At 55.5% G+C, this 57671-nt stretch carries 46 protein-coding genes and 1 tRNA gene (2 of these 47 cut by a window edge); 24 read left to right on the top strand and 23 right to left on the bottom strand.

Annotated elements, in window-relative coordinates; genetic code table 11:
• On the bottom strand, nt 1-2978 hold the 5' portion of the coding sequence (locus BQ8290_RS02660; protein WP_108787389.1) for an ATP-binding protein. It extends 160 nt beyond the left edge of the window; only the first 2978 of its 3138 coding nucleotides appear in the window; the start codon lies at nt 2976-2978; the stop codon falls past the left edge of the window.
• Nucleotides 2979-3093: 115 nt separating this feature from the next.
• Here BQ8290_RS02660 and BQ8290_RS02655 point away from each other — a divergent pair, with 115 nt between their 5' ends.
• The 3 genes from BQ8290_RS02655 (at nt 3094) to BQ8290_RS02645 (ending at nt 5803) form a co-directional block, all read left to right on the top strand.
• Nucleotides 3094-3816, top strand: a complete 723-nt coding sequence (locus BQ8290_RS02655; protein ID WP_108787387.1) for a hypothetical protein — start codon at nt 3094-3096, stop codon at nt 3814-3816.
• A gap of 101 nt (nt 3817-3917) precedes the next feature.
• Entirely contained in the window at nt 3918-4982 is a 1065-nt protein-coding gene (locus BQ8290_RS02650) for a sugar phosphate nucleotidyltransferase (protein ID WP_108787385.1), read from the top strand.
• 2 nt (nt 4983-4984) lie between these two features.
• Nucleotides 4985-5803 (top strand): class I mannose-6-phosphate isomerase, encoded by an 819-nt coding sequence (locus BQ8290_RS02645; protein ID WP_443112304.1) that lies wholly within the window; start codon nt 4985-4987, stop codon nt 5801-5803.
• Between the two features lie 30 nt (nt 5804-5833).
• Here the strand turns inward: BQ8290_RS02645 and BQ8290_RS02640 are convergent, their stop codons facing one another.
• Genes BQ8290_RS02640 through BQ8290_RS02630 form a run of 3 tightly spaced genes read right to left on the bottom strand, consistent with a single transcriptional unit; the run spans nt 5834 to nt 8204 of the window.
• Nucleotides 5834-6136 (bottom strand): polyhydroxyalkanoic acid system family protein, encoded by a 303-nt coding sequence (locus tag BQ8290_RS02640; protein WP_108787383.1) that lies wholly within the window; start codon nt 6134-6136, stop codon nt 5834-5836.
• A 4-nt stretch (nt 6137-6140) separates the two neighbouring features.
• The gene (locus BQ8290_RS02635; RefSeq protein WP_108787381.1) at nt 6141-6959 is read right to left on the bottom strand and encodes a hypothetical protein; all 819 of its coding nucleotides are present in this window, start codon (nt 6957-6959) and stop codon (nt 6141-6143) included.
• Between the two features lie 6 nt (nt 6960-6965).
• On the bottom strand, nt 6966-8204 hold the full coding sequence (locus tag BQ8290_RS02630) for a toxic anion resistance protein (RefSeq protein ID WP_337660936.1): 1239 nt from the start codon (nt 8202-8204) through the stop codon (nt 6966-6968).
• Between the two features lie 218 nt (nt 8205-8422).
• On the opposite strand from BQ8290_RS02630, the gene BQ8290_RS02625 reads away from it, so the two are divergent.
• Nucleotides 8423-10000 carry a DUF389 domain-containing protein gene (locus tag BQ8290_RS02625; protein WP_108787379.1) on the top strand — a complete coding sequence of 526 codons (1578 nt, stop codon included), beginning with the start codon at nt 8423-8425 and terminating at the stop codon, nt 9998-10000.
• 1 nt (nt 10001) lies between these two features.
• Here BQ8290_RS02625 and BQ8290_RS02620 read toward each other — a convergent pair whose 3' ends face one another.
• Nucleotides 10002-11735, bottom strand: a complete 1734-nt coding sequence (locus BQ8290_RS02620) for a fatty acyl-AMP ligase (RefSeq protein WP_337660935.1) — start codon at nt 11733-11735, stop codon at nt 10002-10004.
• A gap of 145 nt (nt 11736-11880) precedes the next feature.
• Here BQ8290_RS02620 and BQ8290_RS02615 point away from each other — a divergent pair, with 145 nt between their 5' ends.
• The 4 genes from BQ8290_RS02615 to BQ8290_RS02600 all read left to right on the top strand — a co-directional run bounded on the left by BQ8290_RS02615 (nt 11881) and on the right by BQ8290_RS02600 (nt 14123).
• Complete coding sequence (locus BQ8290_RS02615; protein WP_337660934.1) at nt 11881-12609, top strand: regulatory protein RecX; 729 nt, start codon at nt 11881-11883, stop codon at nt 12607-12609.
• Entirely contained in the window at nt 12603-13100 is a 498-nt protein-coding gene (locus BQ8290_RS02610; protein WP_337660933.1) for a DUF192 domain-containing protein, read from the top strand. Before BQ8290_RS02615 ends, BQ8290_RS02610 begins: the two co-directional genes overlap by 7 nt.
• A gap of 61 nt (nt 13101-13161) precedes the next feature.
• Nucleotides 13162-13596, top strand: coding sequence for an NADH:ubiquinone oxidoreductase subunit NDUFA12 (locus BQ8290_RS02605; protein WP_108787375.1), 435 nt, complete (start codon nt 13162-13164; stop codon nt 13594-13596).
• Nucleotides 13597-13622: 26 nt separating this feature from the next.
• Nucleotides 13623-14123 (top strand): DUF2155 domain-containing protein, encoded by a 501-nt coding sequence (locus tag BQ8290_RS02600; RefSeq protein WP_108787373.1) that lies wholly within the window; start codon nt 13623-13625, stop codon nt 14121-14123.
• On the opposite strand, the gene aat is transcribed toward BQ8290_RS02600, so the two are convergent.
• Nucleotides 14072-14803, bottom strand: coding sequence for a leucyl/phenylalanyl-tRNA--protein transferase (aat, locus tag BQ8290_RS02595; protein ID WP_108787371.1), 732 nt, complete (start codon nt 14801-14803; stop codon nt 14072-14074). The genes BQ8290_RS02600 and aat overlap by 52 nt on opposite strands.
• 153 nt (nt 14804-14956) lie before the next feature.
• On the opposite strand from aat, the gene BQ8290_RS02590 reads away from it, so the two are divergent.
• Nucleotides 14957-15032, top strand: a tRNA-Trp gene (locus BQ8290_RS02590).
• A gap of 132 nt (nt 15033-15164) precedes the next feature.
• Here the strand turns inward: BQ8290_RS02590 and BQ8290_RS02585 are convergent.
• A complete protein-coding gene (locus tag BQ8290_RS02585) occupies nt 15165-16718 on the bottom strand; it encodes an amino acid carrier protein (protein ID WP_108787369.1) in 1554 nt (517 codons plus the stop codon).
• A 258-nt stretch (nt 16719-16976) separates the two neighbouring features.
• Between BQ8290_RS02585 and secE the strand changes: the two genes are divergently transcribed.
• A complete protein-coding gene (gene secE, locus BQ8290_RS02580) occupies nt 16977-17186 on the top strand; it encodes a preprotein translocase subunit SecE (protein ID WP_108787367.1) in 210 nt (69 codons plus the stop codon).
• Nucleotides 17187-17252: 66 nt separating this feature from the next.
• Nucleotides 17253-17789 carry a transcription termination/antitermination protein NusG gene (nusG, locus tag BQ8290_RS02575; protein ID WP_108787365.1) on the top strand — a complete coding sequence of 179 codons (537 nt, stop codon included), beginning with the start codon at nt 17253-17255 and terminating at the stop codon, nt 17787-17789.
• Nucleotides 17790-18130: 341 nt separating this feature from the next.
• On the opposite strand, the gene BQ8290_RS02565 is transcribed toward nusG, so the two are convergent.
• The 3 genes from BQ8290_RS02565 to BQ8290_RS02555 all read right to left on the bottom strand — a co-directional run bounded on the left by BQ8290_RS02565 (nt 18131) and on the right by BQ8290_RS02555 (nt 20214).
• Nucleotides 18131-18970: a hypothetical protein gene (locus BQ8290_RS02565; protein WP_108787361.1), complete on the bottom strand. Its 840-nt coding sequence runs from the start codon at nt 18968-18970 to the stop codon at nt 18131-18133.
• Nucleotides 18967-19458: an abscisic acid-deficient protein Aba4 family protein gene (locus BQ8290_RS02560; RefSeq protein WP_108787359.1), complete on the bottom strand. Its 492-nt coding sequence runs from the start codon at nt 19456-19458 to the stop codon at nt 18967-18969. Before BQ8290_RS02560 ends, BQ8290_RS02565 begins: the two co-directional genes overlap by 4 nt.
• Before the next feature lie 84 nt (nt 19459-19542).
• Nucleotides 19543-20214: a PspA/IM30 family protein gene (locus BQ8290_RS02555; protein ID WP_108787357.1), complete on the bottom strand. Its 672-nt coding sequence runs from the start codon at nt 20212-20214 to the stop codon at nt 19543-19545.
• Between the two features lie 309 nt (nt 20215-20523).
• Here BQ8290_RS02555 and rplK point away from each other — a divergent pair, with 309 nt between their 5' ends.
• Both rplK and rplA read left to right on the top strand, forming a co-directional pair.
• Nucleotides 20524-20952: a 50S ribosomal protein L11 gene (gene rplK, locus BQ8290_RS02545; protein WP_108787353.1), complete on the top strand. Its 429-nt coding sequence runs from the start codon at nt 20524-20526 to the stop codon at nt 20950-20952.
• A 4-nt stretch (nt 20953-20956) separates the two neighbouring features.
• Nucleotides 20957-21649, top strand: a complete 693-nt coding sequence (gene rplA, locus BQ8290_RS02540; RefSeq protein WP_108787351.1) for a 50S ribosomal protein L1 — start codon at nt 20957-20959, stop codon at nt 21647-21649.
• A gap of 130 nt (nt 21650-21779) precedes the next feature.
• Here the strand turns inward: rplA and BQ8290_RS02535 are convergent, their stop codons facing one another.
• The gene (locus BQ8290_RS02535) at nt 21780-22541 is read right to left on the bottom strand and encodes a molybdopterin-binding protein (RefSeq protein ID WP_108787349.1); all 762 of its coding nucleotides are present in this window, start codon (nt 22539-22541) and stop codon (nt 21780-21782) included.
• A 78-nt stretch (nt 22542-22619) separates the two neighbouring features.
• Entirely contained in the window at nt 22620-24143 is a 1524-nt protein-coding gene (locus BQ8290_RS02530; protein WP_108787347.1) for an NAD(P)-binding domain-containing protein, read from the bottom strand.
• Between the two features lie 113 nt (nt 24144-24256).
• Here BQ8290_RS02530 and BQ8290_RS02525 point away from each other — a divergent pair, with 113 nt between their 5' ends.
• Together BQ8290_RS02525 and BQ8290_RS02520 are read left to right on the top strand one after the other, a co-directional pair.
• On the top strand, nt 24257-26293 hold the full coding sequence (locus tag BQ8290_RS02525) for a TonB-dependent receptor domain-containing protein (protein WP_108787345.1): 2037 nt from the start codon (nt 24257-24259) through the stop codon (nt 26291-26293).
• Nucleotides 26294-26529: 236 nt separating this feature from the next.
• A complete protein-coding gene (locus tag BQ8290_RS02520; protein ID WP_108787343.1) occupies nt 26530-29016 on the top strand; it encodes a TonB-dependent receptor domain-containing protein in 2487 nt (828 codons plus the stop codon).
• Between the two features lie 95 nt (nt 29017-29111).
• On the opposite strand, the gene BQ8290_RS02515 is transcribed toward BQ8290_RS02520, so the two are convergent.
• Both BQ8290_RS02515 and BQ8290_RS02510 read right to left on the bottom strand, forming a co-directional pair.
• Nucleotides 29112-30275 carry an acyl-CoA dehydrogenase family protein gene (locus tag BQ8290_RS02515; RefSeq protein ID WP_108787341.1) on the bottom strand — a complete coding sequence of 388 codons (1164 nt, stop codon included), beginning with the start codon at nt 30273-30275 and terminating at the stop codon, nt 29112-29114.
• Between the two features lie 76 nt (nt 30276-30351).
• Nucleotides 30352-31113, bottom strand: a complete 762-nt coding sequence (locus BQ8290_RS02510) for a crotonase/enoyl-CoA hydratase family protein (protein WP_108787339.1) — start codon at nt 31111-31113, stop codon at nt 30352-30354.
• Between the two features lie 115 nt (nt 31114-31228).
• Here BQ8290_RS02510 and BQ8290_RS02505 point away from each other — a divergent pair, with 115 nt between their 5' ends.
• Together BQ8290_RS02505 and BQ8290_RS02500 are read left to right on the top strand one after the other, a co-directional pair.
• Entirely contained in the window at nt 31229-32497 is a 1269-nt protein-coding gene (locus BQ8290_RS02505) for an acetyl-CoA C-acetyltransferase (protein WP_108787337.1), read from the top strand.
• Nucleotides 32498-32507: 10 nt separating this feature from the next.
• Nucleotides 32508-34034, top strand: coding sequence for an acetyl-CoA acetyltransferase (locus tag BQ8290_RS02500; protein ID WP_108787335.1), 1527 nt, complete (start codon nt 32508-32510; stop codon nt 34032-34034).
• Nucleotides 34035-34046: 12 nt separating this feature from the next.
• Here the strand turns inward: BQ8290_RS02500 and BQ8290_RS02495 are convergent, their stop codons facing one another.
• Nucleotides 34047-34691 (bottom strand): carboxymuconolactone decarboxylase family protein, encoded by a 645-nt coding sequence (locus BQ8290_RS02495; RefSeq protein ID WP_108787333.1) that lies wholly within the window; start codon nt 34689-34691, stop codon nt 34047-34049.
• A gap of 6 nt (nt 34692-34697) precedes the next feature.
• Complete coding sequence (locus tag BQ8290_RS02490) at nt 34698-35231, bottom strand: VOC family protein (protein ID WP_108787331.1); 534 nt, start codon at nt 35229-35231, stop codon at nt 34698-34700.
• Between the two features lie 150 nt (nt 35232-35381).
• On the opposite strand from BQ8290_RS02490, the gene hppD reads away from it, so the two are divergent.
• Nucleotides 35382-36509, top strand: a complete 1128-nt coding sequence (gene hppD / locus BQ8290_RS02485) for a 4-hydroxyphenylpyruvate dioxygenase (RefSeq protein WP_108787329.1) — start codon at nt 35382-35384, stop codon at nt 36507-36509.
• On the top strand, nt 36506-37087 hold the full coding sequence (locus BQ8290_RS02480) for a VOC family protein (protein ID WP_108787327.1): 582 nt from the start codon (nt 36506-36508) through the stop codon (nt 37085-37087). Before hppD ends, BQ8290_RS02480 begins: the two co-directional genes overlap by 4 nt.
• 77 nt (nt 37088-37164) lie before the next feature.
• On the opposite strand, the gene BQ8290_RS02475 is transcribed toward BQ8290_RS02480, so the two are convergent.
• On the bottom strand, nt 37165-40458 hold the full coding sequence (locus BQ8290_RS02475; RefSeq protein ID WP_337660932.1) for a TonB-dependent receptor domain-containing protein: 3294 nt from the start codon (nt 40456-40458) through the stop codon (nt 37165-37167).
• A 310-nt stretch (nt 40459-40768) separates the two neighbouring features.
• Between BQ8290_RS02475 and BQ8290_RS02470 the strand changes: the two genes are divergently transcribed.
• A complete protein-coding gene (locus tag BQ8290_RS02470) occupies nt 40769-43417 on the top strand; it encodes a M14 family zinc carboxypeptidase (RefSeq protein WP_108787324.1) in 2649 nt (882 codons plus the stop codon).
• Nucleotides 43418-43424: 7 nt separating this feature from the next.
• On the opposite strand, the gene BQ8290_RS02465 is transcribed toward BQ8290_RS02470, so the two are convergent.
• Nucleotides 43425-45296, bottom strand: coding sequence for an ATP-binding cassette domain-containing protein (locus BQ8290_RS02465; protein WP_108787322.1), 1872 nt, complete (start codon nt 45294-45296; stop codon nt 43425-43427).
• A gap of 123 nt (nt 45297-45419) precedes the next feature.
• On the opposite strand from BQ8290_RS02465, the gene BQ8290_RS02460 reads away from it, so the two are divergent.
• Both BQ8290_RS02460 and BQ8290_RS02455 read left to right on the top strand, forming a co-directional pair.
• Entirely contained in the window at nt 45420-45680 is a 261-nt protein-coding gene (locus BQ8290_RS02460; RefSeq protein ID WP_108791788.1) for a hypothetical protein, read from the top strand.
• Nucleotides 45677-46852, top strand: coding sequence for a cupin domain-containing protein (locus BQ8290_RS02455; protein ID WP_337660931.1), 1176 nt, complete (start codon nt 45677-45679; stop codon nt 46850-46852). Before BQ8290_RS02460 ends, BQ8290_RS02455 begins: the two co-directional genes overlap by 4 nt.
• On the opposite strand, the gene BQ8290_RS02450 is transcribed toward BQ8290_RS02455, so the two are convergent.
• From BQ8290_RS02450 to BQ8290_RS02430, 5 genes are all read right to left on the bottom strand, one after another.
• On the bottom strand, nt 46849-47400 hold the full coding sequence (locus BQ8290_RS02450; protein WP_108787320.1) for a pseudouridine synthase: 552 nt from the start codon (nt 47398-47400) through the stop codon (nt 46849-46851). The genes BQ8290_RS02455 and BQ8290_RS02450 overlap by 4 nt on opposite strands.
• A complete protein-coding gene (locus BQ8290_RS02445) occupies nt 47397-49544 on the bottom strand; it encodes a prolyl oligopeptidase family serine peptidase (RefSeq protein ID WP_108791784.1) in 2148 nt (715 codons plus the stop codon). Before BQ8290_RS02445 ends, BQ8290_RS02450 begins: the two co-directional genes overlap by 4 nt.
• Nucleotides 49545-49620: 76 nt before the next feature.
• Nucleotides 49621-52875, bottom strand: a complete 3255-nt coding sequence (locus tag BQ8290_RS02440) for an efflux RND transporter permease subunit (protein WP_108787318.1) — start codon at nt 52873-52875, stop codon at nt 49621-49623.
• Nucleotides 52872-54176 carry an HlyD family efflux transporter periplasmic adaptor subunit gene (locus tag BQ8290_RS02435; RefSeq protein ID WP_108787316.1) on the bottom strand — a complete coding sequence of 435 codons (1305 nt, stop codon included), beginning with the start codon at nt 54174-54176 and terminating at the stop codon, nt 52872-52874. Before BQ8290_RS02435 ends, BQ8290_RS02440 begins: the two co-directional genes overlap by 4 nt.
• The gene (locus BQ8290_RS02430) at nt 54169-55671 is read right to left on the bottom strand and encodes a TolC family protein (protein WP_337660930.1); all 1503 of its coding nucleotides are present in this window, start codon (nt 55669-55671) and stop codon (nt 54169-54171) included. The genes BQ8290_RS02435 and BQ8290_RS02430 overlap by 8 nt, the downstream gene beginning before the upstream one ends.
• Nucleotides 55672-55814: 143 nt before the next feature.
• On the opposite strand from BQ8290_RS02430, the gene BQ8290_RS02425 reads away from it, so the two are divergent.
• Nucleotides 55815-56729 (top strand): LysR substrate-binding domain-containing protein, encoded by a 915-nt coding sequence (locus BQ8290_RS02425; protein WP_108787313.1) that lies wholly within the window; start codon nt 55815-55817, stop codon nt 56727-56729.
• Between the two features lie 258 nt (nt 56730-56987).
• Nucleotides 56988-57671, top strand: partial view of an autotransporter domain-containing protein gene (locus tag BQ8290_RS02420; RefSeq protein WP_108787311.1) — the start only. The gene runs 3309 nt beyond the window's last position; the window shows 684 of its 3993 coding nt (coding positions 1-684); its start codon is at nt 56988-56990; its stop codon lies beyond the right edge, outside the window.

Genomic DNA, 57671 nt, shown 5'->3' with positions numbered 1-57671 from the left:
GTCCCGGCAAGCTTGTGAACCACCCGCGCAAGTTCATCCAAGTCGTTTGGTGGATTATCGCCTTCGGCAAGAAAACCATTCTCTAACGCGGCTCGAACCGCCTCAACCGCCTCAGAGCGCCGATGGTTCCAACGTTTGATGAGAGATGGCGAAAGGTTTTGGGGCAGCCCTCCCATGCTAGGGATGGTCGAGGCGCGATAAGTCTTCACGAACCTGGCAACCGATCCCGCTGCGGGTGCCGAACTCACTCGTTCATCGTCTGAATCATTGCCGGAATGGGAGAATGTGGAATCCGGTTCGTCACGATCCAACTCTACGCCCTTGGACGAGTCAGTAGGCCGGTCGGAGTCAAGCAGATCGTTCGCATCTCCCGCCTCATCCTCGACAATGCGAGTGGGCAACCATCGTTGAAGCGATCGAGCCAGATCCGCGAAAACCAATGGCTTTGCCAGATGCGCCTGCATGCCGGCTTCGCGCGCTTCGGCAATGTCATCAGGAAATGCGTTCGCGGTAAGGGCAATGATCGGCATCACGTTCGGGCCAATGCCTTCCGCGCGTATGGCGCGCGTCGCGGTATACCCGTCACAACCGGGCATCTGGATGTCCATGAACACCAGATCAAAGGGCCGGCCTCTCATTACGCTGTCTATCACCATTGCGATGGCTTCGTTACCGTCCTGCGCGATCGCGACTGTTTGGCCGCATCGTTCCAACATTTCTGTACCGACCATTCGGTTCACGTCGTGATCTTCGACCAAAAGGATTCGCGCAGATTGTGGCAGGTCAGCGGGCTTGATCACTTCTGGCTTAACCGCCGGGGCGGATTCTGGCTCGACAAGAGTGACCGGCAGGGTCACGCAGAATGTTGAACCGACGCCTGGTTCACTTTGAACGCTAATCTCGCCGCCCAGCAATTCGGCAAGTTTCCGGCTGATGGTTAATCCAAGACCGGTCCCCCCGAACCGCCGAGAAGTGTCGCTTTCGCCCTGTGTGAACGGCGCGAAAATAGTCTCAATGCGTGCTGGGCTGATGCCGATACCTGTGTCGGAAACCTCGACGGATAGAGTGTTGCCGGTGATGTCGTACGATATGTCGACATGTCCTGTTTCGGTGAATTTCACTGCGTTGGCGATCAGGTTTAGGATGATCTGACGCAGCCGCAAAGCATCGGTTTCGACCCATGGATGGGCCAAGGCACAGTCGCATGATTTGCCCGCTTTTGCGCAATCACCGGCGCAAAAGATGGGCGAATGAAAGTTCAGTATCAGCCCCTTTTGCTCTGCCATTGGGCGATGCAAAATCGCACATTCATCGATTGTTGCGCCGATATCCAGCGGGGCATTATCGATTGCGATCTGACCCGCTTCGATCTTTGATAGATCAAGAATATCATTCAGCAACAACATCATAGAGCGACCGGATTGGACGATCATTTCCGTGTGACGTTGATGTTCTTCGTCCAAATCGCTTTGAAGCATTAGTTCCGCAAAACCCAAAACACCGTTCATGGGCGTACGGATTTCATGGCTCATATTGGCGAGAAATTCTGATTTGGCCCGTGCGGCATGTTCGGCCTGACGACGCGACCGGGTCAACAACAACTCAAGCTCGATCCGCTCAGTGACATCCCGCGCAGAAACAATAACACCGCTTCGTTCGCCAGATTCTGGACAGAAAGCGACGGCGCAGTCTGCCTCGATAAAAACAGGGGTGCCGTCACCCGCGTCGGGTAAACGGCGATAGGTTACGCGATCTTTGTCACAATCTCCATTCAACAGCCGTTCCAGCACTGACGCTATCCGGTCAGAGGCGTCCGTTTGACTGCGCTCTGTTATCAGGTGACCGACGAAATCGCTTGGCTCGCGACCCAAAACATCGCGCACCGACGGTGAAGCATAGGTGCAGACACCTTGTCGATCGATGCTCAAGACCGCGTCCGTGACGTTCTCTGCGAGCAATGCGAGTTCCGCGCGGCCGTGGAGCAATTGTTCCGTCATCCGCGCCCGTCCGGCCAATATGGCGGCAATCGGTAGACCGGCGAGGAAGTTTGCCGCGATGAACGCTTGGATAAGGTACATCTTGCTGATGTCGGAGCTTGAATTTTCAAGGACGGGGCCAAAGCCCATATAGGTCATCCAACTCGCCATCACTGCGATGCCAGGCACGTACAACGCCGTTCCAAGACCGCCAAGGCGAAAGGTCATTAGCAAAGTGATCGGTGGAATTAGAAACAGGAGCGGATAAGCATCTTGTTTGAAAACGACATAGACGGCCATCAATCCGCCTGTGATTAGCGCACACCCCTCCGCAAGCTCTGCATGGCTCAAGACAACGCGTTCTCGCAATGCGTCCGCAATCAGCATCACCGTGGGCACCGTGAGGATCAAACCCATACTGTCCGCCAAGAACCACGACGAGGCACCGGCGAAGATCGCGCGTGTATCCGTCCCCATAGCGAGCGAAGCGATTGCACTGGAAGCAAGCGGCGCAACAAGGCCGCCGTAAATCAAGAACCTTCCAAGATGCGAAAGGTCCGCCATATCCAGTTGGCGGTGGCACGACCGCCTTAGCAACCATGTCACAACGCCGATCTCGACGATGTTGGCCAAGGTGAAGATCACAGCCGGGCCGGGAGCCGTCCCGGAAATGCTGTTTGCGCATAGGCTCGCGATAACAAGGCCAACAAACAAAGGAATTTCGTTCCGCAATCTTGCGATCAACAAGATGGTAACCGCGCTGGCATTGGGCAGCCAGACGCTCGCCAAGGCGGCATCAAAGCGTGACAATGAGAGGCAGAACACGCCCAAAGCAAAGAAGAGGGCCGATCCGACAATCGCGAAAATCACACTGCGTTGATCCAGACCTCGCATCGCGAAACCGTTCGAAAGCGCGCCGTTTTGAGTTGCCTCGCCGTCCTCGGCTGGACTGGGCGCGGAATCATCCGGTGATCCCGGACGTATCATCACGTTTTCGGTCATCGGCTCCGTCGCTTTTGTTCGCTGACTGGTCTACATTCATTCAGCTTAATCGAGATATGAACCGGGCAAGGTCGATTTGTCCGGAAGGCTCCAATCGCACCGTGGCACAGGATAGATGATCAAGAACCAACGCGGCTATCAGGGAAAACCGAAAGGCACTCGCTGGCCTTTGCTAACGGCCATTGCGCTGTTTCACATCGTTGCGCTGTATGGATTATCGCGCTTGTTGGCTCCGCAATTGACCGCTTCGGTGGAGCGAGAGGTTATTGATGCCTTTACCGTGGTCATCACCGCTCCAGATGAACCCGATACGCCGCCCGAACCGGATGAAGGGGCCGCTGGTGCGCAGGGCGAAGAGGCCGTGCCTCAACCGGTCACCGCGCCGACATCCCCAATTGAACGCAACCCCGAACCACGCCCGCAAGCGTCTTCGACAGGCGCTGCGCAAACGTCCGGCGCGCGTGAGGCGGGTGATAGCACCGGATCGGAAGGCGAAGGCCAAGGCACCGGCAGCGGCAATCAGGGCGGCGGCCAAGGCAACGGCGTCGCCATCCGGCCAAGTGTTGCGTCTGGTGCCCTCGACCCGCGCCGAGATTTTCCTATACCCGAAGGCGGGCGCGAGGCGCGATTTGGAACATCGGTCACGGTCTTTTTTATGGTCACCACAGATGGCCGCGCGCGCGATTGCAGCGTGACCCGCAGCACCGCCGATGCGCAAAGCACCGGATTGGTTTGCGGATTGGTGATGGAGAAGATCCGGTTTAACCCGGCCCGCAATCGAGCCGGTGATCCGGTAGAGGCGCGGTACGGTTACCGCGTTGATTTCCGCCAGAGATAGGGCAGAGATTGTCTCAAAGACGCGGTAAAGATGCGTTTTCTCGTGTTGTTTCTGCGTTGGCGTTCACTGGCTTTAAACCTCGGCAATGATAGTGTGCTCCTATGGTTAAAGATCACCCTATCCATCCAGTCATTCTTTGTGGGGGCAGCGGCACCCGGCTGTGGCCGGTGAGTCGCAAGACTCTGCCGAAGCCATTTTTGCCCTTGATTGGTGATACGACGTTGTTTGAACAGGCCATTGGCCGCATCTCTGGCGATGCGTCCGATGGCGGGTTCGCCGCGCCGATTGTAGTTGCTGGCCCGCAATATGGATCGGTGATTGAACGACAATTGGATGGAAAAGAGCATCGCTTAATCGTTGAGCCAGCCGCAAAAAACACCGCGCCGGCCATCGCTCTGGCGGCAGCATGTCTTGATCCGGATGATATAATGTTGGTGTGTCCAAGCGATCATCATATCGCCGATGAAACAGCGTTTCGAAACGCCGCACTATCGGCCGCGCATTTGGCGGCACAAGATTACTTGGTGTCGTTTGGCATAACGCCTGAAAGCCCAGAGACCGGCTATGGCTATTTGCGTCGGGGTGAGGAATTGCCCGGCGGCCATAAGATTGCCCGGTTCGTTGAAAAGCCGGATTTCGCGCGCGCGCAAACATATTTGGAAAGCGGAGAGTACAGTTGGAACGGCGGTATTTTTGCGTTTCGCGCCGGCCAATTGATTGATGAATTGACCGCGCATCGCCCCGAAATGGCCGAGGCCGTTCTCGCCTCTGTTCGACAGGGGCGCTCAGAGGGGTCGCGTTTTTACCCTTCAGCGGAGGTTTTCGCGGGGATACAGGGCGATTCGATCGATTACGCGGTTATGGAAAACACCGCACGCGCCGCGATGGTACCGGCCGATATGGGATGGTCCGACATCGGCAATTGGGCAGCGTTGCAGGATGCGCTGACCGCCGCCCCGGTTGGGTCCGATTGCGACACCAATGTCCGCAAAGGGTCGGTTGATCTCATCGATTGCAGTCATGTGTTGGCGTCGACCGATGGGCCTCGAATCTCGGCCGTGGGCGTTGCAGATATTTGCATCGTTGTTTCGGGTGGTGAGGTTTTGGTCACGACCAGAGACGGCGCGCAGTTGGTTGGCAAATTGCCCGGAGCCGCCGAACAGTGACGATGCGCGTGCGCAAAATTCAGACCCGGATGGTGGAGAAAGTTTGGGGGCGGACAAAGCTGCCCGCGCCATTTTCCGCGACTGATGGTGCGCGCATTGGAGAAATTTGGTTCGAACCGCCGCCTGAATTGCCGCAATTGTTGGTCAAATATCTCTTCACCAGCGAGAAATTGTCGGTTCAGGTCCATCCATCCAACGCCGACGCATTGCCGGGTGAGGATGGCAAAGAGGAATGCTGGCTGGTCCTTGATGCGGAACCGGGCGCGCAATTGGCGATTGGCTTTGATGAAGAGATCAGCGCAGATCGAATGGCCAAGGCCGCGCAAGACGGTTCGATTGAGTCGCTTCTCACATGGCACGATGCGCGTCCCGGCGACGTCTATTTCTTGCCGGCTGGCACGGTGCACGCGATCGGCCCCGGTCTTTCCTTGGTCGAAGTTCAACAGAACAGCGACACAACCTTTCGTCTTTACGATTATGGACGGCCGCGCGATCTGCATCTTGATCGCGCTCTCGCCGTCGCGCAACGACGGCCATACGATCCTCACCACAAGAGCACAGCAACATGCGGAGCGAGCCGTTGCGATGGCCCGCTGGTGTCGAGCACACATTTCCAATTGGACCGTGTCGAAGGATCGCCAGACGCCGGGATAACCGATCGGTATCCGAATGGGCTTTTGGTTCTACCTCTCGAAGGGGAAGTGCGGGCCGTGGAAGAGGATCAGGTCTCCGCAAAAGCCGGCGAGTGTCTTTTTGCTGCCGATATTGGCGCGCTCGATTTTTCTGATGCGAAAGTGACGTTGCTCACTCGCCCTGCGTAGCCAGAATGAGCGGGCAGATCTGCCTAACGCTCAATCTTTCTCGAGCATTTTTGAAGCGTTTTTGCGGACTGCATTTTCCAATGTGCCGCGCAGAAAACCGAGCATTCTTGGAAGGTCGAGCTCAATCACGACTGTGTCGTCGGTGACGTCGATACCGCCTTCAATTTTTTGACCCGCCGCAGTGATGAACAGATCCATCCGATCTTCATTCGGCCAACTTGTTTCGATCTCCGCCATTCCGGCCGGAAAATAGTCCGCGATCTCATGCGCGTGGGCATGCATCCGGCGTCGGACCTCTTCGGCGCCCAGAGTGTGGGGGAGCGATACACGCATCGGTTCAGCGGGGCTGCTTTACGGTGTCGTTGATATTGGAAAGATCAGGCAAGGGCACGCCGGAACCTTGGTCGTCGTTGGTCATTTCAGCGAGCAGATCATCCCCGCCATACCGATAATCCAAATACCGCGATTTCACGGCCAAATCATCCAAAGCACCCTCTGCGAGGCGCCGCGTGACGCGATCCACTTCGCTGGAAAGTTTGGTCAAACTTGTGATCAAGCGCGCGTCTGCGGTTCCGCCAGCATGTTCTTCTTGGCGAAGATGCTGCGGTATCTTGCGGTAATTGTCGATCGTCTCTGGGATGTATTCTCCGACGAGTTCGCGCACCTCGTTCATCGCCGGATGTTCATCATCGATGGCGTCCAATTGGACGCCCAATGCATCAAGCTGTTCGCCCAGCCGTTCAACAATTCTGGCGGCGGCTTCGGGCAAATGCGGGCGTTGCGCCTCAAGCCACAATTCCGTGCGGGCGACCATTTGTTGCGGATTGCCTAGTTTCAATTCAGCGCGCTTGGGCGTTTTGACCTTTGGGAAGTTGGCAAAAACGAAAGCGGCCGCAACCACGGCAAGCGCCACCATCATGACACCAACGGTTCCAATTCCGTCGAGCAATATGCCCGCAGCGGCCATTGTGACAAAGATCGTCGCAATGGCCCCGGCGAAATACTTCGCGCGATTGATCAAATTCTTGCGCTTGGCTGCGGCCGACCCTTGGCCGATGCTGTCGCCCGGACGGTGGGTGCCGCCTTCTTGTTGTGTTAACAAGGATTGGCGGGCTGCGCCCAATATCTGATCAGATTGCTGTGTGCTGTCGGTCATCGTCGATTAGGTGTCCAGCGCAAGCAAGGATGGATCCGCAGCGACTTTCGCTTGTGCCTGTGCCTGACCTTCTGCGCGAGCGATGTAGCCTTTTGATTTTTCCACTTCGTCGGTCAAAACGTTGACCGTTTGCTTCATGGAATCGAGCGCACGGATCTTGAAATCGTCCACTTCGTCCATTGTGTCGTAGATGTTTTGGAACGCGCGTTGCAACGTTTCCAACGGAATGGTCGAAGACGCGGCTTGTTCATGGATTTGCGATGTCTGTTCGCGCAGCAATGTACTGGTCGAATCGATGATGTCAGTCGTCGTCTGGTTGAGCGAAGTGATTTGTTGCAGGACCAATTTTTGGTTGGTCATCGCCTGAGCGACGGTCACGGCGGTGCGCAATGCGCCGACCGTCGTGGTGCTAGCGCGATCGACGCCCTTGACCAATTCAACATTGTTTTTCTTGACCAGATCAAGCGCGAGATACCCCTGAACGCTCACAGCCATTTGAGTCAGCAAATCTTGGGTGCGCTGACGGACATAGAACAAAGCGCTCTCACGCAACGCCTTCGCCTTTTCAGGATCGCTTGCATCGAGCTCAAGCGCTTTTGCCTCAAGCCGTCCGTCCAATGTTTTGGCGATATGGATCATTTGCTCCAATTCGCCCATTGCTTCCCAAAGCTTTTGACGCTCGGTGTCGATCGCCGCGTTGTCGAGATACAGCTCTTTTTTGCCCCCTTCGAGGCGCTCAAGGATCGCTTGAATATGACCCTGAGCCGAGGTGTAGCTGTCAAAGTAGTTCTTTAGCTTGCTGCCGAACGGAATGATCCCGAACAGTTTGCGCGGTGCCAGCAGAGAATTTTTCCGGCCCGGATCGAGGTCCTCGACCGTGCGGCGCAGTTGGGCCAGATCGTTGCCCACGCTGCTGTCTGCGTCCATCGCGCGGACCGGACGATCCAAGAAACGATTGGAATGCGCGGCGGCGGCACGGATCTGTTCTTGACCCATGCGTGTGATTTGATCGACTTTTTCACCAAAAGCCGGCGAATTGGCATCGACCGAAATGAGATCGGCAACAAACGCGTCCACCTTCGTATCGAGTTTCGACCGTTGTTCGTCGGCAACTGGGACAAGACCTGCCGCTTTTTCGGCGGCAACCGCAGGCACCGGATCGGGTGGGGTCAATTCAAAATCGCCCACGGTCTTTGTGGCCGTTTTGGTGGTTGGTGTGGTCGATTGCTCGGTTTCGGTGGTCATGCCGCGTATTTGCTCCCTGATCCGCCGGTTATGGGAACGGGTTGCCGGCGGCTTCTTTGATTACTGTATTAGTGATCTAAAACACGTCTTTCAAGAGGCCAAAGGTAGCGGGTTTGATCCGCACAATCTATCTTTCATCTCACCCGCTTGGCCAATCCGCTTCCACTGGGTCGAAAATACCCTTAAAGATGGGGTGAGCAAAAAGGGCTGAGATACAGTTGGATAAAGAGACCACACCGCCGGATCAAAAACCGTTGGCCCCATCAAGCTCAGGTTACACGCCGTTGCCTCCGAAAGACGGCGCGGCGGTTGTCGGCGAAGGCATGTCTGTGTCGCGCGTCTTGTTCAGCGTGCGCCGTTGGTGGCGCGAAGACGTGGTCGGAACGGTTGTTCAATCCGCCGTGATTGAGAAACGCCGGGCCGAATGTGCTTTATCTGAACGCTATTTGTTTATGACGGCCATGAGCGCGGGCATTGCTGTCTTGGGCTTGCTTCTATCGTCACCTGCGGTTGTGATCGGGGCGATGTTGCTGTCGCCTTTGATGGATCCGATCATGGGGCTTGGCTTTGCTTTGGCGATTGGGGATTACCAATGGCTCAAACAATCGGCGCGCAGCTTAGCGTGGGGCACGGTGATCGCCATCGCTTTGACGGCGGGTCTCGTTTATTTGTCGCCTATCCAAACGATCACGCCAGAGATCGCTGCGCGCACTCAGCCCAATTTGTTTGATTTGTTTGTGGCGCTTTTTTCGGCGCTTGCCGGTGCCTATGCGATGATCCGAGGGCGAGAGGGCACAATTGTTGGCGTGGCCATCGCGACCGCCTTGATGCCTCCTTTGGCCACGGTCGGTTTTGGTTTGGCGACATGGAATTGGACGGTATTTTCCGGTGCGCTGCACCTTTATGTCACCAACTTGATCACCATCGCATTGACCGCTCTGGTCATGGCGCGGATGTACGGTTTCAAGACCGCGCTAAGCTCACGCAATAGCCTGTTTCAGAATATCGCCGTTGTGGTGGTCTTTGTCGCGTTGGCGATCCCACTGGCACTGTCGCTTCAACAGATTGCTTGGCAGGCGAACGCGCAACGGATCGTGCGGGCAGAAATCGAAGAGACGTTCGACACGAACACGATCATCGATGAGCTTGAGATTGAATTCGGCGGTGAGCCGGTGACTATCAATGCAAAAGTCCTTACGTCTTCGCTGCGTTCTGATGCCGAAACCGATATTGAACGGGCCTTGGCCGGGCGCTTGTCTCAATCGGTTGAATTGTCTTTGACCCAATTGAAAGTCGATACCAGCGCAAGCGCGGCAGAACGCGCCCAATTGTCCGAAGCGCGCGCAAACGAAGAGGAAGCGGCGCTGGAGCGTGCAGAGGCTCTGGCCACACGCTTGGCTTTGGTCGCGGGCGTGACCAACGACGATGTTACGATTGATCGGACGCGCCGCCGGGCAACTGTGCGAGCCAAACAATTGGTTGGGGCGACTTTGGCCTCTTACCGCGCGCTAGAGATGCGCATCGCCGCAACGGAGCCGGGTTGGACGATTGAATTGCTCCCTCCGATCGGTGATCTGCCTCAGGAGATTGCGTTTGACGAAGAGGGCCCAACCCCAGCGGGTGCACAAGCGTTGGCCGTGGTTGAATGGGCCGCGCAGAGGGTGGATTTGCCGATCATGTTGGTTGGCAACCCGGTTGAAACGACCCAAGCCGCCGAGATTTTGGCGCGCCGTGGGGTGAGTGTAACAGTCGAAGACGGCTTCGGGCCGCTGCGCGCCGAATGGGGCGGACGTTAAATCACGCCGCCAGGTCGAGCGGAACGATCTCACCAGACAGGTACAATTTCTTGGCCTTGGCCCGACTTAGTTTGCCCGAACTCGTCCGCGGCAAGGTGCGCGGCGGCACCAATTCGATCACGCAGCTCATGCCAGTGACAGAGCGCACTTTATCCGCAATCTGCTCGCGCAATTTGATGCGTTCTTCGGGGTCTGCAACACGGCAGTGAACCAACACAGCCGGCGCTTCTTCGCCGCCCTCTGTTTCCACCGCAAAGGCGGCGATATCGCCGTGGTTGAACCCGGGGAGCTGTTCGACAGCCCATTCGATATCTTGTGGCCAATGGTTTTTGCCATTGATGATGATCATGTCTTTGGCGCGGCCAACGATGAACAAATAGCCATCGGCGAGATAGCCCATATCCCCGGTGTCGAGCCAGCCATCGACCAAGCAATCCTCGGTCGAATCGGGATCGCGGAAATAGGAATGCATGACGCTGGGGCCGCGGCACCACACCTTGCCGATTTGGTGGTCGCCACGCCGTTCGCCGTTTTCGCCTGATATGTAAACGTCCATATCTGGCAATGGCTTTCCGCAATTGACGATAGCGCGATACCGGGCCGGGCGGCTTATGTCGCGCGGTGTGCCCGAAAGGCGCTCTTCTTCGACCAATTCAACGCGAATGCCTTCGCCCGGTGGCATCACCGTGACCGCCAGCACCGCTTCGGCCAATCCATAGGACGGCGTGAATGCCGAGGCTTTGAAACCTGCTTCGGCAAATGCATTCACGAAATTCTGCATCACATCCGGGCGGATCATATCCGCGCCATTCCCCGCAATCCGCCATCGCGACAGGTCAAAGCGTTCGGCCACATTGGTTTGACTGGAAATGCGCCGTGCGCAGATGTCGTATCCAAAAGTTGGCGAATACGAGCACGTATTGCCAGGATTGCGGCTGATCATGTCCAACCATGCAAGCGGTCGGCGTGCAAAGGCATCAGGTTTCAAAAAGTCGACAGAGAATTGGTTCGCCACCAAAGACAGGAAACAACCGACGAGGCCCATGTCATGGTAAAGCGGGAGCCAGCTTACGCAGCGATCATTCTCGCCCAATTCCATGGACACTGCATGGCCGTACAAATTGTGCAGCAATGCCTTGTGTGTCACCGCTACACCGGTGGGGAAGCGGGTTGAGCCCGACGAATATTGCAAATAGCAAATATCATCAGGAGACGCAGCGGGTAGGTCCACGGGTGGGGCGGGCTGTTCTTCAAAATCTTGCCAGCTGATTCCGGCACAACCTTGTTTCTTGGCGGCTGCTCCGGCCATTTCGCCAATTTCGGCGGGGTAAATCAGGACGGTGGGATCAGAGCTCTGCAATTGCACCGCAAGTTGATCGATATAGCTGTCTTTGCCGCCAAAGGTGGTTGGCAATGGCAATGGCACGGGCCACGCCCCAGCATAGACACAGGCACAGAAGAGTGCGGTGAAATCAGGACCGGTTTCTGCGATCAGGGCGACACGGTCTTTGGGTTTGATGCCAGCCTCAATCAAGCGATAAGCCATCACGATCGCATCATCACGCATTTCGGAATACGGATACACTCTTTCGAGTTGTCCCCGCATATCGTGAAAATTCATGCCCTTTTTGCTGCGAGCGGCATAATCTATCGCATCATTGAAGGTGTCGAATTGCGCGCGGATCCGCGGAAGTTCGCAATCATTCGGCGTCGGCGTCAAGGCGGCGTCGGTCATTTTACTAGCGATACCCGTCATTTGCGGCGCGCACACACGCGCTCTATCATGTCCCCACAGTCACAACCGCTACGCGTCTTGAGACTATACATACTTTCCCATTTGATAAGGACTGTGGCACGAATAAGGCAATATGGTTTCACGAATGAGCAAAACGTCATCACCCGGTAGCGAAATAGGAGGTGGGGAGACCCCATCGACCGGTGGTGATGAATCGCGGGTGAAGCGCAAGCGCAAGGGGGCGGATCGTGATCGAAAGCCAAAGAAATCCCGCCCATTGGACCAAACAATGCTGCGCGATTTGGCGCTTTCGTACGCTGCACGCTTTGCGACCACTGGTGCCAAACTTGAACAGTATTTGGCCCGAAAAATTCAAACGCGGGGCGTTGCAGAGGACGCGGATGGCAGAACGCGGGATCTTGATGTGACCGATTTGGTCACTCAGATGATCGAACTGGGTTATGTAAACGACGATGCCTATGCCCGATCTCGCAGCCGAGACTTGACCGCCCGTGGATACGGCGCGCGACGCGTTGAGCAGGCATTGTGGGCGGCGGGAGTTGACGAAGAGGTGCGCGAAAACAACGCGCCGGGCGAGGCGGAGAGCAAGCGGGCGGCAGTGCTTCTTGCCAAAAAACGGCGATTTGGACCCTTTGCCCGACCGGATGCAGTCGAACACATCGACGAAGATGAAAATGGCGACCCGCTGGCGCGAAGAAAGCAACGCGAAAAACAGGTTGCCGCGATGCTGCGCGCAGGGCACCAGTATGACCATGTGCGGTTCATCATCGATGCAGCCACAATGGAAGAAGTAGACGAATGGTTGGCCGAAGCGGAAGACGCCGAGGAACCACGGGAGAGCGGATCATGGTAAGAATTGGTGCAATCATCGCGGGATTGGCTTTGGCCTCATGTTCGCCCGTCGGCGCCGCCCAAGACGCACCACCCGCGCCGAGCGCGGTCGATACGCCGGCGGTCGATCCCGATTCAGGCCTCACCTTGATCGATGTCACCGTGGTTAGTGGTTCAAGCCGCCATTCCTTTATCACCGAATTGGCCGATACGAATGAGGCTCAAGCGCGCGGAATGATGTTTCGCACCGAAATGGGCGATGACGAAGGGATGTTGTTTCCATCCTATGCTGCTCAAGCGCGCAGTTTTTGGATGAAGAACACGCCGCTCCCGCTGGATATCATTTTTATCGGCCCAGACAGCCGGATCACGAATATTGAAGCCGGCGTCCCATATTCGACCGACAGCGTTTCATCGATCGGCCCGGCGCTCGCGGTTTTTGAGATTCGCGGCGGATTGTCCGAAGAACTGGGCATCGCGGCTGGTGATATGGTTGAATTTCAGCTGCCCTAAAGGTCGTTTGAGTGATCATTGCATATTGGCGTGAACAACCAATTGGGCTAACGGCTGCTCCATGGGAATCTTGGGAAAAATCTTCACGTGGTGGGATGGCGCGACCATCGGCACGCATTGGTGGTCTAAACGCGTGGGCGGCGAACATGTCGGCACCGATGCGCAAGGCAACAAATATTTCCGCGCAAAAGCGAAAGATACGGGCCAATCCAACGGTTCTTATACGCAACGCGAACGCCGCTGGGTCATCTATGATGGCCACAACGATGCAAGCCGAGTGCCTAGCGAATGGCACGGTTGGTTGCATGGGGCGTTTGATGATGTTCCCGAGAGCTTTCTGCCCCCAGCCAAAGTTTGGGAAGCGGATTACACGCCGAACGCCACCGGCACAGCGCAGGCCTATCGCCCTCAGGGCGCGCTAGAACGCGGCGGAAAGCGTGCCGCAGCAGATGGCGATTATGAAGCATGGAACCCCGAAGCGAGCGCGGAGGGCTAAGCCTGCCCGGCTGATCGTCGCTTGATATGCGGATCCAACCAGTATTTCTTTCGGCAATAGCCGCCCTAACAATCGCCGGATGCAGCGACGCTGAACCCGTTTCGGAGCCGCAGGATACGGCGGAAGCGGGCGTTGATGTATCCGAACAAGACGAAGCTGCCGAACCGGAATTGTCTCCCGTAGAGGTGGGCGATTCGACGCCAATGGCGGAACGGGTGGCGACCATTGGCCTGCTGAACAAGCGCAACAATGTAAGCCAGGATTTCGAAATGCGTCCTGGTGAAGTCGTCGAAGAGGGGGCGGTGATTTTAAGACTACAGGCCTGCGAGCGGACTGCACCCTATGAATTTCCGCAAGAAACCGGCGCTTTCGTTCAGGTCGACGTGTTGGAGCGGGGCCAAAGCGAGCATGCCCGCGTATTTTCCGGTTGGCTTTTCAAAGAAAATCCCAGCCTGAATATCGTAGAGCACCCAGTTTACGATGTCTGGATCAAAGACTGCGCAATGAGTTTCCCGGGCGACGAATGAACTAGCGGGTTGGATGATTTGGGGTTCTCACTGTTCGACAGGACCTCTTCATACGCTGCCGCAATCGTCATGTCCGCCGGTCCGCGCGCGGCCTCTACCAATTTCAAATACTCGTTCTGGGGCAATTCCACCGCGCCTAAAGAGGCGAGGTGATCCGTCATGAATTGGCAATCGAGCAATTGCACGCCGGCCCGGTTGAGCAAGGCCACCAACCAACACAGCGCCACTTTGCTGGCATTGTCGGCGCGGCTGAACATGCTTTCTCCGCAAAATACACGGTCGAACGAAACACCATAGAGACCTCCGACCATGGTCTCTTTGCCGTCCGACATTTCCCAACATTCAATGGAATGGGCGTGACCCGCGCGATGCAGCGCAGCGTAGCTGGCGACAATGCGTTCGCTGATCCAGCTTTCGGGATGGTCGGGGCGGGGAGCTGCGCAGGACCGAACGACCACTTCGAATGCGGTGTTTATCGTGACGCGGTAGCGATCCGCGCGAAGCACTTTGCGCAGGGATTTCGAAATGTGCAGGCCATGCAAAGGAATGATCGCGCGATCACGCGGTTCGACCCAAAAAATCTCGAGGTCTTCGCGCGCATCGGCCATAGGGAAAATACCGCTTCGATAGGCGAGCAGTAAAGTTTCAACCGGGATCGGGGCGCGCAAGGGCGAATGCATGATGTGTGTTCTCTATCATGGTGATGATCGCGCGCTAGTAAGGATGCGACCAGAGGTTGCTCCGTGCAGATGCATAGGAAACAATAGCGTTTTAAAGTCTGCAAAGACCGGTTGCCTATCGTGCAAAGCTTCGATAGAGGGCGCAGCCTGTGTAGGGGCGTAGCTCAGCTGGTAGAGCGTCGGTCTCCAAAACCGAAGGTCCAGAGTTCGAGTCTCTGTGCCCCTGCCACTTTCTCAAAATATTGAATGCCATGCGCCGCGATTCTGCGGTCTGCTCATTGCGCGCATAGAAAAAAGGCCCGATCGATAGACCGGGCCTTTTTCGTTCGGATCAGGGCGCGTCGCCGCCCCTTTTCTCGGTTTAGTATTCTTCTGGTTCTTCCGGTGTGTCTGCGGTGTGCGTGGGGCCAGCATCCTTCTCACCACGGGCGAGCTTGAAGACCACGCCAGACAGTAGCAAGAGCGCCAAAAGGTTGGGCAGGGTCATCGCCGCATTGGAAATGTCGCCCAATCGCCAAACCAACTGCGATGGCTGAGTCGCGCCGACAAAGATCGCAACGCACCAAATAACGCGCCAGATAATGTGCAGGACTTTTTCGCCACCGCGGGTCGATCCCGGAATGCGGTCATAAAGGAATGTGATCGCACGCTCACCATAATAGCTCCACGTCAAAAGCGTGGTGAACACGAACAAGATCAAAGCGACGCTGACGACCAATGTCCCCAATGGCACTCCCGCGATCAACGTCGGGAACGCTGCGGCGTAGGCGGCGATGGTTGTTGCAACACCAGCGGTTTCCACCGTGCTCAGATCAGATTGCCACACATGGGATACGGATTGACCGGCCCCCGTGAAGTCGCCTTGAACGGTCAAAATCACCAACGCTGTCATCGTGCAGATAACGATCGTATCGATGAACGTGCCAAGCATTGCCATCCGGCCCTGTTGCTCTGGATCATCCGTTTGCGCGACCGCGTGAGCGATTGGGGTTGAACCTTGACCCGCCTCGTTTGAGAACAGGCCGCGGGCAACACCTGCACGGATCGCGATGATGATCAATGCGCCGACAAAGCCACCTTCTGCCGCTTGGTTGTTGAACGCCCCGCTAAAGATCAAACCAAATGTTTCTGGCAGGTCACTCGCGTTGAGAGCGAGAGCGATGATAGCAAGGACAATGTAAGCCGCCGCCATGAACGGGACGACGCTTTCGGCGACTCTACCGATGGATTTGATACCGCCAATAATCACAACGAACACGGCCAAAGCCACGATCAATCCGCCGATCCACCGTTCGATTCCAAAAAGTTCGTTCAGACCGGTGGCCACTTCGTTGGCTTGAATCGAATTGCCGGTGACCAAAGCAGAGAACAATGTCCCGAGACAGAAGATGATGGCGAGCCAAGTGTATTTCGGACCAAGCCCCATCATGATGTAGGTCATCGGCCCGCCACGATACGCGCCATCGGACGTTTTCTCACGATACCGGATTGCAAGAGACCCTTCGGCAAAGGCGAGAGCCATGCCAATTAAAGCGGTAACCCACATCCAGAAAACCGCACCGGGTCCGCCCCATGCAATGGCAAAGGCCACACCAGCAAGGTTACCCGTGCCGACTTGGCCCGACAACGCCGTTGAAAGCGCAGCAAAGGGTGAAATTTCGCCTCCGCCTTTGCCCTTACGGCTCGAAAACAGGCCTTTCACAGCAGAACCGAATTTCACAATTGGGTAAAACCGAAGGCCCACCATGATATAGAGCCCGACGCCCAAAAGGACGACAACCATTGGCGGCACGGCGACCTCGCCGATGCTGAGCCATGAAACAGGCTCGCCGTTCCATTCGCCACCCCAGATAAAGTCTGAGACGTTGACGATGTGATCCAGCAGCGACTTGGACTGCTCTACGTTTGCTGACATTGCGCGATTTTCCCCGAATAGCTTTTTTCCAAGGCTGCACTGGCCTCGAATTAAGAGACGCACGCTATAGAGGCGAGAAGGGATTGACTAGTCCCGAAGCCACTCTTCCTCTTGCTTTACGACCTCGCTCGCCATAATAGCGAACTCGTTCCTGAAATCGGTAAGAATCAAAAGCCCATTCGTGACCTTGTCCCGAACGGCGACGAACCCTACCTGAAAGCCGGATCAAACATTCATTACGCGAAGGCGAGAGGCTCCATGGCCGAAGAGAAAAAGCGCAAGACATCTGTTGCTGAATTTGTGAACCAAGTTCGCACGGAAACCAGCAAGGTCGTTTGGCCAACCCGCGAAGAGACCATTCGCACAGCTATCTTTGTGTTCATTTTTATGGTGATCTTGTCGCTGTTCTTTTTTGGCATCGACAGTCTTTTCAACTTCGTTGTCAACTTTCTGCTGACGCTTGCCTGATGATTTCACACCCATTTGCGGGTGGCTAGAAATCAGTTTCACGACCTCATTTGCTAAGGACTTATCATGTCTCGCTGGTACATCATTCACGCTTACTCTGGCTTTGAAAACAAAGTGAAAGAGGCGATCATCTCTGAGGCGGAGCGGCTTGGCCTTACCGAGGGCGTCGAGGAAATCGAAGTTCCGACCGAGACGATCACCGAAGTGAAGCGGGGCAAGAAAGTTCAAGTCGAACGCAAATTTATGCCGGGCTATGTTTTGGCGAAATTGCGGATGAATGACGATATTTATCACCTCGTCAAAAACACTCCGAAAGTGACAGGCTTTCTCGGCAACAACAACAAGCCTCAGGCGATCAGCGAAAAAGAAGCTGCGCGTTATTTCGGCGGTGTCGAAGAAGCGAAATCCGCACCGAAACAACAAGTCACTGTCGATTACGAGATTGGCGATTCGGTCAAAGTGCTCGATGGACCCTTTGCCAGCTTCAATGGCGTCGTCGAAGAGCTCGACTTTGATAAAGCGAAAGTCAAAGTCAGCGTGTCGATCTTCGGTCGGGCTACCCCGGTTGAGTTGGACTTTGAACAGGTTGAATTGGTCAAGTAAGCGGCATTTTCTGAGCGCAAAAGGAACCGTCGGTTTGCCGGCGGTAGGGTTGCATATTGTCCGCTTGATTTACCAGCTGACGGATATCGGACGTAGCCACGCTCTTGCTAAGGCGCCTGAGCAGTGAAGACGCGGCTGGGCATTTGCACCAAGAAAAAGCGCTACGCATCGCTTGAGATGGCCGAAAGCGCTGCTGCTGCTGCTCCGTTTAAGCTGCGCGCCTATCGTTGCGAGCTATGTCGCCAATACCACCTGACAAGCAGGACAAAGGGGATGAAGACGCCTAGGCATGAGTTGCGCGGTTAGCGCAAGGCTTGGTCTCGCCTCGCGCGATCCTAGCCTCACACCGGCCAGAATGGCTGACCGTTTAGAGCTTGAACGAACAACGCCGTCGCGATCGCCAATTGCACCACAGTCACGCCGGCCACGACTGCCACTGCGTTCCATCCGTACCGATCTGCTAACCATCCAGCGAACGGGACCGTTTGCATCAAATGAAGGCTTACAAAGTGGGCAGGTCTTAGGTCGCCATATTCGCGGGACCATCCAAAAAAGGGCACTGTCGCGCCGCCGCCTTCGAGCGATCCGCCGACGTAACGACCACTGTTGGACATCGTGAAGCCAAAATACAGCGTTGAGAGGAAAGCGAGCGTTAATCCGACAATCGCTCCGAGCCAGAGCCCCTTTCGCGCCCGATCACCCTTGCGCCAAATCTGAACCGCCAACGCCATGGCAATCGTCATAAGGAAGAACGCACCCAATCCCATCAGCGCGTACATCAAACTTTCAAAATCACTGTCGAAATTGAAATGTGACCGCTTTGCCTGCGCAGCTTGGATAGCCACCCAAATGTATTCGAACACCAAGCCGCCAGCGGCAAGGTAAGAGAACATCAGCAGGGTCGGGCCAACTCTAACATTTCGAGGGACCAATTGGAGCAAAACGCCGATCGTGGCGAAATGCAAACCGAGCGAGATGTTGAATTTTTGTGGTTTGGTCCAAACCGCCGCGCTGTCTAGGACCCGGGTGTCCATCAACCAAGCGGGTATGAACACAACAAAGCTGGCGAGCATAAACACCGCCAGCGTCATGTTAAGCCGCGTCGTGTGATCGTCGTCTAGCCAAGGGATTAGCGCGACCCAGCCGCCGGGTTTTGAGGGGGATGTGGCAGGGTTGCTCATGCTGGCACCTCAGACTGCGAATTGGAGGATGAAGTTTCGGCGGTCGGATCGTCACGATCAGCGCGGATCTTCCGAAAATAAACCGCTCTCATGATCAAAAACGTCGCCAATCCCACCGGGCCAAACATGAAAGTGGCAAGCAGGACGGGTGCCTGAATAAGGCGGTTCATCCCAATCTTATCCGCCTGAACCGCGATCCAGCCGCCGATAAAGAGGTCGAATGAAAGATAATGGACCCATCCCGCGAGCAACATTTCGCGCGTGCCCAATAGGGCGGCGACTTCATCTAGAGAGCCGTAACCGCCCCCTTCAACCGAAAAGAAGTGGGTCATGGCGAGACCGGCATACAATAAAGACAGGCTAAGCGGGATGACGAAGCGAGGAATCGCGGTCAGCAACGACCATCTGCGCGGGAGGAATATCAGAATGAGCCAGCCCAGCATGGCTGCTTGCCCAGCGTAACCGAACCATTGATCAGGTGTGAGCACTGCGGCCTCCCTCGTTGCATTCAAACTGTATTGCTATGGCAATACACTATCCGGGTCAAGCGATGCGACTTTGTTGTGCCTCGGCTATTTCCCAGACTTCTTCGCAGCCGCCTTCATCGCCTTGAGTTCGGCATCAATGAGGCTGTCTTGCGAAAGCGCGTGAATTTCTGCGTCAACGGACGAACGGTTTTGCTGCACGCCAATGTTTCGTTCGGTGCGAAATCCGACCCTCCGCTCCAAATCATCGATCCGGTCCAATCGGCGGTCAATGTCATCGCGCGGTGAGCGTCCCGCAGCACCATGTTGAGTGGTGTGGGTCTCAACTGCAGGCCGATCTGCGCTCCTGATTTCGACCAGAATATCGCTGCGCTTGGCCTCTAGCTGCGCGATTGCCGTTTCCAATTCACCCACGGAATTGGCCAACTGAGCGGCCTCATCCTTGCTGAGAGCCGCGTGAGCGTGGCCATCCTTGCGCGCTTGAAGTGCCGCGCGGGCCAAATCCTCGCGTCCATGATTCATGGCAATTTGCGCCTTGTCGGTCCATTCATCGGCTTCTGCAAAGAGTTTTTGGGAGCGGGCAAGCGCGCGATCATGTTGCCGCTTTGTCATGGTCAACTCGCTGTGAAGGCTGATCAAAGTTTCCTCGACCTCGGCGCGCAACAAATTGAGCGCTTTGGCAGGGTCAGTTGCTTTGCCTACGATCGCATCGAGATTGCTGGAAACCAGCTCTCGCACTCGAACAGCGACATGGATCATTGTAAGCCCTTTGGTGAAACCTGTTGGATGCCTAGACCCGTGGATCGACCAAGAAAAGCACGATGTTTTGAAGGCGGCAAAGGCCGACGGTCAAGAATTGGAATTCGACGTCTTTCGCCTTGGCGGGAGCGTTGTTCAATCTTGGCTTGCCATTCTTGGCAAAATCGCTATTCCGCGCGCTCTCGTCAAACCGGCGAGAATCCGTGCGGGAGCTTTTGGGTAACAAGGGCGCTGGACCGCTTAACATGAACCGCCTGTCGCAAGACATGACCGAAAGGTGGGCGGTGAAAGTGCGAAAGGAGGCCCCTCGTGGCCAAGAAAATCGAAGGTTATATTAAGTTGCAAGTGCCCGCCGGCACTGCAAACCCATCACCGCCAATCGGCCCTGCTTTGGGTCAACGCGGTGTGAACATCATGGAATTCTGTAAGGCGTTTAACGCCGCAACACAGGACCTTGAGAAGAACGCACCTATTCCAACCACGATCACGGTTTATGCCGACCGTTCGTTCACCTTCACGACCAAAACCCCACCAGCAAGCTTTCTGATCAAGAAAGCCGCAAAGCTGAAGTCGGGTTCGAGCGAGCCGGGCAAGTCGGTCGCGGGTTCTGTGACACAGGCTCAAGTGAAGGAAATCGCTGAGGCGAAAATGAAAGACCTCAACGCGAACGACATCGATCAGGCAATGAAGATCATCGAAGGCTCCGTGCGTTCGATGGGTCTCGAAGTGAAGGGCTGACATCATGGTGAAAATGACAAAAAAGCAAAAGGCCGTCGCTGAGCTGGATTCTGAAAAGTTCTACAATTTCGACGAAGCCATCACCGCATTGCGCGCCCACAAAGCGAAATTCGATGAAACCGTTGAAGTCGCCATGAACTTGGGCGTTGATCCACGTCATGCCGACCAAATGGTTCGCGGCATGGTTTCACTGCCATCGGGTACGGGTAAAGCTGTGAAAGTTGCTGTGTTCGCACGCGGCGACAACGCTGACAAAGCCACTGCGGCTGGCGCAGACAAAGTTGGCGCTGAAGACCTCATGGAAGAGATGCAAAACGGCGATCTCGATTATGACCGCGTCATCGCGACACCGGACATGATGGGCGTTGTTGGCCGTTTGGGTAAAGTTCTTGGACCTAAAGGTCTGATGCCAAACCCTAAACTCGGCACCGTTACTCCAAATGTGGAACAAGCCGTGAAGGACGCCAAAGGCGGCCAGGTTGAATTCCGCGTTGAGAAAATGGGCATCATCCACTCAGGTATCGGCAAATTGTCGTTCTCTGATGCGGATTTGAAAGCGAACTTTGAAGCGATCACCGGCGCTATCGTGAAAGCGAAACCGTCGGGCGCGAAGGGCAAATACGTCAAGAAAATCTCGCTCACGTCGACAATGGGCCCCGGCCTGAAAATCGATACTGCGGATATCGAAGGCGCCTAACGCCCTTCTCACAGTAAGTGCGAAACATTAGGGGGCCGACAGCAAACGCTGTCGGCCCCCTTTGTCTTTTTGCGCAGGAGAATAGAGTGGCAATGGCTCAAACCAATGAGCGCTGGCCGATTTCTTGGGCTTAGATGCCGCCAGGTGTGAAATCGTGCCCGCTGGTTGCTAGGCCATCGGTGAGGCTGTCGACACAGCTCGCCAAGTCCTCTTTTTGTGTGGAGCGGATGACGAAATTGGCACCAACGCGTCCGTCGCGGAAAAACGGGTAAGAACCGATCTGACAGTTCTCGTGGGCTTCTTCGACTTCGCGCAACATCGCGGCGACTTCGCTTTCGGCGACCCAACATCCCACGGTTTCGGACAAGAGCGGCGCGCCACCTTCAAGCTTTCCGGTCAACGCGTCCAACATACCGGCGGTAATGTGCGGCACGCCGGCCATCAGAATAACGTTCCCGCGTCGAATACCAGGTGCGCCGGACATGCGATTGGGGATCAATTCTGCGCCTTCGGGCACGCGCGCCATGCGCAATCGCCCTTCGTTTAAGCCACCTTTGTCGGCGTAATACCGTTCCAACAGCGCGCGTGCATCTTCGTGGATGACCACGGGAACACCCAACGCCTCTGAAACCGCATCAACCGTGATGTCGTCATGGGTCGGGCCAATTCCGCCCGTTGTGAACAGGTAGTCATTGGCGGCTCGTAAAGCGTTCACCGCTTCGATGATCTTTTCTTGCACATCCGGCACCACACGCACTTCGGCAAGACGGATGCCTTGCACTTGCAGCCATGCCGCCACTTGGCCGATGTTTTTATCGTGGGTGCGACCGGAAAGGATCTCATCACCGATGATGACAAGACCCGCGGTCCAGATTTTTTCAGGGGAACTCATAGATGTCGACCTAGGACACTAAAGCGGCGAATTCCAGCGTCATCAGCGGGGCATTATTAGAGATGCCACGAAATCAGGTCACTCCGCCGCTTCGAGCTGTTCCTCAGACCCTTGAGCATTCGCACCAGCGCGCGAAAATTTCAACAATCCATCATCGACTGGGCTCTTGGCCATTTGCTTGCGATCCACGACGTATTCCTGGTTGAGGCGCCATGGGTAATGGAGGCCGTTCTTAGGTTGAAGATGCTTCGAGCGTTGGATGTAGCCGCTGGAAAAATCGTAAATGTCGTCTTCTTCGATCGCGGCTTCTGCTTCGGGCGAAAGAATTGGATTGACCGTATCTACGTTTCTCGTGCGCATTTCGTTCAGGACGCGGCACACGTAATCGGAATTGATATCGGCCCGCAAAGTCCAGCTCGCGTTGAGATATCCAAACACCACCGCAAGGTTGGGTAGGTTGGAGAACATGCAGCCTTTGTAATAAAACCGTTCTGCGAAATCGACGATCTCGCCATTGACGCTCACATCGATTTTGCCTGCAACCGCCATTTTCAATCCGGTCGCGGTGATAATGATGTCTGCCTCGATAAGTTCGCCTGAATCCAACCGAATGCCGTTGGCTTCGAATCCTGCGATCTTACCAGTGACGATGGTCGCTTTGCCGGATTTCATTGCTTCGAACATATCGCCATCGGGGACCAAGCACAGGCGTTGATCCCATGGATCGTATGGCGGCGTGAATGTTGCGCGGTCGAAATCTGGGCCCAGTGCCTTTTCAATCGCACTGTGAAGGTTCTTTTTGACTTTCTCTGGTTTGTTGCGGGCGATCTTAAACGTGAAATCCTGCATCCAAATGTTTTTGAATCGCGTGATTTTGTAGGCCCACTGCTCCGGCAACACCTTGCGGATTGCGTTGGCCAGGCCGTCTTTTGCTGGGCGCATCGCCATCCAAGTTGGCGTGCGTTGAAGCATGGTAACATGGTCCGCTTTGTCGGCCATAGAAGGCACGATTGTGACCGCCGTTGCTCCTGATCCGATGACCACAACTTTCTTGCCAGAATAATCGAGGTCTTCGGGCCAAAATTGTGGGTGTAGAACCTGTCCCTTAAACTCGCCCAGTTTGAAACCCGGATCGTAGGGCTCGTCGTAATCGTAATAGCCTGAACCGAGATAGAGAAAATTCGCTGTCATTTGCGAGCGGGTGCCATCCGCCTGTTCAAGCTCAATATACCAACGCGCTTCATTCTCGCGGAAATCGGCCGCAATCACTTTCTGGCCGAACTGAATTTTCTCACGAATGCCGCGCTCATCCACAATCCGGTTTAGGTATTCGAGGATAGATGGCGCGTCAGCGATGCTCTTTTCATGACGCCACGGTTCAAAATCAAAACCCAACGTGTGCATGTCGCTGTCGGATCGGATGCCCGGATACCGAAAAAGATCCCAAGTCCCGCCTAGGTTTTCGCGCCGTTCGACAATCGCGAAAGAATGGTCGGGCGTTTTCATCCGCATATGCGCGGCCATGCCGATCCCGGAAATACCAGCGCCTACGATGAGAACATCATAATCGGGCGCGGTCGAATTCAATGGTGTGGCAGGCATCGGCTTCTCTCTTCTCTTGTTACAGAGGTTGTAAACACACAGGCGCAGGAAAAGCGAGTCTTGATAGCAAAATGAAACTGACTTGTGTTGGCGGACAGGCTAGCGGCTTCCTTATGAAAAATATATTCCGTCTCTCCGTCTGCGCTATCGCTTTGACAGCATGCGCTCCTTTGCTCGCTCAAGATGAGGCGTATGAAGAAGCGCAAGTGGACGGCTATGAACCCGAAATTGTTGTAACCGGGCAAGGGTTGGAGCAGGCCCTTTCCAACATTGTGTATTCGACGGTCACGTTAGAGCGTGAAGCAATTGTTTCGACCGGGTCCGGTCGTATCGAAGACGCCTTGTCCAACGTTGCAGGCTTTCAGCAATTTCGGCGATCCGATAGCAGATCTTCCAACCCAAGTGCCCAGGGCGTTACACTAAGGGCGCTAGGCGGAAATGCGACCAGCAGGGCGTTGGTGTTGTTGGATGGCGTCCCGATCAGCGATCCATTCTTTGGCTACATCCCCTTAACATCAATCGCGCCCGAAACCCTCAATTCTATCCGAGTAACGCGGGGCGGTGGTTCGGGGCCCTTTGGGTCAGGCGCGCTGGCCGGGACGATTGAATTGGAAAGCGCGGGACCGGACACGCTTGGACCATTTGCTGGCAGTGTGTTGATCAATGACCGCGCGGAAACCGAAGCCAGCGCCGCAGTCGCCCAAGAATTGGGTGCCGGATTCGCGGTGGTCAGCGGGCGTTGGGATCGGGGGCAAGGGTTCTTCACAACGCCAGATAATCAACGCGTGCCCGCCTCTGCGCGCGCGGCGTTCGACAGTTGGCAGGTTGGCTTGCGCGCGGTTGCTCCGCTTTCGGACACGATTGAATTGCAGGCGCGGACAAGCATCTTTGATGATCAGCGCACTTTGCGATTTGATGGTGCCAATTCGACCAGCGAAGGGCAGGATGCGAGCCTGCGGATCGTGGGTCGCGGCGATTGGCAATTCGACGCATTGGCCTATGTGCAGGCGCGCAACTTTTCCAATGTGGTGATCAGCTCGACACGGTTCGTGCGCGTTCTGGATCAACGCAACACACCGTCAACGGGGCTGGGCGGAAAGATTGAAGTGCGACCGCCCGTTGCGGAGGGGCATGATGTTCGAATTGGCGCGGATTACCGGCGTTCGGACGGCGAATTGCAGGAAGAAGCCTACAGCGCGTTCACGGGCGCGTTGCGGGAACGGCGCCGCGCCGGTGGAACCAACAGCAATCTGGGCCTGTTCATCGAAGACGATTGGAGCATCGGTCCCATTGTTGTGACCGGCGGATTGCGCGCGGATCATACACGCATCCAAGACGGCTTCTTTCGGGCGGTTGACGCAAACGCCGTCTTAGTCAGTGAAACGGTGGCCCCTGATCGGTCGGATTGGGCTTTAAGTTGGCGGGCAGGCGCGTCGTATTATGCGACACGCCGTTTGGACCTAAGGGCTGCCGCCTACACCGGATCGCGGTTGCCAACGTTGAATGAATTGTATCGTCCTTTTGTGGTGTTCCCCGTTGTAACTCAGGCGAACGCCGCGCTTGAAAATGAGCGGCTTACGGGGTTTGAGATTGGCCTCAATTGGCAGCCGGTTAATCAGGTGGTTCTGTCGCTTACCGCGTTCGACAATGAAGTCGAAAACGCGATTGCGAATGTGACCATCGCGCCCAATTTGCGGCAGAGGCAAAACCTTCCCGCGATTGACGCGCAAGGGATCGAAGGTGCGATCGCTATTCGTTCAGGGCAGATGAGTTTTGATGCGTCGCTGGCATTCACCGATGCAAAGGTCGCAGGGGAGGGCGCATCGCTCTTGCTGGATGGCAACCGGCCGCCGCAAACGCCAAAGTTCGCCGGGTCTGCAACCGTGGCTTGGCAACCTTCGGATGGATGGCGCGTCGCGGGGACATTGCGACACGTGGGTGCGCAATTTGAAGATGACCAGGAAACCGATCGTTTGGCTCCGGCGACAACGATTGATCTCTTTGTTGAAGCTCCTTTGACAGGGCGTTTCTCGCTCATCGCCAGAGCCGAGAACGTTTTTGACGACGACATTATCACGCGAAATTCTGGCGGAGCGATCGATTTGGGGCGGCCACGGACCGTCTGGTTTGGGATAAGAATTGGGATGTGATCGTTTGCGGGGCAGGGCGAGCAGAAGGCAACGGTTCTTGCGCGTTTTGCAACAAAATTAGCCAGTGAGTTTCGAATGCGCACCTATGCTGCGTTGCAACGTATTATGTTGCATTTTTGCTACTACCTCCAATCAAGTGGTATGACACTCTTGGCATGGGAAAAACCCCTGATAGTCTTACCAGTTGGGAAAGAGCACCGGCCACAATTCCGGGCGCCCTGTGGAGAGGACAATTTATGACACGGAAGTTTGCAGCTTATGCTGCTGGTCTAATGGCCTGCAGTTCATTCACGGCACCAGCATTCGCACAATCAAACGAAACGGTTGCCGCGCCGGATGAAGATGAAGGCGTCATCATCGTTACGGCGACCCGTCGTGCGCAAGATATTCAAGACGTTCCAATCGCTGTGACCGCCGTTGGCCAGGAACAACTGGACAAGCAAGGCGTCGTCAACGTTCAAAACATCACGCAAGTTTCACCAAGCTTCTCAACCTCGAACGCTCAGATCGCGTCGGGTTCGGTTGTTTTGCGTATTCGCGGTGTGGGTACGACATCAAACAATATCGGCTTTGAAAGTGCGGTCGGTATCTTCGTCGACGGCGCGTATCAATCTCGCCCGGGCGTTGCCCTTTCGGAGTTCGTCGACATTGAACGTGTTGAAGTTCTTCGTGGCCCACAAGGTACACTGTTCGGTCGCAACACCTCTGCTGGCGCATTGAACATCACCACAAACAAACCGGACGTGACGGCATTTGGCGGATTTGCCAATGCGACCTACGGTAATTTTGACCTCATCAACGTTCAAGGCGCGATCAACGCTCCCTTGGTCGAAGACACTTTGGCCGTTCGTTTGACCGGTGCGTACCGTCAACGCGATGGGATCGTCGATATTGTCGACGCAAATGGCGCCAATGTTGGTCAGTCGGGTACTGTAGATCAGTTTCTTATCCGCGGTCAGTTGGGCTACGAAAGCGAAGGCGGCGCGACAGCGCGTTTGATCTTTGATTATTCCGAAAGTGAGAACCAATGCTGTGCAGCGGTCGAACTCTTGGCGGATTCTGGCCTAGAAGGCGCGATCGTTGGCTTGGGGGGGCCATCTCGCGCGGGCATGGCTGCGCCTACAGTGGCAACAACGCCGTTCGATACGTCAACGGCTCAAGATGTCTTGGACAACCGTGTTGCAACAGCAAACCGCGCTCCTTTGGCTAATGTTGAACAATACGGCATCACGGCTCAGTTCGACTTCCCCATCGGGGACACAGTTGATCTGGTTCTGATCGGTTCGTATCGCGACTTCTCCGCTAGCGAGAATTACGATTCTGACTTCTCTGGACTGGATGTGTTCGATGTCGACCGGCTCGATACTGAAATTCAGACATTCACGGCAGAGGCGCGCGTGCAAGGCGAATCCTTGGGCGGCCGACTGAACTGGATGGTCGGGGGTTTCTATTCCGATGAAACTATTGATGCAGAGATCGATTTCGCGCTGGGTGCGGATTACGATTTGCTCGTTGGAGGGATTTTCGGAGGTGCGGTCGGTCCCGCTCCTTTGGCTCTGCTCACCGGTTCTAGCCCATCGCTGACTACGGCGACGAACCAATATTTCCAGAGCGCAGAGAGCTATTCGTTCTTCACGCACAACTCGCTTGAACTCACCGATGGCCTGATCGCAACAATCGGTCTGCGTTATTCGGACGAGAGCAAGAATGGCGGATTCAATCAGCTGGCCAGCAACAATCCAGCGTGCGACGGCGCATTTGCAGCCGTCGGTGCCGGCGCGGTTCCAGGTGCTTTGGTCGGCGGTACATTGGCGTTGAGCTGTTTCGCGTTTGTCGCTCCTGCGAATGGCGCGGATGGTGAGTTCTTCCCACTGCCGCGTGAATTCGACGTACCGTTCAGCGATAGTGAGCTGATCTACACTGGTAAGTTGAGCTATGAGTTCGATGCTCCGGTAACGGCCTATCTTAGCTTCACACACGGCTATAAAGCGGGCGGTATCAACCTAGATATCACTGCAAACACCGGTGGTGCTGATCCGACCTTCTTGTCGGAAGAAGTTGATGCCTATGAGTTCGGTGTGAAAGCCCAGCTTTTTGACCGCGCTGTGACTGCAAACCTTGCTGTGTTCCACGAAGAATTCAGCGACTTCCAAGTCCTCGAATTCACCGGTGCTCAGTTCACGACGTTCAACGTGGCAAGCGCGAAATCGACCGGTTTCGAACTTGAAACAGTGATCCGTCCTGACGACAATCTGACGGTCAATGCAGCTCTCACATACACAGACGCCCGTTACCCGAGCGACTGTGACGGTGGTCAGGTGTCTTTGAACGTCACGACGCTTTGCGGTAACTCGCTGACAAATGCTCCGAAAGTTGTCGCCATTATGGGCTTCAACTACGATCGTGACATCGGCAACAGCCTGCGTGGCTTCCTTTCCGGGCAAGCGCGTATGGAAAGCGATCGTCGCACATCGACACAGGCATTGTTCCTGGGGACCACCAATCCGGTTCCGTTCGATGTTCAAGATGGCAACACGAAGGTAAACCTTCGCGCTGGTATCGGCTCGATTGATGAAACTTGGACCCTTGAGGTTTGGGGCAACAACATCACCGACGTCGTGACCCGCGGTGTTACATTTAACACGGTGCTTCGCGGTTCGTCGCGTTCGGCCTTTATCCAAGAGCCGGCGACTTATGGCGTAACGCTCCGGACACAGTTCTAAACGAACAAACGTCTCTGGGAGGGGACAAAGAAAGGGCGGCTCGGAGAAATCCGAGCCGCCCTTTTGTTTGCCTGCGAGAATGAAGCGCGTTGGTGTTACATACCGCGCGCAATGAGCATTTTCATGACTTCATTCGACCCACCGAAAATCCGCGTGATGCGGCCATCGCGGAACATTTTAGCGATCGGGTAGTCATTGATGTAACCTGCGCCGCCATGCAGTTGAAGACATTTGTCAACGACTTCGCTCTGCAATTCGGTGACCAGATATTTGGCCATGCTAGCAGTGCCGACATCGAGTTCACCCTTGAGCAATTTGGCGATGCAATCATTTACAAACACGCGGGCTGCTGTGCCGCGCGCTTTAAGGTCAGCCAAGACGAATTGGGTGTTTTGGAAATCCCAAATCGTTTGACCAAAAGCCTTGCGATCTTTGACGTATTCGACCGTCACATCCATGGCTTTTTCGATCGCACTCATGGATTGCATTGCAATGACCAAGCGTTCCTGAGGCAATTCGCCCATCAACTGGTAGAAGCCTTTGCCCTCTACTCCGCCAAGGACGTTTTCAGCAGGCACAAACACATCATCAAAGAACAGTTCCGAGGTATCCGCCGCGTCTTGCCCGATCTTATCGAGCTTTTTGCCGCGTTCGAAACCCTCTGCCCCTTCAGTTTCAAGCAACATAAGCGAGATGCCCTTGGCGCGCTCATTGGGGTCAGTCTTGGCGACGACAACGATGAAATCGGCTGTTTGTCCGCTAGAGATATAGGTTTTGGCCCCATTGATCCGGTAGCCATTCCCGTCTTTCAGCGCGGTCGTGGTGATCGACTGCAAGTCCGAGCCAACGCCTGGCTCTGTCATTGCAATTGCACTGACCAAATCCCCAGTTACAAGCTTGGGAAGGTATTTCTTCTTTTGCTCTTCGGTGCCGTGGCGAACAATATATGGCAGGATGATCGTATTGTGCAGGGAAGCGGCAAATCCATCCACTTCATTTTTGAACTGTTGGTCGAGCACAACCATGTCATGGCGGAAGTCGCCTCCATGGCCGCCATATTCTTCCGGAACAGACACGCCGAGCAGACCTGCTTGGCCTGCTTCATTCCAAAATTCACGTTCAACCTGCCCGTCTTCACGCCATTTTTGAACGCGTTTTTGTGGAGCATGTTGTTGGTAAAACTTCCCGACCGCATCCGCGAAGATCGAAATCTCTTCGTCTTCCATAAATGCTGGCTGAGGCACGTCGATGACGGGCATACAAATTTCCTCTCTTAGATTGACACCAAGAATACGGGACGCCTCTCAATAAAGAGGCATCCCTTCATCCCAATTCTTACTTGCCCTTCCAATTGGGCGCGCGTTTCTCCGCGAATGCAGCGGCCCCTTCGCGGGCGTCTTCGGATACGAAAACCGGAGCGATAAGCTTGGCTTGATTGTCGTAGCGGTCTGCCATTGCCCAGGCGCGCGATTCTTTCATCACTTGCTTGGAAACACGAACCGCGAGCGGGCCATTGGCCGCAATCTTCGCGGCCAACGCCATAGCGCCTTCCAAAGCGGACCCATCGGTCACCGTGTTGATGAGACCCAATTCATAGGCGCGTCCAGCGTCGATGAAATCACCTGTCAGGGCGAGTTCCATTGCGATCCGCTCTGGGATTTGATCTGGAAGCATCATCACCCCGCCGGCCGCAGCGACAAGGCCACGCTTCGCTTCGGGGATGCCGAATTTCGCGGCAGAATTTGCAACGACCAAATCGCAAGCAATCATCAATTCGAGACCGCCGGCCAATGCGTACCCTTCGACCGCGGCGATCAAAGGTTTGGCCGGTGGCGCTTGAACCACGCCGCCAAAGCCGCGACCTGGAACGCTTGGGCTTTCACCGCGCAAGAAGCCTTTCAAATCCATGCCTGAACAGAATGTTCCACCGGCACCGGTTAGAATGCCAACCCGCAAATCGTCTTCGGCATCAAGCCGATCCATTGCTGCGGCAATCGCTTCTGACGCTGCTTTGGTCATCGCGTTTTTGGCTTCGGGACGGTTGATCGTTACGATCAAAACACCGTCTTCCACTTGGGTCAGGACTTCTTCGCTCACGGGTCTCTCCGATTCTTGATTAGCATTTTAATTAGAAACTCAAATCTTGTGTAAGAGGTGCAGGGGGCTTACCAATACGTCAACCGCATTTTCGATAGATTGAGAGGACTTACCCATGAGCGAAGCATACATAGTTGACGCCGTTCGCACCCCGCGAGGGATCGGCAAAGTTGGCAAGGGCGCTCTGGCGCACATGCATCCCCAACACTTGGCGGCAACGTGTCTTAAAGCGATTGCGACGCGCAACGCACTGGACACTTCCACCGTGGGTGATGTCGTCTGGTCTGTCTCAAGCCAAGATGGCAAACAAGGCGGCGATATGGGCCGTATGGCGGCGCTTGACGCTGGTTATGACGTCCAATCCAGCGGCATGACGCTCGACCGGTTTTGTGGCGGAGGCATCACATCGGTGAACGTCGCCGCAGCTCTCATCATGAGCGGCATGGAAGATTGTGTTGTCGCAGGCGGTACAGAGATGATGAGCCTTACGTCTGAGATGGCCAAAGCGAAGATGCAGGCGGGCATCATGCCGCCAATCATGGGCGCCGGTAACGAACGCCTTTCCAAGAAGCATCCGCAATCACAGCAAGGCATTTGCGGCGACGCAATCGCAACAATCGAAGGTTTTACTCGCGAAGATCTCGACATGGTCGCGTTCAAGAGTCAGCAAAACGCTGCCAAAGCGATTGAGGAAGGCCGGTTTGATAAATCGGTCGTTCCGGTTGTTGACGATGACGGCAATGTCGTCCTCGATAAGGAAGAATTCCCCAAGCCAGGCACGACCATGGAAATTCTGGGCGGCCTTCCCGCTTCGTTTGAGAAAATGGCCGAACTCTCGATGGCTCCGGGTCAGCCGACTTTCCGCGAGATGGTCAATCAGAAATACCCTGATGTTGATATCAAGCACTTCCACGGGCCAGGCAATTCTTCCGGCGTGGTGGATGGCGCTGCGGCGGTATTGGTGTGTTCGAAAGAGTATTGCGAAGCGAACGACCTCAAACCGCGCGCCCGTATCGTTGCCACCGCCAACATGGGCGATTGCCCAACTTTGATGCTCAACGCTCCGGTTCCGGCCGCAAAGAAGGTTCTTGAGAAAGCCGGCCTTACGCTGGACGATATCGACCTTTTCGAGATCAACGAAGCCTTTGCCGTTGTAACCGCCAAGTTCATGAAAGATCTCGATCTGGATTGGGATCGCGTCAACGTGAATGGCGGATCGATTGCGTTGGGGCACCCAATCGGTGCCACCGGTTCCATCCTGATCGGCACAATCGTCGATGAGCTTGAGCGCCGCGAAGGGCGTTACGGCTTGGTCACAATGTGTGCGGCGGGCGGTATGGCTCCAGCTATCATTGTTGAACGTGTCGATGGCTTCGTCGACTAAGGATTGTTGAGTGATAGATAACAACACGCCCGTCATTATCGGGGTTGGGCAATATTCGGAACGGGTCGGAGAACCGGGATACGAAGCCCTTTCCTATATGGATCTTGGCGGGCGTGCTTTGTCTGCTGCTGTTGAGAACTGCGGCGCCGATGGATCGGTTGCGGGTGCGATTGATACGCTCGCCGCGATCCGTGCGTTTGAGATGTCTCGTCCGGATCGGGCGCCGCCCTTTGGTGGTTCTGATAACATCCCGCGCAGTTTCGCAAAACGTGTGGGCGCCGATCCAAAACGCGCGATCCTGTCCACCACAGGCGGGCAATACAATCAAAAGCTGGTTGGTGAATTCGCCGCCGATATCGCCAGCGGTAAAAGCCAGTGCGCGGCCATTGTGGGATCCGAAGCGATCTCAACCGTCTTGGCGCTGTCTGCCAAGGGTGAAAAGCCGGATTGGTCTGAAGCGGTCGGCGGTGAATGCGAAGATCGCGGCTTTGGCCTTGATGGGATGCTCGAACCCGCTTTGTTTGCGCATGGTGCGACGGGGGCCATTCCGCTTTACGCTATTGCCGAAAATGCTCGACGCGCGAAATCAGGCAAGAGCTTGGACGAATATCGCGCCGATATTGGCGCATTGTTTGAACCATTCACCAAAGTGGCCGCCGCCAATCCGCATTCTGCGGCCCCTAAGGAGCGCAGCGCGGAAGAGTTGGCGACCGTTACAGATCGCAATCGGATTGTGGCCGAACCCTATGCGCGGATGACCGTAGCGCGCGATCAAGTGAACCAAGCCGCGGCAATCATCCTTTGCAGTGCGGGTTTGGCGCGCGAATTGGGTGTTCCTGAGGATCGGTGGGTCCATATTCATGCGGTGACTTCGGCCACCGAATTGGAATTGTCTGAGCGTCCCGACCTCGCGGCCAATCCGGCGTCAATCGCCAGCGTTGAGACTGCGTTTGCCATCGCCGACAAGGGCATGTCTGACATGGCCTATATCGATTTCTATTCGTGCTTTGCGATTCCCGTTTTCAACCAATGCGATCATTTTGGCTTGTCGGCTGATGATCCGCGTGGGCTGACCTTGACCGGTGGATTGCCGTTCTTTGGTGGGGCGGGGAACAACTATTCCGCTCACGCGATTTGCGAAGCAGTAGAACGAGTGCGCTCCGATCGCGGCAGTTACGCTCTGGTCGGGGCAAATGGCGGCTGGATGAGCAAATATGCGACCGGGATCTATTCGACCGAACCGGCCGATTGGACGGGCAATGATCGCGTTTCCGAGGTGCCGAAAGCCACCGACGCAGTCGTTCGCAGCAACGATCCCTTTGATAGCGCATCGGTTGAAAGCTACACGATCAATCACAGCAAATCAGGCAGCGATGCGGTCTTTATAGGTCGCAACGCAGACAGAGCTCGCGTGGTCGGCAACGCCGATCTTGATGATCCTGCGACACGTGATTTGTTCGAAGGCGGTCAACCCTTTGGTGCCTCACTGACCGTCACGCGCGACGATCGCGGCCGCAACGTGGGGCGCATCGCTTAACCGCTTTGTCGGTCAGTCGTCTTTGCGCGACCCGCCCAAGACATCCAACGCGTCGAACCCTTCGGGTGCGGCCACTTCGGTTATCGGATCATCTCGGTCGTCAAATTCCGTCCTTAGCGCGCGGCTCATCACCGCATGCATCATATACATGGTCGTTGTGTAAGTGAGCTCTAGGATCTCTTCGTCGGAGAACGTGGCTTTAATCGCGTCGAACAAAGTATCGGGAACCCGTCCCGCGTGCGTGACCAATCGATCCGCATAGGCCAGCACCAAACGTTCCTTGGCATCAAAACAGGTGGCAGTTTGCCAAGTGGGGATCGCCTCGATCTTTTCCTCACTCACGGCTAGCCCACGCAGGCTCTTACAGTGCTGTGAGAACACGAATTGGCTGCCGGTTGCCCATCCTGCCCATGTCTGGCCAAACTCCCGCAAAACAGGATCAAGCTTGCGGTTCTCACTGCGGTAATAGGCAAAGCCTTGCGCTGCATGTTTGAGCGTTTCGGGCGAGTTGGCGAAGACCGACCACCAATCGCCGGATGTGCCCGTTGCCGTGCCCGGTTCTGTTACGGGATCGCGGTCACCGAACACCATCGCGTACATCTGCAACACGGCCTGGTCTTCGACTTCGCTCTTAGGAATCTCTCTTAAACGCGGCATGTCAGATTACCCTTCGGCTGTGTTACAGGTTGCGGGTTCATGGGCGATGTCTTCTGGGCCGAATGCTCGGGTTGTTGCAGCAAATTCGAGCATGATGCCGTTGGGATCGGTGAAATACACCGACCGCACAAATACCCCATCATGCATTGCTGGTGCGACGCCTTGGGGGCTGTCATCGTGGTTCAAAACCGCAGGGGTCAGTGGGACATTTGCGTCTTGAAGTCGGACGATCGCCGCTTCCAATTCATCCTCTGCCATATCGAAGGCGAGATGGTTCATGGATCCAACGGCGGTCTTTGCATCGAATGGGAATTCCTTGACCGATGCAATGCCTGGGGCGGCCGGCGGCGCATCGTCCCACCAAAAGAACGCGACGGAATTGCCATTGCCGCAATCAAAGAAGAAATGCTGGCCACCATCCGGCAATTGGACGGTTTTGAACAAGGGCATGTTCAATATCTCGGTGTAGAAATGGACCGTCTCTTTCATATCGCGACAAACCAGCGCGATGTGGTTGATGCCCGTTGTTTTGATCGCCATCCGATGTCTCCCTACGGTAATGTGTGCCTGTGATAGAAAGGCGTTGCAATCGCATCGGTGCCAATTGTCACTCCGCTTTTGACAAATCATGGCATTCACGTTATTTAGTTTCATTCGTAACTATATTGAAACATTCGAAAGCGCCTTGCCATGACAAAGCATACCCCACTTCACACAAGTGATTTGTTTGAAAACCCCGCTGGTCTGGACGGGTTCGAATTTGTCGAATTTTGCGCGCCAGAGAAAGGCGTTCTTGAACCTGTTTTTGAAGCAATGGGCTTCACACAAGTGGCAAAGCATCGCGGCAAAGACGTGTATCTTTGGCGTCAAGGCGGCATCAACCTTATCGCCAATTACGAACCGCGCAGCGCGGCATGGTACTTCGCCCGCGAACACGGCCCGTCCGCATGCGGCATGGCGTTCCGTGTGCGCGATGCAAAGGCGGCGTACGATCACCTTATCGCGCAAGGCGCGGAACCGGTCGCGAACGAACCCGGCCCGATGGAGCTTCGCATTCCTGCGATACGCGGTATTGGCGGGGCGATCCTTTATCTGGTGGATCGTTATGCCGGAGCGGAGGACAAAAGCCTCACCATCTATGACATCGATTTTGAGTATCTGCCCGGTGTTGATCCGTATCCCGAAGGCGCAGGGTTCCACACCATCGATCACCTCACGCACAATGTTTACACCGGCCGGATGAAATATTGGGCGGACTATTATGAGAGCCTGTTCAACTTCAAAGAGATTAGGTTCTTTGATATTAAGGGCGAATACACCGGCCTGACGTCAAAAGCGCTAACCGCGCCTGATGGAAAAATTCGCATTCCTCTCAACGAAGAAGGCGAAGGCGGCAAAGGCCAGATTGAAGAATTTCTGCGCGAATTTAACGGCGAAGGCATTCAGCACATTGCCTTGATCTGCGAAGATCTTGTGGCGTGTTGGGACCGGCTCAAAGAGTTCGGCGTTCCGTTCATGACCGCACCGCCCGAAACCTATTACCAAATGCTCGACGAACGTTTGCCGGGACACGGTGAAAATGCCGAGGAATTGAAGATGCGCGGCATCCTTTTGGATGGGACCACCGAAGGCGGTGAACCGCGCCTCCTCCTCCAAATTTTTGCCGAGGCGCAAGTTGGCCCGGTCTTCTTCGAATTCATTCAGCGCAAAGGCGATGATGGTTTCGGCGAAGGCAATTTCAAAGCTCTGTTCGAGAGCATTGAACGCGATCAGGTCGCGCGCGGTGTGTTGAATGTGGCGCCAGAGCCCGCTCAATGAGTGGTTCTGGAACGTCGTCGGCGCATCCCGTGAAACTGGGCGGGGTTCATCACGTTGCCTATCGCTGCAAAGACGCGAAAGAGACGGTCGAATGGTATGGCCGGGTTCTCGGCATGGAATACACCACTGCCTTTGCCGAGGATCACGTGCCGTCAACCGGCGAATATGACCCTTACATGCACGTCTTTCTGGATGCCGGAAATGGCAACATCTTGGCGTTCTTTGAATTGCCAAACCAACCCGACATGGGGCGTGACGAGAACACGCCAGCCTGGGTGCAACACTTGGCGTTTCGCGCACCGGACGAAGCAGCGTTGTTGCAGGCGAAGGCTCATATTGAGGCGCAGGGCATCGATGTGCTGGGGCCGACGCATCATGGTATTTTCAAATCAATCTATTTCTTTGACCCTAATGGGCATCGGGTCGAATTGGCCGCCGATATCGGCACCGACGAACAGTATATTGAATTGAAACGGGTTGCGCCCATGATGCTTGACGAATGGAGCGAGACAAAGACCGCGCCGCGTCACGCGGATTGGTTGCATCAACTGGCCCGAGAGGAACACGGCCAAAGTTAAGCGCGATCGAAAGCGTAAAAAAAGGGGCGCGAAGTTTAGCACTTCGCGCCCCTTTTGCGTTCATTTGAAATTGGCGCTTACATTGTGAGTGTTGCACCAAGGAAGAACAGTGTGCCGACCGGGCTAACCGGGAAGGCTTGTTCTGTAACAAATGGATCACGGCCAAACACGTTGTTCACACCGCCGTAGATATCAATATTCTGCGTCGCTTCGAAGCTGAACGAGATGTTGTGGATCATAACATCGCTCGACAGGCCATTGGCCGTAGAAAACGTATCCGCTCCGGTGTTGCCTACCGATTCGATCTCAACAGAGCGAAGGCCCTGACTATCGAGATAGGTGGTCGACCATGTCAGGCTGAACGCTTCATATGCGGCCGTAAGCGAGGCGTTGCCCGCCCATTCTGGACGCTGCAATTCACCCAGCTCAGGGTCAACCAGAGTTGGATCGCTTGGATCGAAGAAGTTGTTGAGCTTATCGACCCATGTTCCGCTTGCGTTGAACGTGAAGTCTACCGGTCCGAGATCGAAACGATATTGCAACGCTGCTTCGACACCCGCTGTTTCCTGACGAGCAAAGTTCAACGAACTTTGACGCAGGAAGGTGAAGCCGCCGGTTGCACCGCTGCGTTCAAACAGACCACAGAAATCGTTGGTGATGCTTGCGCTGTCCACGCAGTTATCGACGATATCCTGTGCGCTCACTGCGTTGATCGCATCCTCGATTTCGATGTTGTAATAATCGACGCTGAGGATGAGGCCGGGCAGGAAGCTAGGGGTGATCTGCGCACCCACTGTCCATGTTGTCGCGCTTTCTTCTTCGAGATTCGGGTTGCCGCTGATCGAGCCAGAGAAACGCGCCGTCAACGGATCGACATAGGCATAGGCCCCGGTGCCGAGTGTTGGATCAAACCCGATATTGTTGAAGAACGCTGTGCAGTTTGCTTCGCGAAGGCCGGGATCATCCGCCGTGACGAGGTTACCTGCATCACACGGATCAACCGGGCGGAAGAACGCGCCTTGAGCCGGGTTGAACAATTCGTTGATGTTCGGTGCACGAACAGCCTCAGAATATGTACCGCGGAACAAGATGTCTTCGCTAGGAGCCCACAAGGCGCTGACGTTCCAAGTGAACGTATCACCGACCGTGGAATAGCTTGAGAAGCGCGCCGCGCCGCTCAATTCCAGTGTTTCAGCGAAAGCCACACCCGAAAGGATCGGCAAGCGAACTTCAGCGAACAAGTCGTAGACGTTGAAATCGCCGCCGGCATTGTTGATCGTCGACGCAGGGTCAAAGACCAAGGAGTTTTGAACGCCGCCAGTCACTGTGCCGACAAAGTCGCCCGCACCAGCATTTGGCGTGGTCACCGGAACGATGCCGCGAACCAGCGGATCAAAGATCGATTCCGAACGCTCTTCGCGATATTCCGCGCCGAATGCGAAACCAACTGCGCCACCCGGCAATTCGAGGAACGCACCAGTGTCGCCGGTGAAGATCGCACTAAAGACAAGCTGTTCAAGTTGGAACTCATTCACGACCGTGGTGGTGATGAAATCGATCGCTTCCTGACTGATCGCTCCGGCACCGCCAAGGATATTGGCAGGGGCACAAGAACCGTCACCCGGATTGAAGGTGAAGAAGCCAGGATCGCCGGCTGGGATGCCAAACGGTGTTGTCGCCGGTGCTGTTGGATCAATATCGGACCGACAGATCGGCGCGCCCGTTGTCGGATCGGCGATGACGTCGATCGCGGCAAAGAACCGGTCAGTGATCACGCGGTTCGCATCGTTTGTGTCTTGCGTAAAGCGCCCGTAATTGGCCGACACTTCGTATGAGAAGTGATCCGAGGTGTCGCCTCGTACACCACCGACAAAACGGTATGACTCAAATTCGTTGCGATTGCGGTTCGGACCGAGATCGGTCGGGTCACGCGTGATGTAGAACCCTTCGTCTGTGCCGTTGCCAAAGAACAATGGCGCGACAAATTGTGCCTGATCGGCGCTGATGAATGGGTTGTCGGCGCGGACGGTCAACAAATCATAGAACGTGTTTGGCTGAGCCTGAAACTCGGCCGAGTTGGACACGTATTTACCTTCGAAGAACGCGGTTGCGGAAGGCGAGATCTCATAAGTGAGGTTGGCGTTTACCGACCAACGCTCAGTCTCTGGGATCAACGAGTTCACGTCGAAGTTGTTGGCAATGCCGTCACCGCCAAATTGGTTGAACAAACCGGTGATCGCCCCGTCTTGATAGACGCTAAGCGAGCCATCGTCGTTCACAACCGCGCAACCACCGGCCAAGCCAAAGGCGCCGGCATTGAATGTGCTGTTGAAACCAACCGCAGATTCAAGGCAATCGGGTGTGCCGTTGCCGTTGATGTCCGGACCATCGCTAAGACCGATATCACCCGGCGCAATGATGCCGCCCGGTGACGAAAGCGAAAAGCGCGGATCGCCAGCGATCAAACGCCGCGGTGCGTTTATCGAACGATTGATCAATGCCTGTTCCGCCGCAGTCGGTGTGAAACCGGTGGTGTCGGTTGGGATCAACCCGCCCAACACCGCGCCATTGGCTACGAAGTTTGGCGTATCGGCACCCAGTTCGCCGGTTTGAAGACGCAGAGCAGGGTTTGCTTGGTCGTCAAAAATGCCGTTGTTGCGTGAAAATGCACGATCACCGAATTGCAGTTCGTCACCACGCGCATATTCGCCCGAGATTACAAAATTACCGCGTCCATCGGCGAAGTTTACGCCCCATGTAAGGTCGGCGTTGATGCGGAAGCTGTCGCCCTGTGACGAAATACCCGATTGGACATTCGCTTGAATGCCTTCGAAATCATCTTTGAGGACAAAGTTTACAACGCCTGTCACAGCGTCAGCACCATACAAGGATGATGCGCCACCCGTCAGCGTTTCGACTCGTTCGATTAGCGCGGTAGGGATGGAGTTGATGTCCACCGCCTGTTCGCCTGCAACACCAGAAACGTGGCGGCGGCCGTTGACCAGAACCAAGGTACGGTTCGCGCCCAAGCCGCGCAGGTTGAGAATGGATTGACCAACCGATTCAGAGAAGATGCCGTCAATAGAACCTTCCGCTGTGGTTGATGTGGAAAGAGCGGGAATGTCGCGCAACACTTCAACAACGTCTGGCGTACCAGCTTGTGTCAATGCTTCGGCGTCAACGGAGAGGATAGGAGCCGGTGAGCCGATGTTTGGATCACGTGCAATGCGTGAGCCGGTAACAACGATCCGGTTCTCTTCTTGTGCTTCTTCTGCATCGCTATCTGGAGCCGATTGAGCGTGTGCCGCAAATGGCATGGCGCTAACCGCGGCGAGCAGGAGGGCCTGACCGGAGATTTTAAGAGGTTTCATGGCGTTCCCTTTTTTGGAGTGTTGGCATCTTATGGCCAGTTTATGCGCATGGTGCGATGCAGCAAAGATCATCGAGTTGTAACATCTGTCAAGCCAACCTCCGCGAAATGTAAACGATGAATCGAGCTGCGTGATAATTTTGTTACGCATTTGGGTGCTGCCTTGGACTTTCCGACCATTGATGGCCTGTTCTACCGCTTCTGAGCTTCTTGAAGCCATCCGGTTTTCGCATTGATCGCGCTTGACCGCCGCGTGGGATTGTTCGAACACTTAACCCAATCCCTCCTTCTCAAAAATCGGGAAATCCGCGATGAAGCTTGAATCCGTGTATCGATCCACTTTCGCAGCGATCGGCGCTTCTTTGGTGTTCTGCGGGGCGGTCATCGCATCCGTTGCCCCGGCGCATGCTCAGTCATTCTTGTCGGCGGAATTTGATCCATCGATACCAACATTGACGCAGACAGTGGGCCATGCCCCTGGCGATCGGATCACGTCCACCGATGAAGCAGATCGATACGCGCGGGCTTTGGTGGATGCCGCACCGGACCGCATCAGAATGGTCAAGTACGCGGAAAGCTGGGAAGGGCGGCCGCTTCACTATTTGATCCTGACGTCGCCAGACAACATGGCGCGGATTGACGCGATTCAAGCTGATCTTGCAAATATCTCTGCCGGACGGGCCAGCAACGGTGATGCTTTGCCGGTGACATGGTTGGCATATGGCGTGCACGGCAATGAAATTGCATCCACCGATGCGGCGTTGATGATGGCCTATCATCTTATCGCGGCGCGTGACGATGCACGGGTGGATCAAATGATGCGAGAAAGCATCGTTGTGCTCGACCCGATGCAAAACCCCGATGGACGGGCGCGTTTCGTAAACCATTTTCGCGGCGCGGTCGGGATTGAGCCTGTCGGTGATCGGCAAGCGGCAGAACACGATGAAACGTGGCCTAGTGGGCGAGTGAACCACTATATGTTCGACTTGAACCGCGATTGGTTCACTTTGAGCCAGCCCGAAACCCGCGGTAAAGTCGCCGCAATCCGCCAATGGAGCCCAGTCGTCGTGGTTGATGTCCACGAAATGGGCGGGGATGAGACGTATTTTTTCTCTCCTGCGGCGCAACCGATCAACCCGAACATCACTGCCGCGCAACAACGCTCCTATGAGATCATTGGCCGCAACAACGCCGCCTATTTTGATCAAATGGGAGAGCCCTATTTTACACGCGAAGTCTATGACCTGTTTTACCCGGGCTACGGTGACACCTGGAACACACATCAAGGCGCCATTGGCAGCACATACGAGCAAGGATCGGCGCGCGGGCTGGTCTTTGATCGGCGCAACGGAACGCAGCTGACCTACGCGGATGGCGTGCGCAATCACTTCATCGCGAGCTTTTCGACCGCTGAAGCAGTCGCGCAGAACGCGGACCGTTTCCTATCTGACTATGCGACCTATCGCGCCAACAACGCCAATGGAGCAGCGGGAAGGGGCGCATACATTATAGATTTAGGCGACCGCCGGTGGAACGCCGAAAGCTTGGGCCGGAGGCTGGTCGCTCAAGGTATTGAGGTGCGTCGGCGGTCAGGTTCAGCCAATGCATGCGGCCGGTCCTATCCAAATGGCTTTCTTTCCGTTCCTCAGGCTCAGCCTGCTGCTCGGTTGGTCCGCAGCTTATTGGATCGCGACACCGCTTTGCCCGCCGATTTTGTTACCGAGCAAGAACGTCGCCGTTCCGATGACCTCCCGCATGAACTGTATGATGTGACTGCATGGTCTGTTGGCTTGATGTCCGGATTGGACGTTGTGGCGTGCGCGACTGCTCCGTCGGGGGACTTGCTTTCGGCGACCGCCCCAATCGCTCCGGTCGAAGGCGGATCAGGTGATTTTGGCGTTGCCGTGCCTTGGTCCGATAGCGGTCAAGCGCGCCTTATCACTTTGGCCCTTCGCGAAGGGATTGAAATGAGCGGCACCGACGAAGCCTTTACCAAAGATGGCCGAACTTATCCACGAGGAACGGTAATTGCGCCAACGCGCGCCAATTCACCTGAAAGCATGGCCCGTTTGCGCGAATTGGCTCGCGAAATCGGCGCGGAAACCGTCGCGCTCGATTCCAGTTGGGTTGAAGATGGCCCAAATCTGGGCAGCGAAGCCTTTGCCCGTCTCACATTGCCCAAAGTGGCGATGGCATGGGACGATGGTATCTCACAATTGAGCGCGGGTGCGATGCGTTTCGTCCTTGAGCGTCGTTTGGGTCTGCCGGTTGTGCCTATCCGCACCAATCGGTTTAGGGGCGCGGATTTGTCCGATTACGATGTGGTTGTTGTCCCCGCAGGTTCGCCGCGCGGCAATTTGGGCGATGGCGGGATTGCGACGTTGCGCGCATTTGTTGAACGGGGCGGTGTTCTCGTGACCATCGGCAGCAGCATTACAACGTTCACCGGGGGAGATGACCCCTTGCTTTCTGTTCAACGCGAAGCGGCATTGGGTCGCGAACCGGTTTCAGATGATGAGGAAGCAGGATCATTGAGTGAGGCAAGCGAATTCGCCAACGAGGCCGATTATCGCGACGCGATTGCTGATCAGAATGCCTTGCCTGACACGTTGCCCGGGGCTTTATTGAACACGATCGCCGATCAAGAGCATTTCCTGTCTTCTGGATATGATGGCGGCGCGGTTGTGTTGGCAACCGGATCGCAGATCTTCACCCCGCTTGATCGGGCTAACGGCTCCAACGTGTTGTATTTCGAAAGCACGGATAACCTGATCGCGAGCGGATATGTGTGGGACGAAAATCGTCGCCAACTGGCGTTCAAACCGTACCTTATGGCTCAACCAACCGGCGATGGTTTGACGATTGCCTTTGCGCATGATCCGGCGACCCGCGCCTATCTGGATGGGCTGGACTTGTTGTTGGCCAATGCGATCTTGATCGCACCTTCGCGGGTGCGGTAGCGGGCAACTACGTCGCGCCTAGGGCTTCCAGCTCTTCGCTAAGCGATAGCCATTCCGCTTCCGCTTCGTCGATCTTATCGGTCAATTGCGCCCGTTCTGATAGCAAATCGCTCATGCTCTTATCGGAGTATGGCGAACCCGCTTTGCCCGGTTCAAACATGGCTTTGTCGATGGCGCTGCATTTCGATTGCAGTGTCGCCATGATTTTGTCGATCCGCCTGATTTCGGATTGGAGGAATTTGGCCTTTGCACGATCTTTGGCAGACTGACCTTTTTTGGCATTCGCCGATTTAGCTGGGCGATCTTTTTTAGGTTGGTTCACACCCAAAACAAAATCGATGTAATCATCCATACTGCCTGCATATTCTTTAGCCGTACCATCATCGACCAAAACCAATCGATCCGCCGCCAATTCAACCATGTGGCGATCGTGGCTGATTAAGATGACGGCGCCAGAATAATCATTCAATGCTTGAACCAACGCTTCGCGAGCGTCGACATCCAAGTGGTTTGTCGGTTCATCAAGGATCAGCAAATGCGGAGCGTCGCGCGTGATCAGGGCGAGCGCAAGGCGCGCGCGTTCCCCACCGGACAGTTTAGCGACATTGGTTGTTGCGCGGCTGCCGGAGAAACCGAACCGGCCCAACTGTGCGCGAACCGCGCCGGGAGTGTGGCCTTCCATAGCGCGCGTCATGTGTTCGACCGGTGTTGCGTCGCCCGCCAATTCTTCAACCTGATATTGGGTGAAATACCCAACCGTCATTTTGCCGGGTGCGTTCACTTCGCCTTCCATCAAGGGCAGTTGTGCAGCCAGTAATCGAGCTAATGTCGTCTTGCCGTTGCCATTGCGACCCAACAGCGCGATCCTATCATCGGGATCAATCCTAAGGCTAACGCGCCGCAGCACGGGATTGTCCTCGGTATAGCCCACCGCAGCCATGTCCATTTTGATCATGGGGGGCTTCATCTCGGTTGGGTTGGGGAACTCAAAGCTTAACGATGGGTCTTCCATCAACGCGGCAATGGGTTGCATCTTGGCCAGCATTTTAGCGCGTGATTGGGCCTGTTTCGCGGTTGAGGCGCGGGCGCTGTTTCGCGCGACGTAGTCTTCCAAACGGGCGCGTTGGGCGTCTTGCGATGCTTTGGCCGATGCAAGCTGCGCAGCACGTTCGGCGCGCTGTTTTTCAAAACTGTCATAGCCGCCGGGATACAGCGACAATCGACCGCCTTGCAGATGCAAGATATGGTCGACCACTTTGTTCAATAGGTCGCGTTCGTGGCTGATGACCAAAAGCGTCGCGGGATAGCTTTTGAGGAAATTCTCCAGCCACAAAGTCGCTTCGAGATCAAGGTGGTTCGATGGCTCATCAAGCAGCAAAACATCCGGTGCAGAAAACAACAATGCACCCAACGCAACTCGCATTTTCCAACCGCCAGAAAAACTGTCGAGCGGACGGGATTGCATGTCCTCGTCAAAACCAAGACCCGTCAAAATCCGTGCGGCTCTTGATGGCGCGCTGTAGGCGTCGATCGCGATCAAGCGTTCATGCACTTCGCCCAATCGATCGGGGTCGGTGCATGTTTCAGATTCTTCCAAGAGCTGGGCGCGCTCTGTGTCCGCCGCCAATACTGCTTGTTCGGGTGTGATTGATCCGCTTGGCGCGTCCTGAGCGATATAGCCGATGCGGATCTTAGATGGTTTGGTTATTTCGCCATCATCCGGTTCGATTTCCCCAATCAGGGTTTTCATCAGTGTCGATTTCCCAGCACCGTTTCGACCGATCAGGCCAACGCGCGCACCATGCGGGATTGCGGCGCTGGCTTGCTCAAGGATAGGGCGCCCTCCAAGGCGCACGGTAAGGGAGTTGATCGTCAACATGAGCGCGCCCCTAGCAACACTAAGCGTCGCGTCCAATTTACTTTCATCCAAATTCGCGATCCTTGAACGATCATTCGATCCATTCGTCTTTGCTTGATGGCTGCGAACGGCTACCGCGACATCATGGATATGGACAATATGCTGCTTCGCTATTTCGGGACGCCTGATCTTGCTCAGGTGAAAGTTGATGCGATCCCGGCCGCAGTCGATCGAATGCAGGTCGATCTTGGTCTGGAGAAAGATCGCAATAAGCGGTTTGCCCTTTGGAGCTTGCTTCATATGCTGGATGCCGCACCCGATCTTGATGTGGCGTTCGAAGATAAGGCGGATCGCGAAGCGGCGCGCAATTTTATGGATCTGATGGCTTCAGCAGGGCCGCAATGAGCGCCACTGGAATGCAATTGACCGGCTTTGATCCGGACGAATTTCTGCGGGATTATTGGCAGAAGAAACCATTGCTGATCCGCAACGCATTTGCGCAATGGAGCAACCCTCTTGAGCCTGATGAGCTGGCCGGTTTGTCGTTAGAAGCCCATGTGGAATCGCGACTAATTTTCGGCGAAAGCCACGCATTGGTGATGGAAAATGGTCCTCTAGCTGCGGACCGATTTGACGCTTTGGGTCGTGATCCATGGACTTTGTTGGTGCAGGCGGTCGATCACCATGTTCCTGCAGTGGCGGATTTGCTCGCCCCGTTTCGCTTCATCCCGAACTGGCGTGTCGACGATGTAATGGTCAGTTTTGCCACAACCGGCGGCGGGGTTGGGCCGCATTTCGACAATTATGACGTGTTTCTTGTTCAGGGGTTGGGGACGCGTCGTTGGCAATTGGGGCAATGGTGCGATGATGATACCGCGCTGCGCCCTCACGATGGATTGAAGTTGTTGGCGGAGTTCAACTCGGAACAGAACTGGCTGCTCGAGCCCGGAGACATCTTGTATGTGCCACCCGGATTGGCGCATGATGGCACCGCGCAAAGCGATGACTGTATGACCTATTCCATTGGATTTCGCGCGCCCTCACGCGGCGAATTGATCGATGGCTTTGCCTCTCGATTGGCGGACGGACAGCGCGAAGATGATCGGTTCGGCGATCCCGATCTGCAACGTCAGATCAATCCCGGTGAGATCGCCCCGGCTGCGCTTGATCGCCTGCACGCAATGTTGACCGAACAATTGCAAGACCGCACGGCGTTTGCGCGCTGGTTCGCCGAATATGCGACAGAACGAAAACACGCCCATATCGATTGGCGCCCAGAGCACGCGTTGAGCATGGATCGAATTGCAGAATTGCTGCAGTCGGGCTGTGATGTCATCCGAAATCCTGCCAGCCGTTTCGCGTTCGTAATGGAATCCCCTGGAACGATTCTCTTGGCTGTGGATGGACGTACCGTTTCGGTTGCGAGTGCATTGCACGATTTCGTTCAAGACCTGTGCGCATCCGATCACGTCATGATCTCCGCCAGCAACGATGTGTCGCCGGAATTGTGCGCATTGATTGAAACGTTGCACAACGATGGCGCGATCGGAGTCGGCCAACACGGCGACTTTGGCTAGGAACCGCGCGCTTCGGTGTATTGACCTTGAGCCAGTCCATCGACGGTCCAATCACCGACGGCCCATCGAACAAGCCGCAATGTCGGGTGCCCAACAGCGGCGGTCATACGGCGAACTTGGCGGTTCTTGCCTTCGCGAATGGTGATCTTGATCCAACAGTCTGAGACTGTTTTTCTCACGCGGATTGGTGGATCGCGCGGCCAAAGGTCGGGCGCCTCAATCCGCTCGACCAATGCTGGCCGCGTAACGCCATCTTTCAATCGAACACCGTCGCGCAGCCCGGCGATCGCCGCAGGATCCGGTTCTCCTTCGACTTGAACCAGATATGTTTTGGGTAACTTAAATTTTGGGTCTGCAATTCGTGCCTGCATTCGACCATCATCGCACAGGATCAAGAGCCCTTCGCTATCCCGGTCCAACCGGCCAGCCGGATAAACATCTGGGACGTCGATAAAATCGGACAAGGTTTGGCGTTGTGTCGGGCTGTTCTTGTCGGTGAATTGCGACAACACTCCGAAAGGCTTGTTGAACAGAATGAGGCGCGTCATTCGCCGCTTTCGTCTGTTTCAGGTTCCCAGCCTTCCGAATACCGATTAAACCAAGCAAGGATTGCTGACGCCTTCGCTGCGCTTTGCGAGGGGCGCGCGGCGAAACCGCCGTGGCTTGCACCGGGCACCCGGATCAGTGTGGTGGGAACGCCGGCCAATTGCAGCGCCGAATAATACTGCACCGCCTCACTTACCGGTGTGCGATAGTCTTCGGCCCCCACAACGACCAAAGTCGGTGTCTGAACCTGACCAATCAATGACAGAGGCGAATGAGCCCAGAATGTTTCCGGATTTTCCCAAGGCCGTGCACCCAACCAATATTGACCGAAATACCCCGTACCATCGGCTGTAAGGGCTTGAGTGGTCCAATTGATCACTGGTTTTTGCGTCGCTGCCGCGCGGAATCGATTGGTTTTGCCAACAATCCATGATGTTAAAACACCGCCACCCGATCCGCCCGTCACGAACAAGCGATCGGCATCGGCAATTCCCAGTGTGACGGTATGATCCACGATGCTCATCAAATCGTGATAATCGTTTCCGGGGTAATCCTTGTCGATCTCCTGAGCGAAAGCCTCACCATAGCTGGTCGATCCACGCGGGTTTGCAGACAACACCGCGTATCCAGCGGCAGCATAAAGTTGATTGTCAGTCGAGAAATGCGGGCCGTAGGCGGCAAAGGGGCCGCCATGGATTTCCAAAATCAAAGGCACTCGCGTCCCTTCGACATAGCCCGGAGGCAATGTCAGCCAACCTTGCACCATTTGGCCATCAAAGCTGGATGCGACAGAGATCTCGCGCACTTCGCCCATCGTTTTGGTGACGGGGCTATCGCTGGGCATCAATTGCGGATTCAAATTGGTTAGAACACGGGAGCGACCATTGCGAGATATGCGAACGTCGGCTGGTTGCGTTGCAGTCCCACCGGTGAAAGCGATGGTGTCGTTCGCCGAAACGGAGAACGAGCCGCCAGTATAAGGACGATCAAATCCGCCTCCCCCGAGACCCTCGACGATGGTCTGTGCCTGACCATTTAGGTCGATCCGAGCGACCTTGGTCTCTCCGTGATCGTCATATTGAACATAGACGCCGCGGGAATCCTCGTCCCACGCAATCGCATCAACTCCGAAGTCCCATTGCGATGTCAGCGATCTTGGGTTGTCGCCATCGGCGTCCATGATGTGCAGCTCATTGTTTTCATAAGCGCGACCAACATCGTCAAACCCGGTATACGCTATGAAACGGCCATCGGGTGACATAATCGCCCCCACATCCGGTCCATCGCGATCGGTTAATTGCGCCAATTCCAACGTATCGACATTGACGGTCCAAATATCGGCCTCAACCGGGTCGGTTTGCCAATTGTCGTTGCGATTGGCGGTGAAAATGATCGTGTTGCCATCGGGAGTCCAGCTTAGAGGGCCGCCGTCGTGATTGGGACCATAGGTAATCTGGCGCGCCGTTCCGCCCGTCGCAGAAATGATGAAGATCTTGCTGAAACCGGGTGCGATCTCACCGGTTCCATCGGCTCTAAAGTTGACGAGATCGGTTATGCTAAGCGGCGCCGCCCATTCCGCGCCTTCTGGCCGGTTTGCGGGCGCTGAGCCGAGTTTCGGCGCGGCATCATCGACCAACATGGTGTAAGCTATCGATCGTCCGTCGGGTGACCAAGTGATGCTAGATGGGCTGTTGGGCAGTCGGGTTAGTCGGACGATGTCGCCGCTGTTGATCCATTTCACCCACAATTGCGCATTGCCGCTTTCCACAGAAACATAGGCGAGCCGCGTCCCATCTGGCGACCAACGCGGAGCGAATGCCCCCCCTTCGCTGCCAGCGACCGGCGTTTCTTCGCCAGTCGACGTGTCGATCATCCAGATTGCGCTTTGGGCGCGGTCGGTCATGATGTCATTTTGGCGACGCACGTAGGCAATCTGATTGCCGTCCGGACTGATCTGGGGGTCCGACGCTACGGCCAGATCGAACAGGTCTTCGCCGGTGAATATGCGCGTAGGCTCGGTGCGTTCTGAGCCATGTTTGATCGGATCGGCCGATTCTGGTGATTGAGCGGCAACCGGTGTCGCCAATGCGACGGGAATTGCAATTAGGCTAGCCGCGAATTGTGCGGCGACAAATGATCTGGGCATGGCATTTCCTGTGAGACCAACACCGAAACGAACGGTGAATTCAATCCAACCGGTTTGAACCGCTTGCCAGTCTCGGTCAATCGCCGGCGTTGTCGGATATGTGCCGAGGGGCAAGCCGCTGTGCAATGAAGTTCTTTGATCGGATATGCACCATCGCCAATGCCGGAATAACAAGGATCAACAAAACCGTTCCCACCAACACGCCAAACCCAAGGCTCGCAGACATTGGGATCAGGAACTGCGCCTGAATACTGGTTTCGAAGGTGATTGGAGCGACGCCTAGGAACGTTGTTACGGCCGTCAGCATGATCGGGCGGAACCGTGATTTCGCCGCGTCCACGATTGCGTCATCTACCTCCATGCCGGATGCAAGGTTTTCGTTGAAGAAGTCGACCAGCACCAACGATCCGTTGATGATCACCCCTGACAGCGCAACAATGCCGAACATCGACAAGATGCCGAGTGGGATGCCGAGAACCAAGTGGCCGAGCAGCGCGCCAACCAATCCAAACGGTATGGCTGCCATAATCACCAACGGCTGAGTGTAGGATTTGAACGGTATGGCGAGCAGCGCGTAGATCACAATCAATGCTAGGCCAAAAGCCGTGCCGAGATCGCCAAAGCTTTCCGCTTGTTCTTCTTGTTGCCCGCCGAAACTGTAACGCAAGCCCGGATAGTCGGCCATGATCGACGGCATGATGTCTTGCGAAAGCAAGGTGCTCACTTCGTCACCAGTGACCACTTGGTCGTCTACGTCTGCAGAAATGGAGATGACTCGGCGCCCAGCTTCTCGGTTTATCTGGGAAGGGCTTTCGGTGAAGGAGGCATCGGCAATCGCGCCGAGTGACGTGAAGCCGTCGGCAACTCGCACTCTAAATCCTTCAATATCGGCGATGGAATTGCGTTCATCCTCTGGCAGGCGAACATAGACGCGGACATCCTCGCTGCCGCGTTGCACCCGCACGGATTCGGCACCGAAGAACGCAGCGCGCGTTTGCGCCGCCACATCCTGCAACGTTACCCCTAATGTCCGTGCCGATGGCTTTAGCCGCAATTCAATTTCACGCATGCCGGCGTCTTGATCGCTTTCAACGTCGAAGACGCCGCTGATTTGAGACAGATCGGACATGACCCGGGACTTTGCGGTTTCTAGAATTTCCTCGTTAGGATGCGAAATGCGCAGATTGACCGCCTCGCCCAGCGACAAGAGCGATGAGGAAATGGATATTGATCGCGCCTCGGGAACCGCGCCCAATTCATCGCGCCACGCCTCTTCGAATGCCAAAGCAGAAACTGTGCGCTCTTCGTTTGAGGTCAGCGCGAACTGGACGCTTGATATTCCGGGACTGAAATTGTCGACGTCGCCGTCTGGGCCGCCGCCCACTTGTTGCAGTCCGACCGTGGTGTAGGTCGACATTACCAAAGACGACCGATCGGCACCTTCACCCAACAATCGCTCCACCGCTCGCTCGCCCGCAGCTTCGATCCGTTCGGTCACTTCTTGAGTGCGGTTGATCGTGGTTCCCGCAGGCATTTCGAGAGATGCACCCACAGTGTCGGCTTCGATGTCAGGGAAAAACGAGAATTTGATGATGCCCGCTGGCAGCATCGTCACGAAAAGGATCAGACACGCTACCGCCGCTGCCAGGATGATGGCTGGCGCGCGCACAGTGAATTTCAACGCGCGGTCCAGAGGGCCTTCGACGAAAGCGATCAATCGGGCATCAACGGCCTTTTGCACGCGTTCAAAAAAGCGGGTGATGGCGTTTGACGCGCGCGTTCCGGCGGGGGGAAGGTGCGACAGGTGATAGGGAAGAACCAAAAGCGCTTCGACCAGCGACAGCGCCAGAACGGCAAGAACAACAAGCGGTACGTCTGCGACAATTTTCCCGATCGTCCCGCCAACAGACAACAATGGAGAAAAAGCAGTGATCGTGGTCAGAACTGCAAAGATCACCGCAATGGTAACCCGTTGTGTACCCGCAATCGCTGCGCCCGTGCCGCTTCGCCCGCGTTCGCGCTCTGCGTAGATGTTTTCACCCACAACGACCGCGTCATCCACCACAAGCCCCAATGCGAGGATAAACCCGAACAAGGAGAACATATTGATGCTGGACCCGGCATATTCGAGCAGGAAGATCGCACCGGTAAAGGTCGCACCGATGCCCACCGCTGTCCAAAACGCCAATCTAAGATCGAGGAACAAAGTGAGCGCGATCAAGACAAGCAGAAGGCCAATGGCCGCGTTTTTGAGCAGCAAGCTTAATCGGTCATCGAGCAGGACGCTGTCGTCGTCCCAAATCGCGTATTCGACCCCCGGCGGCAAATCGAAACCGTCATCGAGCAAGCCCTTGGCTGCGGCTGCAACATCCAAAACCCGTTCATCGCTGGTGCGGTAGACATCGACAAACGCCACCGGTTTATCATCGAACCGAGCGATCAAATCGGTGTCTTCAAACCCATCATCGATGGTGGCGACGTCGCCAAGCTTTAGGATCGCGCCTTCACCGGTTGTAAGCAGGACGATGTCTTCAAAATCCTGTTGTGTGTAGTTTTGGCCAACGGTCCGCACGCGGACTTCTTCGTTAGCGGTGTCAACAGAACCGGCGGGGCTGTCCAAGCTGCTTTGTGCGACGATGTTGGATACATCGGTCAAAGAGAGGTTGAGTGCGCGCAATTCATCTTGAGAGATGTCTGCGTAAATCCGATAATCGCGCACCGCGCTGGTTTGAACGTAACTGACATCGGGCAGGCCCGATATTGCGTCTTCCAACGCGTAAGCGGTTTCCTTCAATGTCCGCTCTGGCACATCCCCGAATAGAGCGATTTTCATAACCGCTTGGCGGGTGACCAATTCTCGGACGTCGGCTTCTTCGGCATCGATGGGAAATGTATCGATCTGATCTATTTCGGATTTCACTTCATCCAATGCGCGCGCGATGTCTGTGCCGGCTTCCAATTCGACATTGACGGCCCCAGATCCCTCGGACGCAGTGCTCGTGATCTTTTTGACGCCTTCGACGCTTTCAACCGCCTCTTCGACCCGTTGAACAATCGATTCCTCAACCTCTTGCGGGGTGGCACCGGGATAGGCGACCGACACTCTCACGGTGTCGAGACTGGTTTCTGAAAACACCTCTTGGCTGATGCTGGAAAAGGAGAACAAACCGGCGGCGATCATGAACAACATGATCATGTTCGCGGCGACACCGTTGCGAGCCATAAAGGCGATGACGCCTTTTCTGTCCCGCGCGCGTTCGGCGGCGTGACCAAACCGATCTAACGGCTCGCCTTCTTGAATGTCCGCGGTGTCGCTCGATTGATTATTCATTGGGCGGTGTCATCCGCCATGCGGACGGGCAAGTTGTCGGTTGGAGAGGGGAGGCTGCTGATGACCAATTCGCCACCTTGCGAAAGCGTCGCGGCGGCGACATAGGCGAAATCATCGCTGCGTTGGATCACGCGGACCGGTATGATCCGCAAATTCCCATCGCGCACAACCCAAATGGTGTTGCCCGGACGCAATGCAGATGGTGGGATGGCGGCAAACCCTTCCGTGCTGTCTCCAGCGATGCGCGCTTCGACGAACGCCCCAAGCAACAATGGCGGGGCTTCATTGGCGGAGCTGCCTTCATTGCCATCAACAATCAAACCGCCTCGCAAGGGATTGGGAACACGCAAGAACACTTCGACGTTTCGCGTGGTTGGGTCCAAGCTGGCATCAGCGCGATCGACAACGGCAGGCCAACGGTAGGTGAGGCCGCCATATTCGTAGAACACATCCGCGGAAATCGTACCGTTGGACCCCCTCAACAAACCGGGGATCAGTGCGGCTTCGTCTTCGGTTAGGAACAAGCGAACTTCATACACGCTTGTCGAGGCGACTGATCCCAGCGACTGTCCCACTTGGACCAAGGTCCCGACCGCGGCGCTTTCTTCGCGCACCAATCCGGAAAAAGGGACCGAGATTTGCGTGCGATTCAACGCCGTTTGCGCGTCTGCCAAAGAAGCCGCAGCGCGTTCACGCGCAGCCTCGGCAGAGCGCAATTGTGGCTCGCGAGTTGCCAATCCCGCGTCTGTTTCTGAGGCGGGATTTGTTTCCTCATCGCTGGTTTGACCCGATGGCGATAGTGTTTCCGGTGGCAGGAAGCGCGCGGCGTATCCCGCTTCGTCGATAGATGATGCCAGACGTTCGACTTCGTTCTCTCGCGCTTGGAATTTAGCCAAATCATCTCGAGCAATGGTCACTTCTTCGCGGGCTTCTAAAACGGCAACATCTTGGGCCGCTACATCGGCCTGCGCCATGCGGACTTGGTTGCGGTAATCGGTTGGATCGATCCTCAAAAGGATGCTGTTGGCGGTGACGAATTGACCTTCACGAAAGGCCGGGTTGACGTAAGTGAGGCGACCGGAAACTTGCGCCCCGATCACGATTTCGTCGCGCGGTTGAACCGTGCCGGATACGGAAACAGGGATTGCTTCTGTCGATAATTCCAGCGGAATGGTTTCCACCAAGGGTGATTGAACCTCTTTGGTTTCTTGAGCAGGCTCTGGCCGCGCCATGATCATAACCGTCGCCAACGCGCAGGCGACAATGAGAATACCAAAGGCCCATTTGAACTGATTATTCATCCGGTGTCTCCGGTGTAGGAATAGACTGGGTTGATGGCGTGTCTTCGTTTGCGATCCAATCGCCGGCAAGGGCGCGATGAACCGTTAACCGGGCCAGAGCGGTTGCCTGAGCCGATGATGAAAGATCGGATCGCACTTGGTACACGGTGGTCAGCCCGTCGAGATAAGCGGTGTATGTCCCGACACCCGACGCATAACGTCGCCGTTGCAGATCAAGCGACAATTCCGCCTCACGCAACTGTGCTGTGACAAGGAGATAGCGTCGCCGTTGCTCTTCGTAATCGGCAAAGGCGCTGTCTACTTCGCGAAACGCCTGAAGGACCGTAGCGGAATAGGCGGCGGCGTTCTCGTCATATTGCGCGCGCGCCACCCGAATATTGGCCGAAATCCGACCGGCGTTGAAAATAGGCGCCACGATGCTGGCTGCCAAAGATCGCGTCCAGTTGTCCGCAAAATCAAACCCGCTGGAAAGCGTATCCCCTTGTGCGCCGTATGACCCGCTTAAGCTAATCTGCGGAAATCGTTCCGCGCGGCGCGCCCCAATTCGCAATCGAGCCGCATCCAGCCGCGCCCATGATGCGGCGATGTCTGGACGGCGTTCGAGCAATTGGGCAGGCAATCCAGCCGGAACCGGTTCGAAAACCAATCGCGGCGTCAATGGGCGGGCCAGGGTCTCGTCTAGATCACCGGGATAGACGCCCAGCAAAACGCCCAATCTGTTTTCGGCATCGGCGAGCGCGCTTTCCAACTGTGGCAAAGATGCCTGCGTCGCGCGCAGTTGTTGACGGATTTGATAAAGCTCAAAACTCTCGGTCAATCCGCGACGAAATTCTTCCTCTGCGCTTTCCACCCGGTCGTTCAGAACGCTGGCGGATTGCACAGTGAGTTCGATCTGACGGCGTGTGTTCACAATCTCAAAATAAGTGGAGATTGTGTCAGCGGCCGTTGCCAATCGTACGGCCTGTAGATCGTGTTCCGAAGCGACAGCATCCAATCGCGCCGCACCCGCATCGTTGCGGTTGCGGCTGAACAGATCGAGTTCATATGCCGCCGAAACACTGGGCGCGACGGTTTGGTTTTCGATCCGGGTGATCGCTCCGCCACCCAAATCGCCAAACGCGCTTCCCGCCAATGGATTGCTCGCCTCGCTTGCTGTGATCGTTGCATCGACACTCGGGAAGAGGGCCGACCTTGAAATCTGAGCTTGTGCGCGAACCTGTTCCAATCGCGCGATCGATTGGGCGATGTCGAAATTCTTAGAAAGCGCGGAATCGATCAATTCATTGAGAACGGGATCCTGAAATCTGACCCACCACGCCTCTGGTTTGTATTCATTGCCTTGCGTTTCGTAGGCAAATCGTTCGGGCATTTCTGCCACGATATCGGGAGACTGCTGTTCCGGCGCCAGAGAAACACAAGCGGGCAACGATAAAGCAATCGCACACAGCGATAGGAATCGCAGATTAGGCCGGTATTTGGCGCAAAAATTGGTCAACAAAAGACGCCTCTATATTGGCGTTTGAGAGGTGGGCGCCGGGTACCATCCGTTGGGCGATGCGGAAAGCAAATTCTGGATTTCGCGAACGATTGTAACCTTCCGGCGATCCCCTGCGTAATCGCTTGTGGGAGTATTGGTCCATGAACCTTCGTGATCTTGAATATGTCGCAGCAATCGACCGCTATCGCAATTTCGGACGCGCGGCGGATGCCTGTCATGTCAGTCAGCCGTCGCTTTCGGCTCAGGTGAAGAAGCTTGAGGAACGATTGGGCGTTGAGCTGTTTGCACGCACCAGTTCCGGCGTTTTTACAACCGATGCGGGCGCGCGCATTGTTGCAACGGCGAAAGATATGTTGCGCTCTGCTCAGCGCATTTCAGACACGGCCGCAGAATATCACGATCCTCTTTCGGCCCCTCTTCGAATCGGTATGATCCCAACGCTGGCGCCGTTTGCTTTGCCGTATTTGTCGAAGTCCATTCGGGCCGTCGCAGAAGATCTAAACGTTATCTATCGCGAACAACCGACGCATGTCTTGTTGACCGAACTTGAAGAAAGAGTCGTCGATGTCGCCATGATGAGCGGCCCGATCGAAAGAACAGGTTATCGTTTCACCCCTGTGTTTAAAGAGCCCTTGGTCTTGATGGTGTCGGCATCACATCGCCTTGCCAACATCGACAACATCAGCCCATGCGACATTCCGGTCGAAGAACTGCTTCTTTTGACGAAAGAGCATTGTTTGCGGGCGGATACGATTTCACTGTGTGACGACAAGAATATTGGGGTCGATGTACCCGAACAGATTCTCGCGACCAACTTCCTAACGATGACGCACTATCTAGCCGAAGGGGTTGGATGCACTCTCGTACCGATGATGGCGCGCCCCATTCTGGAATGCGTAAACTCTGAAATGCGTTTCATCACAATTGATGATTCATCCTATGGTCGCGACATTGGTTTTGTGTCCCGCAAGGGGTGTCCGCGCGAACATATTTTGATGGCACTTTGCGCCGAAATTCGATCTCGCCCGCCGATGAATGTGGCGCCGCTTTCATAGGTCCAATCAACAGATTTCCTGACCGCTGAAATTGCTCCACAAAGCGGTCTGCTTCAAGCGGGCTGCTTTTCTATGTTTGCGATAAAGAATCTCCTAAAAACAATATGTTGAATGATAGTCTCCGCCTATCGGATCCATTGATAGCATGTATTATACAACGTGAATTTATGGCCATATTTGCTTGTCTCGGAAGGCGGGTGACCCCCCTAAACCCCACACTCGTCTTCCATCATCTTCTTGGAGAGAAAAGGCAGCACAATGATACATTCAATTGCACGCAAAGCGGCCCTGAATACGGGCCGGTTCTTAGTCACTTCGTCTACCGTTGCATTGCTCGCAACCGGAGCAGCGAACGCACAACAAGTCATCAACGATGGCGACACGATGACGGTCACGTCAAATGCCGACGGCGATACGATTACCGCCGGTGTCGACGTTACCAGTGTTGTGGACGGCGCACCTGTGGTGGTTGTCGCCAACAATGATGTTACGGTCGACAATGCCGGAACGCTTGCGACAACCGGCGTCACACAAACTGTTCAAGTCAATCAGGGCGTCACAGGTGCAACGATCAACAACGCCGAAACAGGCCGCCTCGAAGGCGCGTCGCGGGTTGTGAACTTTGATGGAACTGACGCCGTTTTGAACAATGCTGGCGTCATTCTTGGTACGGCAAGTCAGCGCAATGGCGCCGTCTATGCCAATCGAACATCAAACACGATCACGATCAACAATGCGGCCACAGGATCGATTGATGCGGGCGTCGAAGGGGCCGGTATCGCGATCGAAGTCGGCGGCGGCGGTATGGCGCGCGATGGTGCGATCACCAATGCGGGCACAATTCAAGGGCGCGGTCAGGCGTCTGCGGCGGGCGGCACGGCGGGCGATGGCATCCGTTTCTTCGGTCCCGGTCTTGCCCCAGAATACATCTACTCTGGTGAC

The organism is Erythrobacter sp. Alg231-14, assembly GCF_900149685.1.
Taxonomy (GTDB): Bacteria; Pseudomonadota; Alphaproteobacteria; order Sphingomonadales; family Sphingomonadaceae; genus Erythrobacter.
Note: the sequence above shows the minus strand (reverse complement) of the source record. Positions and strands in the feature narration are given on the sequence as shown.

Excerpts from the sequence above, each read along its gene's own strand:
- BQ8290_RS02585 (WP_108787369.1), bottom strand. The coding sequence starts at position 16,718 with ATGTCAGCAAACGTAGAGCAGTCCAAGTCGCTGCTGGATCACATCGTC.
- BQ8290_RS02630 (WP_337660936.1), bottom strand. The coding sequence starts at position 8,204 with ATGACCACCGAAACCGAGCAATCGACCACACCAACCACCAAAACGGCC.
- BQ8290_RS02605 (WP_108787375.1), top strand. The coding sequence starts at position 13,162 with ATGGGAATCTTGGGAAAAATCTTCACGTGGTGGGATGGCGCGACCATC.
- BQ8290_RS02600 (WP_108787373.1), top strand. The coding sequence starts at position 13,623 with ATGCGGATCCAACCAGTATTTCTTTCGGCAATAGCCGCCCTAACAATC.
- BQ8290_RS02495 (WP_108787333.1), bottom strand. The coding sequence starts at position 34,691 with ATGCCGCGTTTAAGAGAGATTCCTAAGAGCGAAGTCGAAGACCAGGCC.
- aat (WP_108787371.1), bottom strand. The coding sequence starts at position 14,803 with ATGCATTCGCCCTTGCGCGCCCCGATCCCGGTTGAAACTTTACTGCTC.
- BQ8290_RS02610 (WP_337660933.1), top strand. The coding sequence starts at position 12,603 with ATGGTAAGAATTGGTGCAATCATCGCGGGATTGGCTTTGGCCTCATGT.
- BQ8290_RS02555 (WP_108787357.1), bottom strand. The coding sequence starts at position 20,214 with ATGATCCATGTCGCTGTTCGAGTGCGAGAGCTGGTTTCCAGCAATCTC.
- BQ8290_RS02445 (WP_108791784.1), bottom strand. The coding sequence starts at position 49,544 with ATGCCCAGATCATTTGTCGCCGCACAATTCGCGGCTAGCCTAATTGCA.
- BQ8290_RS02475 (WP_337660932.1), bottom strand. The coding sequence starts at position 40,458 with ATGAAACCTCTTAAAATCTCCGGTCAGGCCCTCCTGCTCGCCGCGGTT.
- BQ8290_RS02525 (WP_108787345.1), top strand. The coding sequence starts at position 24,257 with ATGAAAAATATATTCCGTCTCTCCGTCTGCGCTATCGCTTTGACAGCA.
- BQ8290_RS02650 (WP_108787385.1), top strand. The coding sequence starts at position 3,918 with ATGGTTAAAGATCACCCTATCCATCCAGTCATTCTTTGTGGGGGCAGC.
- BQ8290_RS02455 (WP_337660931.1), top strand. The coding sequence starts at position 45,677 with ATGAGCGCCACTGGAATGCAATTGACCGGCTTTGATCCGGACGAATTT.
- BQ8290_RS02450 (WP_108787320.1), bottom strand. The coding sequence starts at position 47,400 with ATGACGCGCCTCATTCTGTTCAACAAGCCTTTCGGAGTGTTGTCGCAA.
- BQ8290_RS02535 (WP_108787349.1), bottom strand. The coding sequence starts at position 22,541 with ATGAGTTCCCCTGAAAAAATCTGGACCGCGGGTCTTGTCATCATCGGT.
- BQ8290_RS02460 (WP_108791788.1), top strand. The coding sequence starts at position 45,420 with ATGGATATGGACAATATGCTGCTTCGCTATTTCGGGACGCCTGATCTT.
- BQ8290_RS02505 (WP_108787337.1), top strand. The coding sequence starts at position 31,229 with ATGAGCGAAGCATACATAGTTGACGCCGTTCGCACCCCGCGAGGGATC.
- rplA (WP_108787351.1), top strand. The coding sequence starts at position 20,957 with ATGGTGAAAATGACAAAAAAGCAAAAGGCCGTCGCTGAGCTGGATTCT.
- BQ8290_RS02640 (WP_108787383.1), bottom strand. The coding sequence starts at position 6,136 with ATGCGTGTATCGCTCCCCCACACTCTGGGCGCCGAAGAGGTCCGACGC.
- BQ8290_RS02530 (WP_108787347.1), bottom strand. The coding sequence starts at position 24,143 with ATGCCTGCCACACCATTGAATTCGACCGCGCCCGATTATGATGTTCTC.
- BQ8290_RS02615 (WP_337660934.1), top strand. The coding sequence starts at position 11,881 with ATGAGCAAAACGTCATCACCCGGTAGCGAAATAGGAGGTGGGGAGACC.
- BQ8290_RS02620 (WP_337660935.1), bottom strand. The coding sequence starts at position 11,735 with ATGACCGACGCCGCCTTGACGCCGACGCCGAATGATTGCGAACTTCCG.
- nusG (WP_108787365.1), top strand. The coding sequence starts at position 17,253 with ATGTCTCGCTGGTACATCATTCACGCTTACTCTGGCTTTGAAAACAAA.
- BQ8290_RS02480 (WP_108787327.1), top strand. The coding sequence starts at position 36,506 with ATGAGTGGTTCTGGAACGTCGTCGGCGCATCCCGTGAAACTGGGCGGG.
- BQ8290_RS02565 (WP_108787361.1), bottom strand. The coding sequence starts at position 18,970 with ATGAGCAACCCTGCCACATCCCCCTCAAAACCCGGCGGCTGGGTCGCG.
- BQ8290_RS02470 (WP_108787324.1), top strand. The coding sequence starts at position 40,769 with ATGAAGCTTGAATCCGTGTATCGATCCACTTTCGCAGCGATCGGCGCT.
- hppD (WP_108787329.1), top strand. The coding sequence starts at position 35,382 with ATGACAAAGCATACCCCACTTCACACAAGTGATTTGTTTGAAAACCCC.
- BQ8290_RS02440 (WP_108787318.1), bottom strand. The coding sequence starts at position 52,875 with ATGAATAATCAATCGAGCGACACCGCGGACATTCAAGAAGGCGAGCCG.
- BQ8290_RS02490 (WP_108787331.1), bottom strand. The coding sequence starts at position 35,231 with ATGGCGATCAAAACAACGGGCATCAACCACATCGCGCTGGTTTGTCGC.
- BQ8290_RS02635 (WP_108787381.1), bottom strand. The coding sequence starts at position 6,959 with ATGACCGACAGCACACAGCAATCTGATCAGATATTGGGCGCAGCCCGC.
- BQ8290_RS02465 (WP_108787322.1), bottom strand. The coding sequence starts at position 45,296 with ATGTTGACGATCAACTCCCTTACCGTGCGCCTTGGAGGGCGCCCTATC.
- BQ8290_RS02520 (WP_108787343.1), top strand. The coding sequence starts at position 26,530 with ATGACACGGAAGTTTGCAGCTTATGCTGCTGGTCTAATGGCCTGCAGT.
- BQ8290_RS02515 (WP_108787341.1), bottom strand. The coding sequence starts at position 30,275 with ATGCCCGTCATCGACGTGCCTCAGCCAGCATTTATGGAAGACGAAGAG.
- BQ8290_RS02435 (WP_108787316.1), bottom strand. The coding sequence starts at position 54,176 with ATGAATAATCAGTTCAAATGGGCCTTTGGTATTCTCATTGTCGCCTGC.
- BQ8290_RS02655 (WP_108787387.1), top strand. The coding sequence starts at position 3,094 with ATGATCAAGAACCAACGCGGCTATCAGGGAAAACCGAAAGGCACTCGC.
- BQ8290_RS02645 (WP_443112304.1), top strand. The coding sequence starts at position 4,985 with ATGCGCGTGCGCAAAATTCAGACCCGGATGGTGGAGAAAGTTTGGGGG.
- BQ8290_RS02425 (WP_108787313.1), top strand. The coding sequence starts at position 55,815 with ATGAACCTTCGTGATCTTGAATATGTCGCAGCAATCGACCGCTATCGC.
- secE (WP_108787367.1), top strand. The coding sequence starts at position 16,977 with ATGGCCGAAGAGAAAAAGCGCAAGACATCTGTTGCTGAATTTGTGAAC.